This is a genomic window from Microbispora oryzae (assembly GCF_017896165.1).
Taxonomy (GTDB): Bacteria; Actinomycetota; Actinomycetes; order Streptosporangiales; family Streptosporangiaceae; genus Microbispora; species Microbispora oryzae.
The window spans coordinates 1-46,184 of the sequence record NZ_JAFCNB010000033.1 but is presented as its reverse complement, the minus strand read 5'-3'; the positions used below and the strand labels follow the sequence as shown (position 1 = coordinate 46,184).

Here is a 46,184-nt window from a genome sequence, read left to right as displayed (position 1 = left end):
GCCCGCGCGGCGGCGGGGTGCTGAGCTTCGTGCTGCTGATCGCGCAGATGATCCCGGGGATCATCATGGCGATGGGGTTCTACGCCATCTACCTCAGCACGGGCGTGCTGAACACCGTGCCCGGCCTTATCGTGGCCGACTCCACGCTGGCCGTGCCGTTCGCCGTCCTGATCCTCACGACGTTCATGTCCGGGATCCCCGAGGAACTCCTCCAGGCGGCCCGGGTGGACGGCGCGGGACTTGTGCGGGTGTTCTGGTCCGTGGTGCTGCCGATCAGCCGGAACTCGATCATCACGGTGTCGCTGTTCGCGTTCCTGTGGGCGTGGTCGGACTTCATCTTCGCCAGCACGCTCGACCAAGGCGGCGCCGGCCAGCCGATCACCCTCGGCATCTACCACTACATCGGCAACAACAACCAGCAGTGGAACGCCATCATGGCCACGGCCGTCGTGGCGTCCATTCCCGCCGCCGTGCTGCTCGTCATCGCCCAGCGCTACGTGGCCGCCGGTGTCACGGCGGGCGCGGTGAAGCACTGACCGGCGCTCCTCCCGAACGAAGGGAATCTCACTCCATGACCGTCGCCGCAGGCCCGGTGTTCTCCCCGCAGGAAATCCCGTTCAGCTTCCGCGGATCCTGGTTCGACTTCTCCCCGGTGATCGCGGAGAAGACCTATGCCCAGGATATTCATCTGGTGTCGCATCAGACCGGAATGCATCCCATCCTGCGGCTGATCCCCACCGCGGAGGGAGCCCCCGCCGAGACGGCCGTCACCGCGACACCCCACCTGCTCACCTGGACCGCCGAGGCAGGCCGGATCGAGCTCGCCTACGAGACCCCCGACACCGTACGGGTGCGCGGTGAGGGCCTGGGGCTGCGGCTCCTCGCGGCCGATCCGGTCCTGACGCCGTTCAGCGGCCCGTACTTCTACCGGGACCCCGTGGACGGGTCGTGGGTCTTCACCGTGTACCAGACGGGGCGTCGCTATCGCGTCACACTCCTGCACGGCCGGATCAGCGCGAACCCCGGCACGCAGTCGCTCGGCGCGGCGGAACGCGGCGTCGTCCTGCCCGCCGACGGCGAGGCGTGGGAGATCGCGGTGGAGGAGTACGAGACCGCACGCGCCCCCTACCGGAGCGGAAGCGCGTTCGAGGAGGTCGTCGCGGCGGCGCGGGCGGAGTTCGAGACGTTCCGCGACGCGGTGGCGCCCTGGCGCAGTGACCGCACGCCCGCCGCCGAACTGGCCGCCTACGTCCTGTGGTCGGCCACGGTGCGACCCGCCGGATTCATCACCCGCCCCGCCGTGCTGATGTCCAAGCACTGGATGGACAAGGTGTGGAGCTGGGATCACTGCTTCAACGCCATCGCGCTCGGGGGCGGCCTGCCCGATCTGTCCTGGGACCAGTTCCGGCTGGTCTTCGACCACCAGGACGCCGCCGGCGCGCTGCCCGACTCGGTGACGCATTCCGAGATCCTCTACAACTTCGTCAAGCCGCCCATCCACGGCTGGGCGCTGGGCCGGCTGCGTCCGCTGCCCGAGGAGGACGCCTCCGAGGTCTACCGGCTGCTCGAACGGTGGACCTCCTTCTGGCTCACCCATCGGCGGGTCCCCGGCCGTCCGTTCGCGCACTACCAGCACGGCAACGACAGCGGGTGGGACAACGCCACCACCTTCGATCCCGAGCGGGTCGTGGAGACCGCCGATCTCGCCGCGTTCCTCGTCCTCCAGATGCGCGAGCTCGCCCGCCTGGCCGCGGAACTCGCCCTGCCGGAGGAGTCGGCGCGCTGGTCCGAGGAGGCCGACCGCATGCGCGAGGCGCTGCTCGCCGAGCTGTGGACCGGCGACCGGTTCGTCGCCAGGGGGGCGCAGTCGGGGCAGACGTGGTCAAGCGACAGCCTGCTCGACCTGATGCCGATCGTGCTGGGGGAGGAACTGCCCGACGCCGTCCGGGAGGCGCTGGCCGCGCGCATCGAGAAGCATCTGACGGCGTTCGGGCTCGCGACCGAGCTGCCCACGTCCACGCGCTACCTGGACGACGGGTATTGGCGGGGGCCCATCTGGGCGCCCTCGACCATCCTGATCGAGGACGGCCTGCGCCGCGCCGGCTACACGGACCTGGCCGACGAGATCAGCGCCCGCTTCCGGGACCTGTGCGAGAAGTCGGGGTTCGCGGAGAACTTCGACGCCCGCAGCGGCGCCGGGCTCCGCGACCGTGCCTACACCTGGACGGCCAGCGCCTATCTCATGCTCGCCGCCGCCCACGAGCGCCGGGCCGCTGGATGACGACGCGGCCGGCCTGATCCACAAGGCCGGTGGGCGTCGGCCGGCGCGTGATCGTCGAAGCGATTCGACTGGGGGTGTCCCGCCCCGGAGCGTCCGGCGCGGAGAAGCGGTGACACCGGGACATGTGAGGGCCCGGCGGCGAGAGGATCTCGCCGCCGGGCCGTTCCGTTCGGGGCCCTTTCCTTTTCCGCCCAGGCGGTCCGCGCGCCTAGACGGTTCCGGGCCCGTCCCGGCCGGTCACGGGGTCAGCTTCGGTTCCACTTCTGGCTGGTCGTGCCGGTGCAGGACCACAGCTGCACCTTCGTGCCGTTCGCGGTCCCGAAGTTGCTCGCCTCCATGCACTTGCCGGACTGCACACCGGTGATGGTGCCGTCGGCGTTGACGTTCCACTGCTGGTTGGTCTGGCCGTTGCAGTCCCAGATGATCACCTGTGTGCCGTTCGCGGTGCCCTGAGCGTTGGCGTCCAGGCACTTGTTCCCGTAGACCTGCAGCTGCTTGGACGAGGTGTACGTCCACTGCTGGTTGGCCTGGCCGTTGCAGTCCCACAGCTGAAGCTGGAGACCGTTGGTCGTGCTCGCGTTCGGGACGTCCAGGCACCGGTTGGCGTTGACGTTGCGCAGCACCGACGTCGAGCCCGACCCTGACGGAGACACACTCGGGCTCGGGCTGGGCGACGCCGTGCTCCCGTTCGGGGGCAGGAGGGTGATGGTGAAGGTGTCGTCGACGGCGGTGTGGGGGAGGTTGACGGTCGTGCCGTTGTTGGACAGGGTCACGACGGTGTCCTGGACGGTGACGGGTCCGGTGACGGCGCCGCCGCTGTTGTAGGGGATGCGCTGGGTGAGGACGCGGACCTGGTTGTTCTGGACGATGCCGCTGGTGGTGTTCAGGTTCTGGAGGTTGACGGCGACGTTGCCGGTGGTGGTGCCGCCGCCGACGAGGATCTTGGCGTTGCCGCTGTCCTTGGTGGCGAAGGCGTCGTAGTTGGCGCTGGGGGTGACCGCGGCGATCTGGCCGGTCTGGGAGCCGTAGAAGCGGTAGACCCACCATTCGCCCTTGGTGGAGTACTGCCCGGCGGAGTTGTGGGTCAGCAGGTTGGCCAGGTCGTTGTGCAGGTTGCTGCCGCCGGCCCAGTTGGCGCGCAGGCCGTCGGCGCCGGCGCGCTCCAGGCGGGAGATGTACCAGGCGCCGTCGGCGGGGTTCTGCTCGTTGGAGGCGCCGTACTCGTTGATCTGGTACGGGCGGGGGTGGGCGATGCCCCGGGAGTCGAGTGTGGTGTTGGCGGTGGAGACGTTGCTGACCGGGTCGCCGGGCAGGGAGTGCCAGCTGACGATGTCGGGCACGACGTTGTTGGCCTTGACGTAGTCGAGGTACTGGGTCCACCAGCCGCCGGTGGACGGCACTCCCGCGAAGCTGGGGCCGACGATCAGGTGGGAGGGGAAGGCGGCGCGGATGCGCTGGTAGGCGCGTTTCCACATGTCGAAGTACTGCGATTGGGTGCGGTTCCAGAAGATGGTGATGTTGGGTTCGTTCCACAGGTCCCATTCGACGGGGACGCCGGTGGCCTGGACGTCGTTGATGAGGCGGGTGAGGAAGTTGTCGTAGTCGGTCCAGTTGCCGTTGTCGCCGGGGAAGCGGGAGATGGGGTAGCCGTCGGCGCCCCACAGGTCGTGGACGAGCAGGACGAATTTGCCGCCGAGGGCTTGGGTGCGCAGCATCTGGGCGCGGGTGGCGTTCCAGCGGCGGTCGTACTTGCCGGAGACCCAGCCGCCGGGGCTGTCGAGCTGGGCGCCGCCGGCGCGCATGTACTGGAACTTCACGTCGGTGAAGTAGTTGTCGGCGGGGGCTGCGCCGTTCTCGGTCATGCCGTAGATCCAGCCGGAGGCCCGGTAGGTCGGCGAGCCGTTGGTGGTGGCGAAGTTGACCGTGATGGACTGGTCGGCCGCCTGGGCGGGCGCGGCGGACAGCACCGAGGCGGCGACGAGCGCGCCGAGGGACAGCAGCGCGGCGAGACCGCCCCGGCGTCCGCGCCGCCTACGAGATCCGGCGTCCCTACTGGTTGCGGTGTCCCTACTGGTTGTGGCGTCCACTGGTGACTCCTTGGACATCGGGGGGTGTTGGGGATCGCAGGACGGACCACGGGCCTGCCCTGAGCTTGGTGGTGTCGCGGATGCCTAGCGCACGGGTGCGGGACCGGTGGTGGCCCGCAGGGAGATCGGCGGGGTGAACAGCAGGTGCCGGGGCGGCGCATCCGGCGTGGAGATGCGTTCGAGCAGCAGTTCCACGGCCTGCGTGCCCATTTCCATCGGCACGTCGGCCGCGGTCAGCGGGGGCCGGAAGTCCTCCGCCCAGTGGCGGGCCACCACACCGGTGATGGACAGGTCTCGCGGGACGACGACGCGGGCCTGTTCCAGGGCGCGGTGAATACCGGGCAGGGCGGCCTCGTTGATGGTGACGATCCCGGTGACGGCGGGGTGTTCGTCGCGCAGCCGCTCCATGCAGGACTGGCCGGCGCTCGCCTCGTCCGCGCAGCACAGGTGGACACCGGTGATGCCACGCTGGTCGGTGGCCTCGGTGAACCCGGACAGGGCACGCTGCGCCGGCCCGTATCCGGAGGCGACGAGCTCGGCCGACCGGTTGACCAGTGCCACCTGGCGGTGGCCGAGGTCGGCGAGGTGGTGCACGCACCGAGAGATCAGCGTGGCGTAGTCGACGTCGACCCAGCAGGTGCCGTGCGGGTTGGCGGTGTGGCCGATGGTGACGAACGGCAGACCGGTCTGCTGGAGCCGGTCGACCCGCTCGTCCTCCAGGCGGATCTCCATCAGGATGACGCCGTCCACCCGCCGGCCGCTGATCATCCGTTCGAAGGACCGGTCGTGGTCGCCGCCCGAGGGCGAGAGCAGCACGTCGAGGTCGACCCGGGCCGCCGCCTCGACGACGCTGGCGACGAAACCGAGCTGCATGTCGGTCAGCCGCAGGCTGGCCGGAGGTATCACCAGGCCGAGGGTGCGGGTCCGGCCCTCCTTGAGCGCCCGGGCGGCGGCGTTGGGACGGTAGCCCAGCTCGTCGATGACGGCCTGGATGCGTCGCCGGGTCTCTTCGGAGACCGCCCGCTTGCCGCTCAGGGCGTACGAGACGGTGCTGCGTGACACTCCGGCCCGGCGGGCGATTTCGCCGATGTTCATCTCGCACTCCTCGGAATCGTTCTGGCGCGGGCAGCGCGGACGAGCAGGTTAGTGCACATGGCGGGGTGGGCCCGCTCATAACAGAAGAAGGGTGAGCCGCGTCATCGAACCGATTCGCACGCAGCTTAGGATCGGCCGGCGCGGCATGTCAATGGTGCGTGTCCCCGACGTGAACGGGGTGTTTCGTCGGTTCTCCCCAGGCTCTCCCAGCTGCCGTCCCGGCTGCCCACGCGGGCGTTCCACGCCGCTCCGGCATCGCCGCGATCGCTCGGGACGGCCGGCCGCCTGCGGCATCCATGAAAGTTTCATCGGCTCCGTTCTCGCGCGATTTCGGGCCATACCTCGTCGAACGCGAGTGAGAAGGCGCCCACGGGCCGGGCGCTCCGGCCGGGCGCGAGTGATCCTTGACAGGCCCTCGTCACGTCGGGTTAGCTCCGCCGCACCAGCACCTGCCCGCGACGACGCACGGTCCCCTGTCCTCGACTCAGGTATGCCCATTGCGCCGAATCGATTCGCTGCGATTCCCGGCAATGTGACGTTCGTACGACTGGCTTCCGGAACCGGAGCGCGCGAACGCCGGTTCCCTCATCCGCGGAGGTACTCATGCGATTGATCAGTTGGTTTCGGCGGTCGTCTTCGGCTGGTGGTGTGTGGCGGCGGTCGGTTGTGGTGGCGTGGGTGCTGGTCGTGGTGGGGGCGGGGGTGGGGGTGACGGTGGTGGATCAGGTTGCCCGGCCGGTCGCTGCGGCGGCGGTGGCGCAGGTGGCGGTGCCGCCGATGGGGTGGGCGTCGTGGAACACCTTCGCGGCGCAGATCAACTACAACGTGATCAAGGCGCAGGCGGATGCGTTGGTGTCGTCGGGGATGCGGGACGCGGGTTATCAGTACGTCAACATCGATGAGGGCTGGTGGCAGGGGACGCGGGATGCGGCGGGCAACATCACGGTGGATGCCGCCGAGTGGCCGGGTGGGATGAAGGCGATCGCGGATTACATCCACAGTAAGGGGCTGAAGGCGGGGATTTATACCGACGCGGGGCGGAACGGGTGTGGGTATTACTACCCGACGGGGCGTCCGGCGGCGCCGAACAGTGGGAGTGAGGGTCATTACGACCAGGATTTCCTGCAGTTCTCGCAGTGGGGTTTCGATTTCGTGAAGGTCGACTGGTGCGGGGGCAGCGCGGAGGGGTTGAATCCGCGGTCGGCGTATCAGGCGATCAGTGCGGCGGTCGATCGGGCGAGTGCGCAGACGGGGCGGCCGTTGGTGTTGTCAGTGTGTAACTGGGGGGTGCAGTCGCCGTGGGATTGGGCGCCGGCGATTTCGACGATGTGGCGGACCAGTGGCGACATCATCTACTGGGGGGAGAACGCGTCGTTGGATCGGGTGCTGGCGAACTTTGATTCGGCGCAGCATCCGGGGGCGCAGAGTGTGGGGCATTACAACGATCCGGATATGTTGATCGTGGGGATGAACGGGTTTTCGGCGGCGCAGAATCGTACGCATATGGGGTTGTGGGCGATTTCTGGGGCGCCGTTGCTGGCGGGGAACAATCTGGCGTCGATGAGTGCGGAGACGCGGTCGATTCTGACGAATCGTGAGGTGATCGCGGTGGATCAGGATGCGTTGGGGCGTCAGGGTGTGAAGGTGGCTGAGGATCAGTCGGGGCGGCAGGTGTACAGCAAGGTGCTGTCGGGGACGAACCGGCGGGCGGTGGTGTTGCTGAACCGGACGACGTCGGCGGCCTCGATCACCGCCCGCTGGTCGGATCTGGGGTTGAGCGGTCCTGCCGCGGTGCGCAATCTGTGGACCGGGACCGACGCCGGGACCTTCACCGGCGGTTACACCGTGACCGTCCCCGCCCGCGAAGCCGTCCTGATCACCGTCACCTCGACCGGCGCTACACCGTCCGTCACACCCAGCCAGACACCCACCCAGACACCGACCCAGACTCCGACGACACCCGCCACCACCGCGATCCGGGGTGTGGGTTCGAACCGGTGCGTGGACGTGAACGGTGTCTCGCAGTCGAACGGCGCGCAGGTGCAGATCTGGGACTGCAACGGGCAGGCGAACCAGCAGTGGACCTCCACCAGTGCCAGTGAGCTGCGGGTGTATGGCAACAAGTGCCTGGACGTGAACGGCGGCGGCACCGCCGACGGGTCAAGCGTGATCATCTGGGACTGCAACGGGCAGAACAACCAGAAGTGGCGCTTCAACTCCGACGGCTCCCTGACGGCCGTCGGCGCGAACAAGTGCCTGGACGTCCCCAACAGCGGCACCGCCAACGGGACCAAGCTCCAGATCTGGACCTGCAACGGGCAGGCCAACCAGCGCTGGACCCGCGTCTGACCTGACGCGCCTCATCGGGTCGCCCGCCGTACCGGGTGTGAGCCGGTACGGCGGGCGACATCCGCCGCGTCCGTGAAAGTTTCACGACTCGCCACACTAAGCACCACATAACAACACCGTCGTGCGTACTCATGTTGACTTCCGTCGGATCGGCCGACAGTTTTTATGGATCTATGGCGGAAGTCGTTGACTAACCGCTTCGGTTCGGTTCGTGGGTGAGGAGTGAGATGGGTAGGTTCGTTCGGTGGGTGGTGGCGGTTGTGGTGGCCGTCGCGGGGTGTGTGGTGGTGGTCGGGGGGGTTTCTGCGCCGGCGGTGGCGTTGGACAACGGGCTGGCGCGTACGCCTCAGATGGGGTGGAACGACTGGAACAGCTTCTTCTGTAATGTCAACGAGTCGTTGATCCGTCAGACGGCGGATGTGATGGTGTCCAGTGGGATGGCGGCGGCGGGGTATCGGTACGTCAACATCGATGACTGCTGGTCGACCAAGAGCCGGAACGCGGCGGGGGATCTGGTGGCCGATCCGGCGAAGTTCCCGAGCGGGATGAGGGCGCTGGCCGATTACGTGCATGGTAAGGGTCTGAAGCTGGGGATCTATTCGTCGGCGGGGACGACGACGTGTGCGGGGTATCCGGCGAGTTTGGGGTATGAGGCGCGGGACGCGGCGTTGTGGGCGTCGTGGGGGATCGATTATCTGAAGTACGACAACTGCGGGGATCATCAGGGCAAGAGCGGGGTGCAGCGGTATACCGCGATGCGGGACGCGCTGGCGGCGACGGGGCGGCCGATGCTGTTCAGTTTGTGTAACTGGGGGCAGGAGTCGGTGTGGACGTGGGGGATGGGAGTGGGGAACTCCTGGCGGACCACGGGTGATATCGGGGGGAATTTCGGGTCGGTGACGAGCATCATCGATCAGCAGGTGGGGTTGGACGCGTATTCGGGGCCGGGTGGGTGGAACGACCCGGACATGCTGGAGGTCGGTAACGGGTTGACCGGTGCGGAGGGGCGGGCGCATTTCAGTATGTGGGCGTTGCTGAACGCGCCGTTGATCGCGGGTAACGACATCCGGACGATGAGTGCCGAGACGCGGGAGACGCTGACGAACACCGAGGTGATCGCGGTGGATCAGGACTGGGGCGGCCGTCAGGGCACGAAGATCAGTGATAACGGGAATCTGGAGGTGTGGCGGAAGCCGATGTCGGACGGGTCGGTCGCGGTGGTGCTGTTGAACCGGGGGACGAGCACGGCGACGATCTCGACGTCGGCTTCGGCGCTGGGGCTGGGTGCGGCTTCGTCGTATTCGGTGCGGGATCTGTGGGCGCACACCAACGCCACCACGTCGGGGTCGGTGAGTGCGTCGGTGGCCGGTCACGCCGCGGCGATGTTCCTGGTCCGCGGTGGTGGGCTGGTCTCCCCCTCCGCCACACCATCCGCGACACCGTCCGCGTCGCCGACCGGCGGGTCGGGGTCGGGCGCGGTCAAGGCGGTCGCCTCCGGGAGGTGCCTGGACGTGTCCGGTGCTTCGCAGTCCAACGGCGCGCAGGCGCAGATCTGGGACTGCAACGGCCAGTCCAACCAGCAGTGGACCTCCACCAGTGCCAGTGAGCTGCGGGTGTATGGCAACAAGTGCCTGGATGTGAACGGTGGCAGCACGGCCAACGGCGCCACGGTGATCATCTGGGACTGCAACGGGCAGAACAACCAGAAGTGGCGCTTCAACGCCGACGGCACCATCACCGCCGTCGGCGCGAACAAGTGCCTCGACGTGCCCAACAACGCCACCGCCAACGGCACCAAACTCGTCATCTGGGACTGCAACGGCGGCTCCAACCAGCGCTGGACCCGCACCTGACCCAACCGGCCGATGCCGGTCTCACGGGATCCGTGAGACCGGCACCGGCCCTCGTTCTCTCACGGGGCGTTTTCGAGGGAGGGTGGCCCGGCGAGCCGCCGGGACCTCGCGGAGACCCGGATCGAATGGACCGCGGGCAGGGCGAGCGCGAGCCAGATGAGCGCGAACCCCGCCCACCGGGCCGCCGGCATGTGTTCGTGGAAGACCGTGACACCGAGGACGAACTGCAGGACCGGCGCGAGGTAGAGGACGATCCCGAGGGTCGACAGAGGGATCCTGACCGCCGCCGCGCCGAAGCAGAGCAACGGCCCCGCGGTGACGAGTCCTCCGCCGATCAGCAGCAGGGCGTGACCGGTCCCCATCGTGGTGAAGGTCGCCTCGCCGCGGGCACCCAGCACGGCCATTCCGACGAGGGCGGGAACGGCCATCACCGCCGTCTCCGCGGCGAACCCCTCGACGGCGGGCAGATTCAGGCGCTTCTTGAAGGCGCCGTACGCGGTGAACGTGAGCGCCAGGGACAGGGCGAGCCAGGGCGGGCGCCCGTAGTCGGCGGTGATGACGCAGACCGCGGCCGTGCCGAGGGCGACCGCCGCCCACTGGACCACGGACAGCCGTTCCCGCCACAGCAGCATTCCGGCCGCGATGGTCGTCAGCGGTGTGATGAAGTAGCCGAGCGACGTCTCGACGACCTCGCCGGCGTTGACGCCCCAGATGTAGATGCCCCAGTTGAGCGACACGGACAGCGCGGCCAGCACGAGCTGGAGCCGGGTCTCGCGCCGGGAGGCGACCGCACGCAGCATCTGCCGGCGGCGGAGGAGGGTGACGATGAGCAGGGCCACCACGCACGACCAGAAGATCCGGTGCAGCAGGATCTCGACGGCCCCGGCTGGTTTGAGTAGCGGCCAGTAGAGAGGGAACATCCCCCACTGCGCGTAGGCGGCGACCGCCAGGACCAGCCCGGCGCGGTGCCGGTTCATCGCGCGGGACGGCAGATCAGCGTCCGCTCCGTGCCCCGGCGCAGGCGGTAGTCGACGTCGATCAGCCGGGTCTCGATGCCCGCCTCCGCGGCCAGCGACCGCAGCCGGGGGAGTTCCTCGTACGGCCGGCCGCTCGTGTCGGTGAGGGGGTGGATCCTGACCTCGCGCGCCACCCGGACGAGCTCCCGCACCGCCCGGACGTGCCATGACAGGTCGAACAGGTTGGAGTAGGAGAACAGGAGGTTCGGCACCAGGGCGAGGTCGAAACTGCCGTCGGGGAAGGGCAGGTGAGGCAGCGCCGCGGGCAGGTAGCGGCCCCGGTCCAGAGCGTAGTCGGCGAGGAAGCGCTGTGCCGACCGCTCCCGCCGCCGCAGGTAGACGTCCACTCCGCCGGTCCACGAGAAGTCGTAGAGCTCACCGGCCGTGCCGGCCCTGCCGACTCCCCGCCGCAGCTCGTCCCGGAGCAGATCCGCGAGCTCGCGCGGGGTCCGCGTGTAGATCGGATCGACGGCGACGGCCTGGCCGCCGAACTCGCGCACCCGGAAGGTGAAATCGCTCGCGCCCCCGGGACAGTCGAGCACCCGCCCCGAGACGACCCCGTCGGCGTCGAGGCCGAACATCGAGAGGTACTCGTCGAAGTCGCGCGAGGTGACGAGAATCTGGTCGAGCGCGGGTAGGGCCGCGTCGTATTCCACCGATCTCACTTCTCCTCCATTACGGCGTTACGGCGGGGACCAGGCAGCTGACCACCAGACAGGCCTGGGCCATGGTCAATTCACCGAAGCCCGCGGGCTCGGCGAGCCCGCTCTCCGGCAGGGGGTCCGGCGCGACACGGCTCTCCCAGCGGAACCGGGTGCGCAGCCGTCCGGACGGCGGCCAGTCGGTCAGCCACTTCGCGACGAGTTCCCGCACGGCGGGCGCGAGCGCCGCCACGTGAGCCGGTCCGGACGCCGCGGCCGCCCCGACCCGCCGCAGCAGATCCTCGACCGCCACGAGGTCGTCTCCCTCCCGCTCCGGGGTCCACAGGAAGTACGGCGCCACCGGGGCGATGACGAACATGACCGGCGAGACCCAGGGCAGTTCGGCCGCCGCGGCGTCGTACATCCAGCCGACCTTGCCCGCCCGCCTGGCGAAGTAGCCCTTGGAACCCGGCGGGTGGCCCGCCATGGCGAGGGCGCCCCACTGGATGTGCACGTCGGGCCGCCCGTCGCCGGCGGGCCCGCGTCCTGGGCGATGGGCGCCGAGCAGGGCGTAGCTCAGCGCCACCACGTCCACGGAGGCCAGCGGCACGCTGGACGGCATCTCGCGCAGCACCGCGCCGAGCCCGTCGCGCGCGAGGGCCGCCTCCACAGGAGCAAGGGCGGCGGACACCAGCGCCTCGGCCGAGCCGTACCAGAGGTCCCCGGCACGGAACCCGCCGCGTTCGCGGACGACGGGGGTGCGGACCACACCGCCGTCCCGCCGGACCGTACGGCCGAACACCTGGGCCAGGGCCCGGTCGTCGGGCGCCCGGCGGACCAGGGCGACGAGGATTTCCCCGATCCGCCGCCGGTGCCGGGCCCACAGCGCGGAGTGGTGGTCGGCCGGGACCGGCCCGCGGTCGTTCTCCCGGTGCAGCCGGAGGAGCGGCATATCGCCGCCGTCCCGGCGCACCTGGACGTACGGCAGGAAGAGCGGTTCCGCGCGGTCGTGCGGGACGAACCGGTCGCCGTTCCACCGCAGCAGGCGGAGCTCCTCGCGCTGCCCGCCCCGCATCAGCGAGCCGGGCAGGAAGAGGGTGTCGCCGCCGTCGAGCCCCGCCGTCTCCGTCTGGGTGAAGTCGTAGAGCAGCGGGTAGCCGATGCCGAGCTCACGGCAGACGACGGCGTTGTAGTCGAGGATGCCGCTGCGTCCCCGCCAGATGTCGTCCCAGTCGCCCACGTGGCCGGTGCGGGGCGGGCGTCCCGGCGCCGCGCGCAGCGCACGGGCCAGCTCCGCCATGGTGACGTCCGACCGGCCCAGGTGACGCCACCGCATGCCCGACTCGCGGGCGTCGAGACGGGCCCAGTCGCGCTCGGTCTCCGGGCCCGCCAGGCCCAGTGATTCGAGCGTCGCCCATCCGCTCACCGGCGGGCCGCTTCGTGGAGCACCGCTTCGGCGATCAGGCGGGAGACGTCGAAGACCCGGCCGCGGGCGGGGCCCAGGTAGGCGGCGAGAGGGGAGATGTCGGTGCAGCCGACCAGCACCGCGGCGGCGGGCGCGGCCCAGCTCCCGCCCAAGATCTCGGCGAGCCCGTGGCCGAGCTCCGGGGTGGCTCCCGCCGTCTTCACCCGCTCGACCAGCGTCTGGATGTGGTGCTGCACGTCGTCGCCGGGGTAGTGGACCTCGATGCCGGCGTCCGCCAGGGGCTTCTCCAGGAGACCGAGACGGCGGGCCGGGCTGGTGACCGCCAGCGCCACGCTGGTCACGCCGGCCGCCGACAGTCCGGCGGCCACCGCCTCCCGCCCGTCCACGACGGGCGCGTCGACGGCGTCGCACAGTTCCTCGTAGTAGGCGTGGGTAGTGATCGACGTGAGCGCGAGCAGCCCGGAGCCGGCGGCCACGAGCCGCCGGGCCACCGACACGAGCTGGGGGAGGGGTGACGGCCCGGTCCCGGTGAGGTGCTCCAGGCGGCTGGGAATCGCCGGGTCGGAGATGAGCACCACCTCGGGGTGCCCGGCGTCGTCGTCCGCGTCGGTCGCCTCCACGAGGTGGCGATAGAACGTCGCACCCGCCAGCGGCCCGAGCCCCGCTATCACCCCGATCGGTACGCGGTAGGCGCTCATGCGCCCACGAGGACGCGCTTGAGGTGCCGGCCGCGATCCTTGAACGCGTTCCTGGAGTGGATCATCCGCCAGTTGTCCCAGACGAGCAGCGCGTTCCTGGCGATGGAGATCGCCCGATGCTCCCGGGCGAAGAACCGCTCGCCCACGTCGAGAAGGCGGCCGAGCAGCTCGTCGCCGGCGGGGTCGACGTTGTTCTGCGAGTAGCGGAGGATGACCCGCCCCCCGTGCTCGCTGAGGACGGGGTGGCGCGCCTCGATCACCACCCCGCGCCGGGCCAGCCCCTCGCTCGAGCGCCAGGTGTGGAGGGTGTCGCGCATTCTCCGCCTGTCGGCCTCGCCGAACCGCTCGAGCAGGGCGTACCCGTCGGCCAGCGTGGTCTCCCCGCCCGGCCCCTCAGCCGGGCGGACGCACCAGAGAGCGACGTATCGCGGGGGCCGTCCCGCGAGTTCGTAGCCCTCCGTGTGGGGGACCAGCGCCCGGGTGTTCCGCGAGTGATAGACGTCGTCCATTCCGGGTTCGGCGACGAGGTCCCACACCGGCCTGCCGTCGTACTGGGGGATGACGGCGCCGAGCCGGCTGACAAAGGCGAAGTGGTCGAATCCCGTTGGCAACTCGGAAAGATAGGCGTAGCCGTCGGCGTCGAGAAGCCGGCGCACCTCGTCCAGGTCGCTCACAGGCTCACCCATGTGGTTGAGTCGATGACGTTCCTGGCGACCGAAGGTCGGTGTCCATTCTCACCCCTTGACCGGAAAGAAATAATCCTTTGCGCAGGGACCGACATATTCAAGCGAGTCGTGTCATGGAAGTCAAGACGCCCGGAGCTGCGCGGATGCCACTCAGAGTGATAACCGCAGTAAGTGCCGCCGCCAAACGAATCGAGTTTTACCCGGGTGGTGACACTGTTCTTCCCCGGGTTGCGGGACGGCGCAGGCCGGTCGTATGGCGATGATGATTTATCATGGACTTCAAGAAAAGACAGTCATGAATATCGGCTATGGCCGCGTGGGGTCCGTCCGGGCCGGAGGATTATACGGCGCCGGCGGAAAGGCGTGCCCGCCCGATGCCGGCGGGTCACTGCGGTTTCCCGTCATCTCTCGCGGGGACGGTGCAGTCGGCCGACGGAAGACCGGCCCCGCCGCGCCCGTCTAGAGTCCCGGTGACGCCGGGGTACGGCTCTGGAGAGGGAGGTCGGTTGAGATGGAGACTCCGCACGGGGCCACGGGACCGCACAGGGTTGTGGTGATCGGATCGGGTTTCGGTGGGCTGTTCGCGACCAAGGCGCTGCGGCGGGCGCCCGTACAGGTGACGCTGATCGACCGGAACTCCTATCACCTGTTCCAGCCGCTGCTCTACCAGGTGGCGACGGGAATCCTGTCCCAGGGGGAGATAGCCCCGCCCATCCGGGAGATCCTGCGCGCGCAGCGCAACGTCCAGGTGCTGCTCGGGGAGGTGACCTCGATCGACCTCGGCGCGCGCACGGTGACCTCGCAGGTCCTGGGCACCACGACGGTCACGCCGTACGACAGCCTCATCGTCGCGGCGGGCTCGGGCCAGTCCTACTTCGGCAACGACCGGTTCGCGGAGTTCGCTCCCGGGATGAAGTCGGTCGAGGACGCCCTGCGGCTCCGGTCGCTGATATTCGCGGCGTACGAGATGGCCGAGCTTGAGCCCGACGATCGGGCGCGGGCGCCGTGGCTGAGCTTCGTGGTCGTCGGCGGCGGCCCGACCGGGGTGGAGATGGCCGGCCAGCTGGCCGAGCTGTCCCGGCACAGCCTCAAGAACAATTTCCGCAGGTTCGATCCCGCCGACGCGAAGGTCGTGCTGGTGGAGGCGACCGGCGGAGTGCTGACCGGATACGGGCCGCGGCTTTCCGGGCGGGCCCGGCGCGACCTCGAACGACTGGGCGTCGAGGTGCGTGTGGACGCGCCGGTGGTCGGGGTCGACGCGGACGGCGTCGACGTCATGGGGCCCGACGGGGTCCGTGGCCGGATCACGGCGAAGACGAAGATCTGGGCGGCCGGGGTGAGCGTGTCGCCGCTGGGCGATCTGCTCGCCCGGGCCTCCGGCGCCGAGCGGAACCGCGCCGGCCAGCTCGCCGTGCTGCCCGACTGCACGCTGCCCGGCCATCCGGAGGTCTTCGTGGTCGGGGACATGATGCGGCTGGGAGAGGTGTCCGGCCTGGCCCAGGTGGCGATCCAGAGCGGGGAGTTCGCCGCGGCAAAGATCCGGGCGCGGCTGGCCGGGAAGCCCGGCCCGGCGGCCTACCGCTACCGCGACAAGGGAATGCTGGCGACGATCGCGCGCTTCCGGGCGATCGCGGCGATCGGCCCGCTGCGGCTGTCGGGCTTCTCCGCCTGGGTGCTCTGGCTCGCCGTCCACCTGTTCTATCTCGTCGGGTTCAAGAACCGCGTCACCGTCGTCCTCCACTGGGCGGTGACCTTCCTGACCAACGGCCGGTCCGAACGCACCAGCACGGCACCGGGGGCCGCCCGGCCGCCCTCATGGAAGGATCCGGACACGGCCGCCGGGGAGACCCGGTTCCGGGCGTGACCCGCGTCAGGGACGCCGTCCGTCCGGAGCGTGGCCGGTCGCCTCGTACTCGAACCAGTCGAAGGCGGCGCTGCCCTCGGTGACGTACATGCCGACGACCCGGCCGGTGAATCCGGTGGCGACCTCCGTCGACAGGTAGCGCCCGTCGAGCTCGGCCAGCAGGGCCGGAACGCCGTCGACCTCCACGGAGAAGCCGAGCGTGTCCGGACCGCCGACGCCGACGCCGACCGGCTCGCCGTCCGCGTCCACCGGCCCGACGAGGGACGGCGGGAGGAGATCGGTCGTGCGGTCCTCGACGACGAGGGTGACCGGGCCGGGCGGCACGGCGCGCCGGGCGACGGTCTGGCGCAGCGGGCCGATCCTGGCGTTCACCGACGCCACGCCCTCGTGCACCTCGAGGTCGTAATGGTGGGCCTCGTCGAGCCGCACGGACACGCCGGCCCGGCCGGATCCGGGGTCGAGGCGGACGCGGAAACGGCAGTCGTGGTGCTGCTGGCGCCGCCCGACGAAGGTGTGGCCCGGCCGGTCGAGCGTCGGGCCGGTGGCGTGCAGCGTCAGCCAGCCGGGCCGCTCGGTCAGCGACCAGGAACCGTCCGGGCGGGCACGCGGGGAGATCCAGCACGGCGCGAGCCCGGCGGCGTCGAAGTCGTCCCTGGCCGGGGGAGTGGGGAGGGGATGCCAGGAGGCGGGCGCCTCGTGGCGCTCCTCGACCGGCCCGGCCACGGGCCAGCCGTCCGCCCACCGCACCGGGGTGAGGAACGTCTCGCGGCCGAGCACCTGGAACTCCGGGGTGAAGCCGTGGTTGCGGGTGGCCAGCAGGATCATCCACCACGTGCCGTCGGGCGCGCACACCATGTCGGCGTGGCCGGTGCTCTGGATCGGCCGGGCGGTCCCGCGGTGGGTCAGGATCGGGTTGACCGGCCCCGGCTCGAACGGCCCGCGCGGCGACCGGGCACGGGCGATCGAGACGGCGTGCGCCCGCTCGGTGCCGCCCTCCGACATCAGCAGATACCACCACTCGCCGATGTGGAACAGGTGCGGGGCCTCGGGATAGCGGCCGCCGGTGCCCGACCAGATCGGGATCGGCCCCTCCAGCGCCTTGCCGCTCGACGGGTCGATCCGCGTGGTGCGGTTGCCCGAGGTCGTGCACCAGCACTCGCCGTCGTCGTCCCACGCGAGGTCGGGATCGATGCCCGGCAGATCGAGCCAGACCGGATCCGACCACGGGCCCCCCGGCCGTTCGGCGGTCACGAAGAAGTTGCGCTCGCTGTCCATATTGGTGGTGATCATGTAGAACAGGCCGCCATGGTGCCGGATCGTCGGCGCGTAGATCCCCCCGGAGGCGGGAACCCGCGGGGGCAGCGGAAGCTGGGACGGCCGGTCGAGCACGTTGCCGATCTGCCGCCAGTGCACCAGGTCGCGGCTGTGGAAGATCGGCACGCCGGGGAAGTACTCGAAACTCGAGCACACGAGGTAGTAGTCCTCGCCGACCCGGCACACGCTCGGATCCGGGTGGAACCCGGGAACCACGGGATTGTCGAACGACGGCACGTTCAGCGGATCCTTTCGGAGAGTCGGGCGTGGGTCCTTCGCGTATCGGCCGGTCACGGAGCGGACGCTCAGCCCTTGAAGGCCCCGTCCATGATCCCGGCGACCATCCGGCGCCCGACGAAGACGAACAGCACGAGCAGCGGGAGAGTTGCGAGGAAGGACCCCGACATCGCGAGGCCGAGATCGATGTCGAAACTGTTCTGCAGAGCCTTGATCGCGATCTGGGCGGTGTACATCTCCGGCGACTTCAGCACCACGAACGGCCACAGGAAGTCGTTCCAGGCGGTGACGAAGCCCAGCAGTCCCAGCACGAACGCGGCTGGACGCACCAGTGGGAACGCGATGCGCCAGAAGATCTGCCAGGTGGTCGCCCCGTCGATGCGCGCCGCCTGCAGGATCTCGTCGCTGAGCGCGGACGACAGGTGCTGGCGCATCCAGAAGATCCCGAAGGCGTTGGCCAGGCCCGGGATGATCAGCGCCTGCAGCGTGTCGACCCAGTCGAACCAGGAGATGATCATGTACTGGGGGACGATCGCGAGCTGCGTCGGCACGGTCATCGTGAGGACGACGACCAGGAACAGCGCGTCGCGCCCGCGGAACCGCAGCTTGGCGAAGGCGAAGCCGGCCAGCGAGCACAGCACCGCCTGGCCGACGCCGATCGTCCCGGCCACCACGAGGCTGTTGATCACCGACCGGACGAACGGCACGGTCGTGAAGACCAGGGAGGCCAGGTGGAAGAAGTTCCCGCCCGGCACGATCTCCGGCGGGAGCTTGGTCGCCGTCGCCGTGTCCGTCGTGGCGACGACGAACATCCAGTAGAGAGGGAACAGGCAGGCGAAGGCGGCCAGGACCAGCAGCGCGTAGGTCCACCACCGCACGCGCTCGCCGCTTCGGTTCGCTTTCATGACTTCTCCGCGCGGATCCGGGTGGAGAGCAGGTAGTTGAGCCCGGCGAGGGCGATGATCAGCAGGAACAGCGCCACCCCGATGGCCGCGCCGTAGCCGAACTTGAACTGGCCGAAGGCCTGCTCGAACAGGAAGAGGGTGAGGGTCTGACACTGCCGGACCGGCCCGCACGTGAGCGGGGTGGCCCGCCCGACGAGCAGGGGCTCGGTGAAGATCTGCAGCCCGCCGATCGTGGACGTCACGATCGTGAACACGATCACCGGCCGCAGCGCGGGGACGGAGATGTGCAGGAACTGCCGCCAGCCGCCGGCGCCGTCGACCGAGGCCGCCTCGTAGATCGCCCGGGGGATCGCCTGCAGGGAGGCGAGGTAGAGCAGCGTGGTGTAGCCGAACCACCGCCAGATCACCATTACGGCGATCATCGTCTGGCTGCCCCACACCGACTGGGTGAAGTTGATCGGCCCGGCGCCCACCAGGCCGAGCAGCCAGTTGAGCAGCCCGTAGTCGCGGTCGAACATCTGGGAGAAGACGATCGCGGTGGCCGCCACCGAGGTGATGTACGGCACCAGCATCGTCATGCGGAAGAACACCGCGAACCGCAGCCGCACGTGGTTGAGCAGGTGCGCCAGCAGGAGCGCGCCCAGCAGTTGCGGCACGGTCGACAGCACCCAGATGCTGATCGTGTTGCGGACCGCGTTCCAGAACCGCCCGTCGTCGAACAGGTGGGCGAAGTTGCCGAACCCGACGTACACGTGCTCGCCGATCGGGTTCCAGTCGAACAGCGCCACGTAGAACGTGAACAGCAGCGGCAACAGGCCGAAGACCGCGAAGATCGCGAAGAACGGGGTGATGTAGGCGTAGGGGGCCAGGCGGTCCGCGAGGCCGTGCCGGCCGGTCGTGGTGATCGAGGGCGGCGGCAGGGCCGCCCGGAGGGGGCTGGTGCTCGTTGTCACGCTCGTCGCTTCCTCCCACGGGCGCCGGGGCACGGGGACAGCCCGGCGCCCGCGGCGCTCATGGACGATGGGCTGGGTCGGGTCCGGCGGACCTCAGCCGCCGATGGCGGTCTTGATGGCGGCCAGCGCGGCGTTCCACGCCCCGGCCGGGTCGCCCTTGCCCTGCTCGACGTTGGTGATGGCGTTCAGGAACTCCTGGCCGATCGGGGCGCTGTCCGGCCCGATGAGGAAGGGCTTCAGGTGGAGCAGGGAGTCGGTGTAGATCTTGCCGATGGGGGCGTCGGAGAAGAACGGCTCCTTCACCGACGTCAGCTTCGGATCCTGGTAGACCGACGGCGTCGTGGGCAGCGACCCCGAGTCGAGGAAGTGGGCGAGCTGGCCCTGCGGCGACTGCGTGCTGGAGATGTACTCCCACGCGGCCTTGGGGTTCTTGGCGTTCTTCGGAATGGCGAGGTAGCTGCCGCCCCAGTTGCCGGAGCCGCCGGGGATCGTGGCGAGGTCCCACTTGCCCTTGGTGTCGGGAGCGTTGTTGCGGATGGAGGTCAGCATCCAGGACGGCGCCGCCACCACGGCGAAGTCGCCCTTCTTCATGGCGGCGCTCCAGCCGTCGGTGAACGAGCTCTGTTTGGCGGTGATCCCCGCGAGCGCCGCCTTGATGCCGTAGTCGAAAGCGGACTTGACCTCAGGGTTCTTGTCGTACACCGGGTTGCCGGACGGATCGTAGTATTTCTCCGCGCCCTGGTTGACGGCCTGGTAGAAGACGCTCGTCGCCGCGTTGTCGATGAACGCCTTGCCGGTCGCCGCCTTGTACTTCTTGCCGGTGTCGATGAAGGCGTCCCAGGTGGGCCAGAGCTTGCTCACCTCGTCGCGGTCCGTCGGCAGCCCGGCGGCCTTGAACAGGTCGGTCCGGTAGGCGACCGCCATGCCGCCCACGTCCGTCGGGATGCCGATGATCGAGCCGTCCTTCGCCGTCGGCTGGCTGATCACCCAGTCCAGGTAGTCGCCCTTGAGCTTGTCGGCGCCCAGCGTGCGCAGGTCGACGAAGTTCTGCGGCTGCTGGACGAACTTGGGCAGGTCGTCGCCCTGGATCAGGACGAGGTCGGGCACCTTGCCGCCGGCGAGCGCCGTGGTGAGCGCCTGTGCCGTCTCCGTCGAGGTGCCCACCTCGGTCAGCTTCACGTGCGCGCTCGGTTTCGCCTTCTCGTACTGCTCGACGGTCTTCTTCTGATCGATCCCGCTGAACGACCAGAACTCGAAGGTGTTGGCGTCGCCGCCGGACCCCGCCGTCTGCGACGTGCCGGAACAGCCGGACACGGCGAGCGCGACGGCCACGGCCAGCGCGGCCGATGGTGCGATGGTGAATTTCACGACGACCTCTTTCGGGAGCTGAGGTGCGGGGAGGTGGCGGCAGCCGAGCCGCCGGGCGGGGGGCGCCGCCCTGCCGCGGTACGGGGGAGCGGGCTCTCCGGGGACGGGCAGAGGGCGTGGACGCGGCGCCGATCGGCGTGCCCGGGAGCCAGACCTCCTCTCGGCGAGGCTCCTGACACAGAAACTTTCGGACGCCCAAACCGGACGTTAACCGGGGACCTTAGATCGCGTCGGGGACGTCGTCAAGAATCTTTCGGAAACGTCTCCGAAATAATTAAGAGGGTCGGTGGGCTGCGGGTTTAGACTTCGCCCGTGACCGCTACCATCGGCCCCCCGCCGCCCAGCGACGCCCCGCAGGCGCTCACCATCGCGCAGATCGCCGAGCTGGCCGGAGTGTCCACGGCTACCGTCTCGAAGGTCGTCAACGGCAGGGCCGAGGTCGCGGCGGAGACCCGCACGCTGGTGGAGAGCCTGATCCGCACGCACGGCTACCGGCGGCAAAAACGGCGGGCGAGCGCGGCGCCGCTGGTCGAGCTGGTCTTCCACGAGCTCGAGGGCGCGTACGCGATGGAGATCATCAAGGGGGTCGAGCGGGTGGCCCGCCGGCACCAGCTCGCCGTGGTGCTCTCCGAGCTGGAGGGACGGCACACCCCAGGGCTGGGCTGGATCGAGGGGGTGCTGAGCCGCCGCCCGACCGGCGTCATCGCCGTCTTCTCCGGTCTCACCGAGACCCAGCGCGAGCAGCTCCGCACCAGGGACATCCCGCTCGTGCTGGTCGATCCCACCGGCGATCCCGGCCACCGGGTGCCCTCGGTCGGCGCGGCGAACTGGTCGGGCGGTCTGTCGGCCACCCGTCACCTCCTCGGCCTCGGGCATCGGCGCGTCGCCGTCATCACCGGTCCGGCGCACGCCCTGTCCAGCCGGGCCCGGCTCGACGGCTACCGCGCCGCCATGGACACCGCCGGCGTGCCCGTCGACCCCGGCCTGATCTGCGCCGGCGACTTCAACGTGGCGGACGGCCTGGCGCACGCCCGCCGCCTGCTCGCGCTGCCCGAGCCGCCGACGGCGATCTTCGCCTCGAACGACGCGCAGGCCCTGGGCGTCTACCAGGCGGCCGGCGAGGCGGGCGTGCGCATCCCCGAGGACCTGAGCGTGATCGGCTTCGACGACCTGCCCGTGGCGAAGTGGCTCATCCCGCCGCTCACCACCATCCGTCAGCCGCTCACCGAGATGGCCGCCGCCGCCACGGACATGCTCGTCACGCTCGCGCGGGGCGAGGCCCTCGCGCAGAACCGCCTCGAACTGGCCACGGATCTCGTCGTCCGTAGCAGCACGGCGGCCCCGGCCCGCCGATAGTTTCCATTACGGCGCTGAAATTTCAGCCTTCGGTGTCCCGGGCGGAGTCCCGCTCGCGCACGAGGTGGACCAGGGCGCCGGCGTAGTCGCCGGGTGTGAGCTCGGGGAACAGGCCGTGGGTGAGCAGGACGGCGCCGTGGTGGACGCGTCCGGTCGATCGGTCGCGGTAGCGTCCCCCCGGGTCGAGGGCGCGCAGCGGGATGCCCGGATCCTCCTCGCCGAAGCGGCGGGCGCGGCGCCAGACGAGGATCGCGGCCTCGCCGCCGTCGGGGGACAGGTACTGCACGGCCGACAGGTCGCCGTCCGGCGGGAGCAGACGGTACTGCCGGCCGTGTTGCACGAGCGGGCGGATCCGTTTGTACGCGGCGACGAGCTCGGCGGCCCGTCCCAGTTCGGCCTCGCTCCACGCGGCCAGGTCGCCGCCGACACCCAGCACTCCGGCCATCGCGACGAGGAACCGGAAGTCGAGGGGGATCTCGCGGCGGGTGTAGGGGTTGGGGCTGTCGGTGACCCAGGCGCCCATCACCCGGGCCGGATAGAGCTGGGAGAAGCCGTACTGGATGTCCAGCCGGTCGAGGGCGTCGGTGTTGTCGGAGGTCCACACCTGGTCGGTGCGCCGCAGGATGCCGAGGTCCACCCGGCCGCCCCCGCTGCTGCACGACTCGATCCGCACGTGCGGGTGGGCCGCCCTGAGCCGGTCGAGCACGTCGTAGACGTTGCGCACGTGCCCGGCCCAGAGGCGCTCGTCGGGACCGGCCTCCGTGAAGGGGCGGTTCATGTCCCATTTGAGGAAGTCGATGGCGTTCTCGGTGAGCAGCTCGTCGAGGGTGCGGTGCAGCCAGCCGGCGACCTCCGCCCGGCTCACGTCGAGCACGAGCTGGTTGCGGAACTCGGTGCGGGACCGGTGCGGGCGATGGATCACCCAGTCGGGGTGGGCGCGGTAGAGGTCGCTGTCGGGGTTGACCATCTCCGGCTCGACCCACAGCCCGAACCGCATGCCGAGCCCGTGCACCCGGTCGATCAGCGGGCCAAGGCCGTCCGGGAACCGGTCCGGGTTGGGCCGCCAGTCGCCGAGCCCGGCGGCGTCGCCGGTGCGGGCGCCGAACCAGCCGTCGTCCACCACGAACAGCTCGACGCCGATCCGGGCCGCCAGCTCCGCCAGCCGGGTCTGCCCCGCGAGCGTGACGTCGAAGCCGGTGGCCTCCCAGGAGTTGTAGAGCACGGGCCTTTCCTCGCCGGGGTGCGGCAGCACGTGGCGCAGCTGGTAGTCGTGCCAGGCGCGGCTGGCCGCGCCGAAGCCCCCCTCGGTGTACAGGCCCGCGCAGACCGGTGTGACCAGCTCCTCTCCGTCGCCGAGCTCCCACGTCACCGGATCGTGCCCGAACCCGGCCGAGAGCGTCGCCCGCCCCGTCGGGAGCCGTTGCGCGGTCAGCCGCCAGCTTCCGCTCCAGGCCAGCGCGCACGAGTAGACCGCACCGTGCTCCTCGCCCGCCGAGCCGTCGTCGATCATGGCCCAGGGATTGGCCTGATGGCTGGTCACGCCCCGGCGGCTGGTCAGCAGGGTCTCGCCGTACGGCAGCTCGGTCCGGTGCGGGAGGGTCTCGGCTCCCCATCGCCCGTGCACCGAGCTGAGCCGGTAGCCGTTCAGGCGGGGGAGCACCCACGTGGCCGAGTCGGCCCGTACGACGGTGACGGGCTCGCCCCCGTTCCGCAGGACCAGGTGGCGCTCGACGACGTCGCCGCCGCCGGGGAGGCGGTAGTGGCTCTCGACGGTGAACGGGTAGTGGCGGTCGGCGTACGTCAGCACCAGCTCCCGATCGGTACCGCGCCACCCGGTGTGGACGAGTTCGAGGTCGCGGGTGCCGTCCGCGAAGCGCACCTGCAGGCCCGCCTGGCCGAACCGCGAGCCGCCGGCCGCGGTCAGGTCGAGCGTGCCCTCGGTGAAGTCCTCGACGGGCCGGAAGGACGGCTGTGGCAGCCGCGGCAGCGAGGCCGCCTGCTCCAGGGTGAGCCGCGGCCCCCAGTGCAGGACGCGCGGCAGGCCGGTGTCGCCGAGGTGCAGGACGTAGGAGGAGGACGGTCCGGACAGCACCCAGAGGCGTTGTCCGGCGTCGTGTGCGATCATCTCAGCCTTTCCCGGGGGGTGGGGGCCTCCGGGAAGGCCCCCGTCGTGAAAGTTTCATCGCGGAGAGAGCGGCCGGCGCCTCCCCTCCACGGATAAGCGCAGTTGGCGCCTGCCCGGGAGGTCCGGCTGCGGGTAAGGGGATAACCGGGATCGTTGACGGTTCCGGTTGTGTCGTATTTGCTCCCGGCATCACCACCTGTAACAGACCGATGAAGGGGCGACGTGGCGTGCACGCTTATGTTAGCGCTCACAAAAGGCGAGCGTACGTCGGCGGCTCCCCATTCACGGCTGCCGCTCTTTCGGCCAGGCTCCCGGCGGGACGCCGGAATTGCGGCGGGCCGCGGCGAAGTCCGGCGGGCTCGTGTTATCGCTAACACATAAGGTCTGATTCACCGGAGACAATTCACGCGCCGCCCTCTCGGCATGTCAAGAGGTGAACGGCGACGGCCCCCTCGCGGAGGCCCGCCCGCCGGCCGCGTTTCCGGCCGGCGGGGCCGGCTCACCGGCCCGGCTCCACCCGCCGGCCCGCAACCTTCCCCCGCCGCCTTCCCCGGCGAGGGACGCCTCCGGCGCCGGGGGGATCCCAGACTCCTCCCTCCGGCGCCGGAGGCACACATCGGGCTCCCACGCACGATATGCACGATGAAAGGACATCGCGTGAGACGTAGGATCAGAGCGCTGCTGGCGGCCGCCGCGCTTCCCCTGGTCATGGTGGGCATGTTCCTTGCCGCGCGCCCCGCCGCGGCCGCGACCATGACCCGGGTGACCAACTTCGGTAACAACCCGACCAACCTGAACATGTACATCTACGTGCCGAACAACGTGGCACCCCGCCCCGCCCTGCTCGTCCTGGTGCACTACTGCGGCGGCTCGGCCGGCGGCATCTTCAACGGCAACGGCCACGACTTCGTCACCGCCGCCGACCGCTACGGCTACATCATCGTGCTGCCCGAGGCCACCCGAAGCGGCAACTGCTTCGACGTATCCAGCGCTGCCGCCCTCAAGCGCGACGGCGGCAGCGACTCCACCGGCATCATGTCGATGGTCTCCTACGCCCGCCAGCACTACAACATCGACTCCGGCCGCATCGTGGTCAGCGGATTCTCCTCCGGCGCCATGATGACCAACGTCCTGGCCGCCGAATATCCCGACGTGTTCTCCGCCGCCTCCGCCTACTCCGGCGTCCCGGCCGGCTGCTTCGCCACCACCGACGGGTCGCTGTGGAACGGCCAGTGCTCCGGCGGCCAGCTCATCAAGACCGCCCAGCAGTGGGGCGACCAGGCCCGCGCCATGTACCCCGGCTACACCGGCGCCTACCCCCGCATCCAGCTGTGGCACGGCACCACCGACACCACCCTCGCCTACCCCAACTTCGGCGAGGAGATCAAGCAGTGGACCAACCTCCACGGCCTGAGCCAGACCCCCAGCTTCACCGATCACCCGCAGTCCACCTGGACCCGTACCCGCTACGGCGGCACCGGCAACCAGGCCCCCGTCGAGGGCATCAGCATCAGCGGCGTCGGCCACCAGCTCCCCATGACCGGCCAGCTCGCCTACGCCATCACCTTCCTCGGCCTCGACGGCACCACGTCCACCAACCCCTCTCCCTCGGTCACCCCGTCGGCCAGCCCCTCGGCCACCCCGACGTCCCCGTCGGGTACCGGCGCGATCAAGGGTGTGGCCTCTGGCCGGTGCCTGGACGTCACCGGTGTCTCGCAGGCGAACGGCGCGCAGGCGCAGATCTGGGACTGCAACGGTCAGGCGAACCAGCAGTGGACCTCCACCAGTGCCAGTGAGCTGCGGGTCTACGGCAACAAGTGCCTGGACGTGAACGGCGGTGGCACCGCGGACGGCTCCAGCGTGATCATCTGGGACTGCAACGGGCAGAACAACCAGAAGTGGCGCTTCAACTCCGACGGCACCATCACCGCCGTCGGCGCGAACAAGTGCCTGGACGTCTCCGGCGCCGGCACGGCCAACGGCACCAAGGTGCAGATCTGGACCTGCCACGGCGGCACCAACCAGAAGTGGACCAGGGTCTAGTTCATTTTCCGAACCGCCCGGGACGGCCGACCGTCCCGGGCGGTTCGTCACATGCTCGATATGGAGCCGATTTCCGATCACCCCGTACGAACCGGTTGTGGCCGGTACGGTGCGGGATGGGCGGCATCTGATGCCTTTGAGGTGACGCCACCGTACGGTGATCATGAAGAGTAGAGACGATGAGACATGGAGAGGGCGAACACTGATGTCAGACGCCAAGGACCCCCGCGAGATCGCCGCGCGGATCAACACATCGGTGCCACATCCGGCCCGGATCTACGATTACCTCCTGGGCGGCAAGGACAACTTCGGGGCCGACCGTGAGGCGGCCGAGCAACTGGTCAAGCTGTCGCCCGGCACGCGTGAGGGAGTGCGGGCACACCGTGCCTTCCTCCGCAGAGCGGTGCACCACCTCGCGGCGGAGGCCGACGTCACGCAGTTCCTCGACATCGGCACCGGCATCCCCACGCAGGGCAACACGCACGAGGTGGCCCAGCAGGTCAACCCCGAGGCCCGGGTGGCGTACGTGGACAACGACCCCATCGTGCTGGTGCACGGCCGGGCCCTGCTGACCGGCGGCCCCGGGACGACCTCGGTGATCGAGGCCGACCTGCGCAGGCCGGACGACATCCTCTCTCACCCCGAAGTCCTCAATGTGATCGACTTCGACCGCCCGGTGGCGCTCATCCTGGTCGGCGTCATGCACTTCATCACCGAGCAGGAGGACCCGTACGGGCTGGTCGAGCGGTACAAGGCGGCGGTGCCGTCCGGCAGTCACCTGCTGCTGTCGCACATCACCCTCGACTTCGCCCCGCAGGTGAGCAGCGAGGAGTTCACCAAGCCCTACGACAAGAGCACGGCCCCCATGGTCCCCCGTACGCACGCGGAGGTCGAGAAGTTCTTCGAGGGCTGGGACATGGTCGAGCCCGGCGTGGTCGAGGTCGTGCGCTGGCGGCCGGACGAGAGAGGCGCGGAGCATATTCCGGGTGGCGGGCACGCCTGGGCGTACGGCGGCATCGCGGTCAAGCCCTGACCGCGCGTCCCACTCATGTCGTTCGATCCGGAAGCGGCGGAAACGCGGGCCGGGGACGATCCGGCCCGTTGATCGGGCCGGATCGTCCCCGGAGGGGCCGTGGCCGCCAGGAGCCGGCCACGGCGTCTCAGGTGGAACTCGCCGGGCGGGTATGCCCGGACTCTCGGGTCAGAGTCCGATGCTGCGGCTGCCGAGGTGTTTGGCGGTGGCGGCCGGGCTGCCGGTGACCGGCCAGTAGGGCAGGGATGTGGTGGGTGCGGAGGCCCGCTGGATCAGGTAGGACGTGCCGGCCTGGGCGGGGATGGTGATGGTGGCACCGGTCTGGTTGCCGAGCACGGTGCCGCCGCCCCCGTTGACGACCTGGACGTTCTGGCCGGGCCAGGGGTTGCGGACGGTGATGTCGCCGTTCGCTCCGGCCTGAAGTGCGGCGGTGACCAGGGCGCCGTTGCGGATCTGGACGTAGGCCTTGCCCTTGTGCTGGATGTAGACGACGCCGTCGGCGTCCCAGCCGCTGGGCCAGCCGGGGGCCAGCCGCAGCGTGCCGTCGTAGTCCTGCACCAGGCCCTCCGTGACCGCCGCGGCGGTCACGCCCATCTGCTCCAGGTAGGGGTTGGTGGTCTTGGACACGTCCCAGCTGGCGAACCCGTTCTGGAAGACCTGGTACTTGTTGACGTTGGCGGTCAGCGCGGTCTTCATCTCGTTGCCCAGACCGAGCCGGGCGGCCTGCAGCGAGTCATAGCTCCAGTCGGTCTGGGTGATGTAGCTGCGGTGGCTGAAGGTCCGCTTGGCCAGGTCGGACTGGTTGCCGCTGTCGCCGATCAGGTTGTACGGCCAGACCGGCTCCAGGCCGAGGTTCTCCACGTTGTGCTTGGTCGCCGACGGCTGGGCCGACAGGGCCAGCATGTTGTTGCCGGCCGAGTCCGACGACGGCGACAGCACCTGGGTCTGGCCGAAGTCGGTCCGCGGCAGCGGCCGGATCTTCGGGATCGCCGCCTGCAGCTTGGTGACCAGGTCGGCGTCCACGCCGAGGAGCTGGGCGGCCTGCACCGTCACCGGGAACAGCGCCTGCATCGCGGCGACGTCGGTGATCGGGTCGTCGACCGACCACTGGTCCTCGTGGGCGTTGGAGTGGGTGTGCAGCAGGCCGTCGGAGCCGGTCTTGGCGTGCGAGAGCATGAACTTCGCCGAGTCCCGCATGATCGGGTAGTTCGCCGACAGGAACGACCGGTCGTCGGTGGCCAGGTAGGTCTGCCAGACCCACAGGCCGATCTCCGGGCCGGAGGTAACGGTCTGGGAGTTGTAGGAGGGCGCGATGGTCGAGTCGCAGGACTCGTTGCCCGAATACCAGCTGCCGTTGCCGTTGAAGCGCATGGTCTCGGGCACGCAGATGCCGTCGTGCCCCGGGTAGCGCGCCTTCGTCCAGGCCGTGATGTTGCTCAGGTTGTTCCGGTAGAGGTTGAACACCGGCGTGTTCAGCGAGAACGCGCCGGCCGACAGGTTGGCCTGGACCATCATCCGCAGGTTCCAGAACCAGTACCCGGCCGGGTACCAGGGCTGGGTGTCCTGGCCGACGTTGAACAGGTTGGCCTCACCGGCCTGGGTGCCGGGCAGCGTGTCGCGGTTGCTCGCGGCGATCGTGTACAGGTACAGCGTGCGCATGTTCTCGAAGTACTCGCCCGACCCGTCACCGGAGGTGATCTTGATGAGGCCGACGGAGTTCCAGTAGTCGTGCCACCACGACAGGGTGCTCGCGGCCAGGTCCGCCGAGCCCCGGGTGAGATCACCGCCCAGCAGGCTGGTCGCGGTGGTCAGCGCGTTGCCGCCCTTCCAGCCGGGGGAGACCACGATGACGCGGAACGACCCGTCGCTGTTGGGCTGGAAGCTGACCTGCGCGGTCCGCGAGTCGGGGTTGGAGCCCCGCACGTTGCGCCCGCCCGCGCTGACACCGGCCATCGTGCCGAACGTCTGGCCTGAAGCCCAGGTCCCGCCGTCGGTCCAGCTCTCCGACAGCGTCGCCACCGACCCCGACGCCTCGGCCTTGGGGTTGCGCGAGCTCCACAGCTTGACCTGCGCGGTCTGGCTGCTGTTGGGGTCGGCGCCGGTGACGTCCACCACCAGCTGGGAGGTGTCGGCCCGCACATAGGCCTTCAGCGTCATGCCGCCGCCGGACTCGTACAGCGTCCCGTCGTACATGTCGAAGTAGCCCTTGAAGTCCGAGGCGCCGGTCAGGCGGCTCAGCCCGGGGATCGTCACCTGGCCGGGTGACTTGCGGTCGGGGAAGGTGTCGTTGCGGTTCAGCTGCGCGGTGAACCCGTTCCCGCCCCAGGCCGGCGCGCCCAGCGTGCCGTTGCCCAGCGGCGCGAACTGCGTCGCGCTGGTGTTCGCCTTGCTGAACACGATGTTCGACCGCCGCACCACATTCGGCGTGTCGACCACGAAGTTCCCGTTCTGCCACGCCGTGGACGTCCCTGCGGGCGACACCGACGGGCTGGGGTTCGCCGACGGGGACACGGAGGGGGACACGGAGGGGGACGCCGACGGGGAGGCGGACGGAGAGACCGACGGAGAGACCGACGGGGACGCCGACGGGGACGCCGACGGGCTCGCGCTGGGGGAGGCCGAGGGCGACTGGCTTGGGCTCGCCGACGGGCTGGCGACGGTGCCGGTGCAGGTCGTGCCGTTGAGGGTGAAGCTCGACGGATCGGGGTTGGTGCCGTTCCAGGAGCCGTTGAAGCCGAAGGAGGTGGTGCCGCCGGTGGGGATGCCGCCGTTGTATCCGGCGTCGGTGACGGTGACCTGGGAGCCCGACTGGGTGTAGGTGCCGTTCCACAGCTGGGTGATGGTCTGCCCGGCCGTGAACGACCAGGCGAGTTTCCACCCGTTGACGGGATCGCCCAGGTTGTCGATGGTGACGTTGGCGCCGAAGCCGCCGGGCCACGAGTTGTTCACCGTGTAGGTGACCCGGCATCCGGCGGCGGCGTTGGCGGACGGGACGCCGCTCAACGTCGCGGTGACGGTGGCGGCGGCCGTGATGGCCAGCGCCATTCGTAACTTCTTGGGGATTGGTCGCATTTGCGTCCTCGCAGGGGGTGAGTGAAAGCTGCGATCGCGCTGCCGGCGCCGGTCGGGGCCAGGGACCGGAGACGCCGGAAGCGCTGCCACGCCGTTCTGGTATCGGTAACATTCGCCGGCGGGTTCCGGCTGAGCGCCGGAGTCCGAACGGGGTGGGAGGTCCTTCCGGCGGAGCAAACCCGATGAGAAGGGAACGCGTCAACGCGGCGCCCTCGCGTGCCGTCCGCGTCGTGACCCGGTCCATACCTCCGACCTCTGGCTTCGCGCGATCGGGCGACCGATCGATTCGGTCGTGGAGCTGAAATTTTCACCTCTGTCGCGCGGCGCCGTCGCGTGCCCTGAACGACCATCGCGGGGGCCGCATGCGGCCCCCGCGATGGAGCGTCGATATTCGGTTGTCGTCGGCCGGGCCGGTTGGGTCAGGTGCGGGTCCAGCGCTGGTTGGCGCCGCCGTTGCAGTCCCAGATGACGAGTTTGGTGCCGTTGGCGGTGGCGTTGTTGGGCACGTCGAGGCACTTGTTCGCGCCGACCGCGGTGATGGTGCCGTCGGAGTTGAACCGCCACTTCTGGTTGTTCTGCCCGTTGCAGTCCCAGATGATCACGTTCGTGCCGTCCGCGGTGCCCTGGTTGTAGACATCCAAGCACTTGTTGCCATACACCCGCAGCTCACTGGCACTGGTGGAGGTCCACTGCTGGTTGGACTGGCCGTTGCAGTCCCAGATCTGCGCCTGCGCGCCGTTGGACTGCGAAGCGCCGGACACGTCCAGGCACCTCCCGGAGGCGACCGCCTTGACCGCGCCCGACCCCGACCCGCCGGTCGGCGACGCGGACGGTGTCGCGGATGGTGTGGCGGAGGGGGAGACCAGCCCAGCACCGCGGACCAGGAACATCGCCGCGGCGTGACCGGCCACCGACGCACTCACCGACCCCGACGTGGTGGCGTTGGTGTGCGCCCACAGATCCCGCACCGAATACGACGAAGCCGCACCCAGCCCCAGCGCCGAAGCCGACGTCGAGATCGTCGCCGTGCTCGTCCCCCGGTTCAACAGCACCACCGCGACCGACCCGTCCGACATCGGCTTCCGCCACACCTCCAGATTCCCGTTATCACTGATCTTCGTGCCCTGACGGCCGCCCCAGTCCTGATCCACCGCGATCACCTCGGTGTTCGTCAGCGTCTCCCGCGTCTCGGCACTCATCGTCCGGATGTCGTTACCCGCGATCAACGGCGCGTTCAGCAACGCCCACATACTGAAATGCGCCCGCCCCTCCGCACCGGTCAACCCGTTACCGACCTCCAGCATGTCCGGGTCGTTCCACCCACCCGGCCCCGAATACGCGTCCAACCCCACCTGCTGATCGATGATGCTCGTCACCGACCCGAAATTCCCCCCGATATCACCCGTGGTCCGCCAGGAGTTCCCCACTCCCATCCCCCACGTCCACACCGACTCCTGCCCCCAGTTACACAAACTGAACAGCATCGGCCGCCCCGTCGCCGCCAGCGCGTCCCGCATCGCGGTATACCGCTGCACCCCGCTCTTGCCCTGATGATCCCCGCAGTTGTCGTACTTCAGATAATCGATCCCCCACGACGCCCACAACGCCGCGTCCCGCGCCTCATACCCCAAACTCGCCGGATACCCCGCACACGTCGTCGTCCCCGCCGACGAATAGATCCCCAGCTTCAGACCCTTACCATGCACGTAATCGGCCAGCGCCCTCATCCCGCTCGGGAACTTGGCCGGATCGGCCACCAGATCCCCCGCCGCGTTCCGGCTCTTGGTCGACCAGCAGTCATCGATGTTGACGTACCGATACCCCGCCGCCGCCATCCCACTGGACACCATCACATCCGCCGTCTGACGGATCAACGACTCGTTGACATTACAGAAGAAGCTGTTCCAGTCGTTCCACCCCATCTGAGGCGTACGCGCCAGCCCGTTGTCCAACGCCACCGCCGGCGCAGAAACCCCCCCGACCACCACCACACACCCCGCGACGGCCACCACAACCGCCACCACCCACCGAACGAACCTACCCATCTCACTCCTCACCCACGAACCGAACCGAAGCGGAACACCGAGTTCCCGACCACGCCTGACTCGTTCTGATAGCGCTAACATTTACGTCGTCGACGGGGCTCCTCTCCGTTTTGGACGTTGGTGGTGGTACGGCGGAGCAAATGCGACGGAGCGGGTCCCGTCAAGTGCCGGCGCCGACGCGGTCCGCGGTCCCGAGGCCGGTCCATACGTCCCCACCAGGCGCGGGGCCGCGCCTTTCGGGCGTGCGTGCCGATGAAAGTTTCATTCAAGGCCGTTCGTCGCCGGTGAGCGATTCGACGAGTGATTCGGTGAGCGGCCCGGGGATCGCATGAATCGGCAGGCACAAGGGCCGCGGAACACTCTTGACAATGATCGTGGTGTTTCTCAGACTGACTCCCCGAGCGGCCTTCTCCTGCCGGTACTGGTGGTGAGCGGCGGAAGCCGCGATGTCCGGCTCGATCCGGCGAGTGCTTCGCCGTCGATTCCGCGTGTGTTCCGTCGTGTTTTCACGACTGCGATTGTTAGCGCTCACATTGGGTTCCCGGAATTCCCAGGAGGTTTCGTGTCGTCCTCATCTCTCAACCGCCGTCAGCTGTTCCAGGCCGCGGGGGTCGCGGTCGCGGCCTCGGCCGCCGGCCAGGTCGCCGGCGCGCGGGCCGCCGAGGCCGCGGTCGCCCCGGCCCGGGCCGACATCGGCGTGTCCGCCTACGCGTTCGACCTCGGCCAGGTGCGGCTCACCAACGGCCGGTGGATGGACAACCAGAACCGCACCCTGTCGTACCTGAAGTTCGTCGACGTCGACCGGCTGCTGTACAACTTCCGGGCCAACCACAGGCTGTCGACCAACGGGGCCGCCGCGAACGGCGGATGGGACGCTCCCTCGTTCCCGTTCCGCACCCACGTACAGGGGCATTTCCTCACCGCGTGGGCCCAGGCCTATGCCGTGCTCGGCGACACCACGTGCCGGGACAAGGCCAACTACATGGTCGCCGAGCTGGCCAAGTGCCAGGCGAACAACGGCGCCGCCGGGTTCGGCGCGGGCTACCTGTCGGGCTTCCCCGAGTCGGACTTCACGGCACTCGAAGCCCGGACGCTGAGCAACGGCAACGTGCCGTACTACTGCGTCCACAAGACCCTCGCCGGCCTGCTCGACGTGTGGCGCCTCATCGGCAACACCCAGGCCCGCGACGTGCTCCTGGCGTTCGCAGGATGGGTCGACCAGCGGACGGGCCGGCTCAGCTCCAGTCAGATGCAGAACATGCTGGGCACCGAGTTCGGCGGGATGAACGCGGTGCTGACCGACATCTACCAGCAGACCGGCGACGGGCGCTGGCTCACGGTTGCCCAGCGGTTCGACCACGCCGCCGTGTTCAACCCCCTCGCCGCAGGCCAGGACCAGCTCAACGGCCTGCACGCCAACACCCAGGTGCCCAAGTGGATCGGGGCCGCGCGGGAGTACAAGGCCACCGGGACGACCCGCTACCGGGACATCGCCGTCAACGCCTGGAACTTCACCGTCGGCGCGCACACCTACGCGATCGGCGGCAACAGCCAGGCCGAGCACTTCCGGGCCCCCAACGCGATCGCGGGGTATCTCACCAACGACACATGCGAGCACTGCAACACCTACAACATGCTCAAGCTGACCCGGGAGCTGTGGCTGCTCGACCCGAACCGCGCGGAGTACTTCGACTTCTACGAGCGGGCGCTGTTCAACCACGTCATCGGCGCGCAGAACCCCGCCGACAGCCACGGGCACATCACGTACTTCACGCCGCTCAAGCCGGGCGGCAGGCGCGGGGTGGGGCCGGCGTGGGGCGGCGGCACGTGGAGCACCGACTACAACTCGTTCTGGTGCTGCCAGGGCACGGGGGTCGAGGTCAACACGGGCCTGATGGACTCCATCTACTTCTACAACGGCACGACGCTGACGGTGAACCTGTTCGCCCCCTCGGTCCTGAACTGGACGCAGCGCGGCATCACGGTCAGCCAGACGACGTCCTATCCCGTGAGCGACACCACCACCCTCCAGGTCACCGGCGACGCCGGCGGCTCGTGGTCGATGCGGATCCGCATTCCCGCCTGGAGCTCCGGCGCCACCATCAGCGTCAACGGCACCCAGCAGAACCTGACCACGACGCCCGGCACGTACGCCACCCTCACCCGGACCTGGACCTCCGGTGACACCGTCACGGTCCGCCTGCCCATGAGCGTGGTCATGAAGGCCGCCAACGACAACGCCGGCGTTCAGGCCGTCACCTACGGGCCGGTCGTCCTGTCCGGCAACTACGGCACCACCACCCTGTCGGCGCTGCCCACCCTGAACACCGCGTCCATCACCAGGACCAGCACCACGGCGCTCGCCTTCACCGCCACCGCCGGCGGATCCACCGTCACCCTCGGCCCCTTCCACGACGCGCAGGGATTCAACTACACCGTCTACTGGAACGCCACCAACCAGGGTGGTGGCGGTATCCCGACCGGCTGGGCGCGGATCTCCAATGTCGCCACCGGGCTGGTCCTGGACAGCGGCGGCAACGTCGCCTCCGGGTCGAACCTCAAGCAGTGGAACTGGGACGGCAGCAACAACCTGCAGTGGCAGCTCGTCGACCTGGGCGGCGGCTGGTACCGCATCGTCAACCGGACCAACGGCATGGTCGCCGACAGCTGGGGCAACACCGCCAACGGCGCCGTCTGCCGCCAGTCGGCCTGGAACGGCGGCAACAACCAGCAGTGGCGCCTCAACGACACCGGCAACGGCCGCTACCAGATCATCAACCGCGGCACCGGCACCGCCCTCGACGGCATGGGCACCACCACCGCCGGCTCCACCATGGGCATGTGGACGCCCAACACCAACGCGAACAACCTGTTCACGATCACCGCTGTGTGACCCGGACAGGGCCGGCCATCCGTCGCGGCGTACCCGCGGCCCCGGCGCATCAGCGCCGGGGCCGCCCGGCCCGCGCGAGCGCGTCCTCGGCGGTCCGCGCGCATATGCGGTAGCCGCTCTCCGCGGCGATCCGGCGAGCCCGGGTGAGGGGCGGCAGCGCCATGGCGGAGCGGCCCGCTGCCAGGTGGGTGAACCCGAGGCCGAGCAGGGCGTGGACGCGGCCCCGCTGGTAACCCACCTGCTCCGCGGCCACCAGGGCGGCTTCGTAATGGAGGAGCGCCGGCTCGTGGTCGTCGCAGTGGTGGGCGGCCAGCCCGATCGCGTTGCGGCACTCCGACTCGATGCGCCGATCGGCGACCTCGCGGAGTCCCGCGGACGCGCGGTCCAGCCAGATCATCGCGGTGGACGGCCGGCCCAGCCGCGCGTGGACGGCCGCGAGATAGGCCGAGGCCAGCATGGTCACATGGTCGAGCCGGTTGGCCCGCGCGACCGTGAGCGAGTGGACGAACTCCCGCTCCGCCTCCGGCAGTTCGGCGAGATCGAGGTGGGCGACGCCCAGATAGAAGGAGACCAGCGCCTCGCCGATGGGGGACCCGTGCCGTGTGCTGAGGTCGAGCGCGCGCCGGTACCGCTCGATCGCCTGGCCCAGGTCGCCGCGGTCGTGGTGGGTTCGGCCGAGACTGCCGAGGGTCACCGCCTCGCCGACCGGGTCGGCCAGGTCGTGGTAGATGGTGAGTGCGTCGCCGAGGTGGGTGAGAGCCTCGTCGAGACGGCCGAGCACCCAGCATGTCCGGCCGAGACCGCCCAGCGCCGCCGCCTGTCCCTCCCGCCAGCCGATCAGCTTGCCCAGCCGGAGGGCCTGCGCGTCGTGGTGCAGCGCCGCGTCGTCGTGGCCGGCGTGCTGCCGCGCGTCCGCCATGCTGAGGTGCATGGACGCCAGCGCCATGTGATCGCCGTCCCGCTCGGCCGCGGTCAGGCCGGCCTCCGCCGCGGCGAGCCAGTCGCGGCCGTACGGCCGGACGCGGAAATAGCCGCGCATGGCGCTCGTGATGCGCCAGGCGGTCTCGTAGGGCCCGTGCGTCGCGCAGTCGTGGACCGTCGAGAGCAGGTTGGCGCGTTCGAGCTCGAACCACAGGAGCGCGTCGGACGCGGCCGATCGCGCTTCCTCCCGCGCCGCGGCCGCATTCGCGGCGTTCCCCGCATCCCTGGAATTCCCGGCAGTCACGGCAGGCGCGGCATCCTCCGCCTCGCGGGGAGCCGCGTCTCTGCGGCGCAGCGCCGACGCCGCGGCGCGGCTGGTGTCGAGATACCAGTTCAGCAAGCGGTCACGGGCCGCGGCGGCGCGTGCCGGCGGCTCCTCGGCGCGCAGCCGCTGGAGCGCGAAGAGCCGCAGCAGGTCGTGGAGCCGGTAGCGGCCCTCCGTGTGCTGCTCGACCATGCTCGCGGCCTGCAGCCGGCACAGCGACTCCCGCGTCCGGTCCTCGGGCAGGTCCATCAGCACGGCGGCGTGCCGCGCGGTGAAGTCCCGGCCGACCAGCAGGCCCAGCGCCCGGAAGAGCCCGCGGGCGGCGTCGTCGAGGACCCGGTACGACATGTCGAACGCGCGCTGGATGGCGGGCGACTCGTCGTCGGTGGCGAACGCGGTGATCCGGTCGGCCGTGCCGAGTTCCGCGACGGCGCCCGCCAGGTCGCGCCCGGCGGTGACCGAGATGTTGGCGGCCACGATCCGTAGCGCGAGCGGAAGGCCGGCGCACAGCTCGACCAGAGACCGGGCCGCCTGAGGCTCTCGCTCCAGTCGTTCGCCGCCGAGTACGGCCCGCAACAGGGCGGTGCTCCCGGCCGAGGTGAGGGGCCGCGCCGAGAGCACGGCGGCGGCGTCCTGGGCGGCCAGGCCGATGAGCCGCGTCCGGCTGGTCACCACGACCAGGCAGGTGTCGCTGCCGGGTAGCAGCGGGCGCACCTGTCCCGCGCCGGCCGCGTTGTCCAGCACCAGCAGCACGCGCCGTCCGCTGGTCAGGGATCGGAAGAGCGCGGCCAGCTCGCCCGGCTCGGTGGGCAGCTGCTGAGGGGGGACGTGGAGTGACCGCAGCAGGGTGGCCAGGGCGTCGGCCGGGCGCAGTGGCGGCTGTTCCTCGTCGTAGCCGCGCAGATCGAGGTAGAGCTGCCCGTCGGGGTAGTCGCCGGCGATGCGGTGCGCCCAGTGCAGGGCCAGCGCGGTCTTCCCGACCCCCGGCAGCCCGTCGATGACCACGATGCGCGCCGCCGTCTCACCGCCCGTGGTGAATCCGGCGAGCGCCCGTAGCTCGTCCTCGCGGCCGACGAAGTAGCGGGGGTTCGCCGGCAGTTGCGCGGGTGGCGGTGGAGGGGCCGAGCCGGTGGCGGTCGTGGCGGACGGCCGCCCGGCCGAGGGCTCGTCCCGCAGAATCGCCAGGTAGGTCTCCTCCAGCTCGCCGCCGGGACCGATGCCGAGCTGCTCGGCCAGGGCCTCGCGGGTGCGGGTGTAGCGGTCGAGGGCGTCCGCGCGTCGTCCCGAGCGGGCCAGCGCGATCAACAGGTGCCGCGCGGTGATCTCATCCGTCCGATGTTCGTCCGCCAGCAGCTCCAGCTCGGGGACCAGGTCGAGATGCCGGCCGAGCCGCAGCTCGAGGTCGTGGTAGCGGCGCAGGGCCGCGAGGCGGTCGCGTTCCACGGCGGCCGCCAGCGCCGTCAGCCGCACGCAGTCGAGCCCGGCGAACGGCGTGCCGCGCCAGAGCCGCAGCGCGTCGCGGAGTATTGCCGCGGCGTCGCCGTCATCGGCGGTCCGCCGGCTGTCGGAGACCATGCGCCTGAACCGGTGCAGATCGACGAGGTCGCGTGGGACGTGCAGAACGTAGCCGCCCCGCCCTCGCGTGAGGGCCGTGCCGGGGAGGTCCGCGAGACGGCGTCGCAGGCGGCCGACGTATCCGTACAGCACGTTGTGGGCCGTCGGCGGTGGTGAGCCGTTCCACACGAGGTCGACGAGCTGATCGGTCGGGTGGACGACGCCCGGCTCCGAGAGGAGGAGCGCCAGAACGATCCGCTGCCGGGCGTGGCCGATGTCGACGGGGCGGCCGTCATGCCAGACCTCTACGGGCCCCAGGACGTCGAACCGAGCCGACGTGCGTGATGGACCGGCGTCATCATACGAGTCTTCCACCGCGGCTTCCTGAGCGCGATCAACGGACATGGTGTGACATTCCATGTTTACTCCATGTCGGCTCCACGTGCCCCGCTGACAATCAAGAGACGTACGGGGAGGTGCCCGCGAACGGGACGGCGGGCGTGTCCGCCGCCGGCGGCCCCGCGCGGCTGACGCGCGCCGGAAACCGGCCTCGCCAATGGAGGACGAACCGTGGAGGAGACGTGGGACGTCCGGAACGGACCTTGGACGACGAGTCGGGGCCGGTCGCCGAGTTCGCCCTGCGACTGCGCGCGCTGCGCAGGGACGCCGGCAGCCCCGTTTACCGGGAACTGGCCCGCCGCGCGAACTATTCGGTCTCGGCCCTGTCGAACGCGGCGCGCGGCCATGAACTGCCGTCCCTGGAGGTGACCCTGGCCTTCGTGACCGCGTGTGGCGGTGATCGGCGTGAGTGGGAACGGCAGTGGCAGGCGGCAAAGGGCCGGATCTGTCCCGCGGGAAACGGATCAGGCGGGAGCGGGGCGCGGGACGGCGCGTGGGTGGTGGGCGCCGAGCTGGTCCTCGGGATCGTGATGGGCGCGGCGGGCACGGCGGGCGTGCTGCACCCCCCGGGGCGAGGCGCCGCGTGAGCGGCGGCGCGTCACCGGCCGGGCGCCACGCGGAGGCGGCGCCCGGCCGGAGGCGTCACGGCGTACGGCCCAGCAGATGATCCTTGACCTCGGTCGCCGCGATCCGGTCGCGGGCTGCGGACCGGTCGGAGCACAGCAGCACCGGCGCGTCCTCGGGGTCGCGGGGGAGCAGGCCGTGAGAGCCGCGCACCGCCCGGGCGCCCGCGTCGAGCCCGACGACGTCCATGAGGTAGCGCATGCCGGCCTTCTTCCGCACCAGGGCGAGGGCCGCCCGCCGCTTGGCCCGCCCGGGATCGGCCGGGTCGAAGAAGAGCTCGGCCGGGTCGTAGCCGGGCTTGCGGTGGATCTCCACCAGGCGCGCGAAGTCGGGCGCCCTGGCGTCGTCGAGCCAGTAGTAATAGGTGAACCACGAGTCGGGCTCGGCCAGCAGCACCAGCTCCCCGGCCCGGGAGTGGTCCAGGCCGTGGGCGGCCTTGCCCTCCTCGCCGAGGACCTCGGCCACGCCGGGCAGCGCGGCGCAGAGCTTCGCCACGGCCGGCACGTCGGCCGGGTCGCGCACGTAGACGTGGGCCACCTGGTGGTCGGCCACCGCGAACGCGCGGGACGTCCACGGGTCGAGATACTCCATGCCGGCCTGGGTGTAGACCTCCAGCAGGCCCTCGGCGCGCAGCAGCCGGTTCACGTCGACCGGGCGGGACACGTCGGTGATGCCGTACTCCGACAGGACGGTGACCTTCGCCCCCCGGTCGAGGGCGCTGTCGAGCAGCGGGGTCAGCACCCGGTCGAGCTTGGCCGCGGCGGCGGCGGAACGCGGGTCCGAGGCGCCGTACCGCTGGAGGTCGTAGTCGAGGTGCGGCACATAGGCCAGGGTCAGATCCGGGTCGCGGGTCTCCATGATGCGCCGGGTGGCGGCGGCGATCCACGCGGAGGAGGCGATGCCCGCGCCCGGCCCCCAGTACGTGAACAGCGGGAACGTGGGGAACTCGTCGTGCAGTTCCGGCGGGTAGGTGTAGCAGTCCGGGTCCTTGCGGCCGTCGGCGTGGTAGATGGGCCGCGGGGTGATGGTCCAGTCGACGTCGGCGCCCATGGCGTACCACCAGCAGACGTTGGCCACCGTGAAGCCCGGCTTCTCCCTGCGGGCGGTCTGCCACACCTTCTCCCCGCCGACCAGGGCGTTGTGCTGCCGCCACAGGAAGATCTCGCCGAGGTCGCGGAAGTACCAGCCGTTGCCCACGATGCCGTGGCCGGAGGGGGGCAGCCCGGTCAGGAACGTCGACTGGACCGAGCAGGTCACGGCGGGCAGCACGGTGCCGAGCTCGGCCTGGAAACCGAGGTCGGCGAGGGCCCGGAGGCGGGGCATGTGCCGCAGCAGCCGGGGGGTCAGCCCGACCACGTCGAGGACGAGATGCGAGGTCACGGCGTCACTCCCAGGTGGTGTAGTTCGTCGCGGGCGAAGGCCAGCTCCGCCGCTATGCCCGCCGCCAGGTCGGCGGAGGTGCGCGGCCGGTGCTCGGGGGGCAGCACCCCCCACGTGTAGGTCTCCACGTCGTAGTGGTCGCAGGTGCCGTCCCCGACGAGGAGGGCGAGCGTCTCGCGCAGCACCGGGGTCGTCGGGACGAGCGGCGGCTCGGGCCGCATGTGCAGGGGGACGTGGTAGTGCACCCGCCACGGCCCGGTCAGGCCGGTGGCGAACGCCTCGTCCAGGTCGTCGGCGCTCCCGCCGTCCGGGTTGCGGGTCTGGTGCAGGAAACGGGGCTCGGCGTACCCGCGCAGCGCCCCGGGTTCGGCGGTCTCCAGGGCGGCGGACAGCTGCACCTTCACGATCGGCAGGCCCGAGTCGCCCAGCGTGCGCAGCGCGTCGGCCGGGCTCTCCCACGAGCAGGCCAGATGGGCCAGGTCGAGGCAGACGCCGAGCCGGTCGGTATCGACGCCGGACAGCAGGGCGGCGGCCTGCGCGGCCGTCTCCACGACGCAGCCGGGCTCGGGTTCGAGTGCGACCCTGATGACGCGCCCGGTGGCCGCCTCGACGTCGGCCAGTCCCTTGGCGAGCTCGTCGAGCCGTCGGGCGGCCCGATCCGCCGTCGCCGCGTCCCACGGCTCGCGCCAGGCGAGCGGCAGGGTGGAGATCGAGCCGCGCGCCGCGTCGGCGGGGAGCAGGTCCGCGAGGACGCGGGCCAGGTCGAGCGTGTACGTCAGCCGCTCCCGCGTCGTCCAGTCGGGGTGATAGACGGCGTGCTTGACCACCGGCCGCTGGAAGGACCGGTAGGGGAAGCCGTTGAGCGTCACGACCTCCAGGCCCCGCGCGTCGAGCTCGCGGCGGAGCCGCAGGCGGCCGGCGGGGTCGGCGGCCAGGCCGGCCGCCACGGGCGCGGCCAGCCAGAGACCGAGGCCGAGCACGGGCGCGTCCAGGCGCTCCCGGATCGGCACGGCGAACTCGTCGAGCTGGCCGATGATCCCGCCGAGGTCCTCGGCGGGATGGACGTTGGTGCAGTAGCTCAGGTGCAGGACGCGGCCGGTGGTGTCGCGCAGCCGCATCAGGCGCCTCCGCGCTTGATCGAGCTGCCCTCGAACGCCGGCTCGACGGCGCCGATGTCGGACAGGTCGAGCCGGCCCGACTGGCTGTAGAACTCGACGGGGTTGCGCCACATCACCCGGTCGACGTCGTCCTCGGTGAACCCGGCGTCGAGCATGGCCCGGGCCGTCTCGACGGTGAGCAGGGGATCGGAGTGCCCCCAGTCGGCGGCGGAGTTGACGAGCATGCGCTCCACCCCGTGCTTGCGCAGGATCTCGACCATCCGCGGCGGCGACATCTTCGTCTCGGGATAGATCGAGAAGCCCATCCAGCACCCGGCCTCTCGTACGGGCTCCACGGTCAGCTCGTTGAGGTGGTCGACGAGGACCCGCTCGGGGGCGATGCCCGACTCGGCCACGACGTCGAGCGTCCGCCGGGTGCCCCTGGCCTTGTCCCGGTGCGGAGTGTGCACCAGGGCCGGCAGGTCGTGCTCGATGGCGAGGGCGAGCTGCCGGGCGAAGGCGTCGTCCTCCTCCGGCGTCATCGAGTCGTATCCGATCTCCCCGACCGCGACGACCCCGTCCTTCTCCAGGTAGCGGGGGAGCAGGTCGAGCACCGGGAGGCAGCGCGGGTCGCCCGCCTCCTTCGGGTTCAGCGCGATCGTGGCGTGGTGGCGGATGCCGAACAGACTGGCCCGGTACGGCTCCCACCCGAGCAGCGAGTCGAAGTAGTCGGCGAATGAGCCGGGGTTGGTGCGCGGCTGGCCGAGCCAGAAAGCCGGTTCCACGACGGCGACGACACCTTCGGCGGCCATCCGCCGGTAGTCGTCCGTGGTTCGCGACGTCATGTGGATGTGGGGGTCGAAGACGCGCATCAGGCCTCCTTGCGCTGGGTGAGGCTGCCGAGCAGGGCGAGGGCGTCGGCGGGCATGGTCCGTCCCGCGGCCGTCCGCTCCTCGGCCAGCCCGGCGAGCATGGTGGTGAGCTCCGCGTCGGCCCGCTCATGGAGGCCGTGGACGCCGTCGAGCGGAGCCCCGATGAACACGCACTTGAGCACGGCGTGCCGCCACGCGGCCTGGTCGAGGTGCCGGGCACAGGGCCCGAGCGCCGCGAGCACCAGCCGTGGATCGTTGGTGCGGATCGCGTCCCGCAGGAGCGGGACGCTCTCGGGGCCGGCCTGGAGCAGCGGCAGCGCCTTGAGCACGGCCAGCTTCTCGTCCGCGGTGCCCTCGGCGTACAGGGTGGCGAGCCGCTCGGCCCGCCCCTCGGGCGGCAGCGCCGCGAGCAGCAGCGCCCGGGCGGCCTCGTCGGTCCGCCAGCCGGGGACCTCGGCGAGCGGCGTCCGGCCGGCCCGCCGCCCGGCCGAGGCGAAGTGCCGGCCGATCGTCTCGGGCCGCCGCGCGACGTCGGCCGACGCGGTCGCGATCCATTCCTGTGCGAGTGCGGTGTGCAGAGTATCGGCGTCCATCACCTTTTCCTCTCCGGCTCGGCCCGTTCCGTCCAGTGCACGGCGGGCGTCGCGCGTGTCGAGGCGGCCTCCCGCCAGGCGGCGCGGAGGAATTCGATCGAGCGGGCGGCGACGTCCGGCGCGGCGTGGGAGTGCCGGGGGAGTTCGACCGCCACCAGCCCCCGGTAACCGGACGCGGCGAGCGCGGCCAGGACCGGCGGGAAGTCGATCTCACCCGTGCCGAACTCGAGGTGTTCGTGCACGCCCCTGCGCATGTCGTCGATCTGCACGTTGACCAGGTGCTCGCCCGCGGACGCGACGCAGTCGGGCACGGGGTCGGGCTCCAGGCAGCGGCAGTGCCCGATGTCGAGGGTGAGCCCGAAGCCCGGCGGGCGGCCGAGCGCGTCGCGCAGCCGCCGCCAGTCGGCGATCGTCTCGACCAGCATCCCCGGCTCGGGCTCGAAGCCGAGCGGCACCGTGGCGTCGTCCAGCACCAGCGCGCACCCGTCGGCGAGCCGCTCCCAGGCGGTGTCCTCGGGCACCCCTTCCGGGCGCACCCCGGCCCAGAACGACACCGCTTCCGCGCCGAGGTCGGCGCCGATGGCCACGGCCCGCCGCAGGAAGTCGATCCGCACCTTCCGCTCGTCGTGCTGCAGTGTCGGCGCGTGCTTGTGCCGGGGGTCGAGCAGGTATCGGGCCCCCGTCTCGATGACCACCCCCAGCCCGAGGTCGCGCAGCAGGTCCGCCGCCGCCGCGACCTCCCCGGCCACCCCCGGCGCGTACGGATCCAGGTGGCCCTGGTCGAGGGTCAGGGCCACCCCTTCGTACCCGAGGCCGGCGATGACCTCGAGCGCGTCCTTGAGGCGGTGGTTGGCGAACCCGTTGGTCCCGTAGCCGAAGCGGAGACCGGTCACCTCGGTCATGTGGGTGAGACCTTCTTGGCCAGGATCCGGCCGACCGGCGCGGCCGCCGCCACGGCGAGACCGGCGGCCGGCGCGCCGGCCGCCGCGGTCAGCGCCCCCTGCAGCGCGGGAAGGGTGACGATGCCGGTGCCGACGGCGGTCCGGATGTTCTCGGCGGAGGGGTCGGCGGCGGCGCGGGCCTGCGCGAGGGCGAAGCGCGCGGCGTACCACCCGGCGAGCGTGTTGCGGATCCGGCCCTCCCGGCGGCAGACGCTCGCGGCGAGCGCGAGCGTCGCCGTCAGCGTCCCCGCGGGCAGCGCGGGACCGGTGCCGGAGACCTCGTGCCGGGACAGCACCGTGACGAGGTACGTGTGGGCGCCCACCACGAGGGCCGCGGGGAGCGCCCCGGCCGCGCGGCGGCTCGGGGCGGCGCCCAGCAGCACGTCGAGCACCCGGCACAGGGCCATCGCCGCGGGGCCGGCGACGGTGTCCTTGGCGGTGGTGTCGTAGGCCCAGACGGTCGCCGCGAGCGCTCCCGCGACCACCCCCGCCCGCGGCCCGCCGGCCAGCGCGGCCGCGGCGACGCCCGCGACCGTGAGCCCGGCGGCGACGGCCAGCGCCCCTCCGGGCGAGATCCGCCCGGAGGGGATGGGCCGCTCGGGCCGTTCGACCATGTCCATATGGCGGTCGGCCCAGTCGTTGGCGGCCATGCCGCCCCAGTAGAGGCAGACGGAGGCGCTGGCGAGACCGGCCGTGCGGCGGTCGAGCGCGCCGGCGGCGGCCGCGCCGGCCACGACGTCCCCGGGAACGGACAGCGCCGCCGGCGCCCGCACCAGGTCGACGAGGTCCCGCAGGGAGAACCTCCTCGACCGGCGGGCGGAGCCGGCGGCTCCGGTGCTCACTTCGGCTCCCCGGCGTTCCCGGGGGCGTCCCGCAGGCCGTCGGCGAAGTCGCACAGCATCCGCCACTGGTCGGCCAGGCCGTGCGGCACCGCGCCGAGCGGGTCCTTGAAGAAGAAGGCCAGCTCGGTCAGCGCACCGGAGTAGCCGGCCTCGTGCGCCGCCGAGGTCAGCCGCGCCAGGTCCAGCACCAGCGGCGCGGCCAGCGCGGAGTCGCAGCCGTGCCAGGTGAACTCCATCCGCATGCTCCGTCCGAGGAAGCCCTCGAACATCACGAGGTCCCAGGCCGTCTTGAAGTCGCCCAGGTCCTCCAGGTAGTCGATGCGGGTGGTGCCCTGAGGCAGATAACCCAGGGTCTCCTGGAGCACCTTCTGCTTGCTGGCCGTCTTCGCCGCGTTCGGGCCCGGCTCCGCGAGGTTGGCGCCGTCGCCGCCGCCCAGCAGGTTCGTCCCCGACCAGGTCCGCACCCGCAGGTTGCGCATGGCGAACATGGGCGCGAGCACCGACTTCACCAGCGTCTCGCCCGTCTTCCCGTCATGCCCCGCGTACGGCACGGCCCGCTGGAGGGCGAGCTGGTCGAGCGCGGGCAGCCGGGCGCCCGTCGAGGGGGTGAAGTCGACGAACGAACACCCCGCCTGGAACGCGGCGTAGGCGGCGAGCGAGCTCGGCGGCAGCACGGCGCCGCCGCCGGACAGCTCGGCCTCCAGCGCGTCCAGGTCGGCGTGGGCCGGGTTCGGCGTGACCACCGGCTCGGTGGTCGCCACGTTGACGACCACCACCCGCCGCAGTCCGTGCCGCTCCCTGAACGCGGTGAGGTCGGCCGCCATCTGGGCGGCCGCCTCCGCCTGGCCGCCCTCCGACGGCACGGGCCGCAGCTCGTGCTCGGCGAGGGCCAGTTCCTCGTCCAGGGCCCTGACCAGTGACGCCGGCACGATGCCGGCGTCGGCCAGAGACTCGGCCTTCTTCACCAGTGGCACCGAGGCGACGTCGTGCCCGCCGAACACCAGGTCGGTGAGGGCGGGCAGCGCGGCCCCGGCGAATTCCGGCAGCTCGGTGACGCAGCCGGTCGGGCCGGCGAGCCCGGCTCTCATCGCCAGGGCGCCGATGAGGCTGGTGACCGCGACCGAACCGCGGCCGCCGACCAGCCATACACCCGTGGTCATGTGTACTCCAGTGATCAGTCGGAGGAGAAGGCGGCGTCGAACGACGCGGCGGGCGGGGTGATGGCGTTGAGTGAGCGGATGTAGGCGAGGGACTCGGGGGCTCCGTGGAGGCGGTCCATGCCGGCGTCCTCCCACT

32 protein-coding genes and 1 pseudogene are annotated in these 46,184 nt (G+C 70.6%); 10 read left to right on the top strand and 23 right to left on the bottom strand.

The annotated features are described in order from the left end of the window. Together JOL79_RS32240 and JOL79_RS32235 are read left to right on the top strand one after the other, a co-directional pair. Positions 1–536, top strand: a 536-nt coding sequence (locus tag JOL79_RS32240) for a carbohydrate ABC transporter permease (RefSeq protein WP_210159721.1), incomplete at its 5' end; no start/stop codon positions are given. Between the two features lie 35 nt (positions 537–571). Continuing rightward, positions 572–2,281 carry an amylo-alpha-1,6-glucosidase gene (locus tag JOL79_RS32235; protein WP_210159720.1) on the top strand — a complete coding sequence of 570 codons (1,710 nt, stop codon included), beginning with the start codon at positions 572–574 and terminating at the stop codon, positions 2,279–2,281. A gap of 245 nt (positions 2,282–2,526) precedes the next feature. Here the strand turns inward: JOL79_RS32235 and JOL79_RS32230 are convergent, their stop codons facing one another. Together JOL79_RS32230 and JOL79_RS32225 are read right to left on the bottom strand one after the other, a co-directional pair. After that, complete coding sequence (locus tag JOL79_RS32230; RefSeq protein WP_210159719.1) at positions 2,527–4,368, bottom strand: RICIN domain-containing protein; 1,842 nt, start codon at positions 4,366–4,368, stop codon at positions 2,527–2,529. 84 nt (positions 4,369–4,452) lie between these two features. Beyond that, on the bottom strand, positions 4,453–5,463 hold the full coding sequence (locus JOL79_RS32225; protein ID WP_210159718.1) for a LacI family DNA-binding transcriptional regulator: 1,011 nt from the start codon (positions 5,461–5,463) through the stop codon (positions 4,453–4,455). Positions 5,464–6,141: 678 nt separating this feature from the next. Here JOL79_RS32225 and JOL79_RS32220 point away from each other — a divergent pair. Further along, a complete protein-coding gene (locus tag JOL79_RS32220) occupies positions 6,142–7,812 on the top strand; it encodes a glycoside hydrolase family 27 protein (RefSeq protein ID WP_210159717.1) in 1,671 nt (556 codons plus the stop codon). Positions 7,813–8,039: 227 nt separating this feature from the next. Next, positions 8,040–9,665 carry a lectin gene (locus JOL79_RS32215; RefSeq protein ID WP_210159716.1) on the top strand — a complete coding sequence of 542 codons (1,626 nt, stop codon included), beginning with the start codon at positions 8,040–8,042 and terminating at the stop codon, positions 9,663–9,665. Positions 9,666–9,724: 59 nt separating this feature from the next. Here the strand turns inward: JOL79_RS32215 and rarD are convergent, their stop codons facing one another. From rarD to JOL79_RS32190, 5 genes are read right to left on the bottom strand one after another with little or no spacing between them, the layout of a single operon-like run. Beyond that, positions 9,725–10,642, bottom strand: coding sequence for an EamA family transporter RarD (gene rarD / locus JOL79_RS32210; protein WP_210159715.1), 918 nt, complete (start codon positions 10,640–10,642; stop codon positions 9,725–9,727). Next, positions 10,639–11,346: a class I SAM-dependent methyltransferase gene (locus tag JOL79_RS32205; protein ID WP_210159714.1), complete on the bottom strand. Its 708-nt coding sequence runs from the start codon at positions 11,344–11,346 to the stop codon at positions 10,639–10,641. The genes rarD and JOL79_RS32205 overlap by 4 nt, the downstream gene beginning before the upstream one ends. Positions 11,347–11,356: 10 nt before the next feature. After that, complete coding sequence (locus tag JOL79_RS32200) at positions 11,357–12,748, bottom strand: DUF6025 family protein (RefSeq protein WP_210159713.1); 1,392 nt, start codon at positions 12,746–12,748, stop codon at positions 11,357–11,359. Next, positions 12,745–13,446 carry an aspartate/glutamate racemase family protein gene (locus JOL79_RS32195; protein ID WP_210159712.1) on the bottom strand — a complete coding sequence of 234 codons (702 nt, stop codon included), beginning with the start codon at positions 13,444–13,446 and terminating at the stop codon, positions 12,745–12,747. The genes JOL79_RS32200 and JOL79_RS32195 overlap by 4 nt, the downstream gene beginning before the upstream one ends. Continuing rightward, positions 13,443–14,132 carry a TauD/TfdA family dioxygenase gene (locus tag JOL79_RS32190; protein WP_210159711.1) on the bottom strand — a complete coding sequence of 230 codons (690 nt, stop codon included), beginning with the start codon at positions 14,130–14,132 and terminating at the stop codon, positions 13,443–13,445. Before JOL79_RS32190 ends, JOL79_RS32195 begins: the two co-directional genes overlap by 4 nt. 511 nt (positions 14,133–14,643) lie before the next feature. On the opposite strand from JOL79_RS32190, the gene JOL79_RS32185 reads away from it, so the two are divergent. After that, positions 14,644–15,996 (top strand): NAD(P)/FAD-dependent oxidoreductase, encoded by a 1,353-nt coding sequence (locus JOL79_RS32185; RefSeq protein WP_210159710.1) that lies wholly within the window; start codon positions 14,644–14,646, stop codon positions 15,994–15,996. Positions 15,997–16,002: 6 nt separating this feature from the next. Here the strand turns inward: JOL79_RS32185 and JOL79_RS32180 are convergent, their stop codons facing one another. From JOL79_RS32180 to JOL79_RS32165, 4 genes are all read right to left on the bottom strand, one after another. After that, positions 16,003–17,547, bottom strand: coding sequence for a glycoside hydrolase family 43 protein (locus JOL79_RS32180; protein WP_307848848.1), 1,545 nt, complete (start codon positions 17,545–17,547; stop codon positions 16,003–16,005). A gap of 68 nt (positions 17,548–17,615) precedes the next feature. Beyond that, a complete protein-coding gene (locus JOL79_RS32175; RefSeq protein WP_210159709.1) occupies positions 17,616–18,452 on the bottom strand; it encodes a carbohydrate ABC transporter permease in 837 nt (278 codons plus the stop codon). Continuing rightward, positions 18,449–19,405 carry a carbohydrate ABC transporter permease gene (locus tag JOL79_RS32170; RefSeq protein WP_307848847.1) on the bottom strand — a complete coding sequence of 319 codons (957 nt, stop codon included), beginning with the start codon at positions 19,403–19,405 and terminating at the stop codon, positions 18,449–18,451. Before JOL79_RS32170 ends, JOL79_RS32175 begins: the two co-directional genes overlap by 4 nt. A 93-nt stretch (positions 19,406–19,498) precedes the next feature. Beyond that, complete coding sequence (locus JOL79_RS32165) at positions 19,499–20,773, bottom strand: ABC transporter substrate-binding protein (protein ID WP_210159708.1); 1,275 nt, start codon at positions 20,771–20,773, stop codon at positions 19,499–19,501. Between the two features lie 312 nt (positions 20,774–21,085). On the opposite strand from JOL79_RS32165, the gene JOL79_RS32160 reads away from it, so the two are divergent. Then, positions 21,086–22,129, top strand: coding sequence for a LacI family DNA-binding transcriptional regulator (locus JOL79_RS32160; RefSeq protein ID WP_307848846.1), 1,044 nt, complete (start codon positions 21,086–21,088; stop codon positions 22,127–22,129). 22 nt (positions 22,130–22,151) lie between these two features. Here JOL79_RS32160 and JOL79_RS32155 read toward each other — a convergent pair whose 3' ends face one another. Continuing rightward, positions 22,152–24,254 (bottom strand): alpha-galactosidase, encoded by a 2,103-nt coding sequence (locus JOL79_RS32155; RefSeq protein ID WP_210159707.1) that lies wholly within the window; start codon positions 24,252–24,254, stop codon positions 22,152–22,154. A 657-nt stretch (positions 24,255–24,911) separates the two neighbouring features. On the opposite strand from JOL79_RS32155, the gene JOL79_RS32150 reads away from it, so the two are divergent. Next, the gene (locus JOL79_RS32150) at positions 24,912–26,297 is read left to right on the top strand and encodes an extracellular catalytic domain type 1 short-chain-length polyhydroxyalkanoate depolymerase (protein ID WP_307848845.1); all 1,386 of its coding nucleotides are present in this window, start codon (positions 24,912–24,914) and stop codon (positions 26,295–26,297) included. A 205-nt stretch (positions 26,298–26,502) separates the two neighbouring features. After that, positions 26,503–27,330: an SAM-dependent methyltransferase gene (locus JOL79_RS32145; protein ID WP_210159705.1), complete on the top strand. Its 828-nt coding sequence runs from the start codon at positions 26,503–26,505 to the stop codon at positions 27,328–27,330. 168 nt (positions 27,331–27,498) lie between these two features. Here the strand turns inward: JOL79_RS32145 and JOL79_RS32140 are convergent, their stop codons facing one another. Continuing rightward, the gene (locus JOL79_RS32140; protein ID WP_210159704.1) at positions 27,499–30,375 is read right to left on the bottom strand and encodes a cellulose-binding domain-containing protein; all 2,877 of its coding nucleotides are present in this window, start codon (positions 30,373–30,375) and stop codon (positions 27,499–27,501) included. Between the two features lie 446 nt (positions 30,376–30,821). Next, complete coding sequence (locus JOL79_RS32135) at positions 30,822–32,447, bottom strand: lectin (protein WP_210159703.1); 1,626 nt, start codon at positions 32,445–32,447, stop codon at positions 30,822–30,824. A 562-nt stretch (positions 32,448–33,009) separates the two neighbouring features. Between JOL79_RS32135 and JOL79_RS34715 the strand changes: the two genes are divergently transcribed. Then, a complete protein-coding gene (locus JOL79_RS34715; protein WP_307848844.1) occupies positions 33,010–35,340 on the top strand; it encodes a beta-L-arabinofuranosidase domain-containing protein in 2,331 nt (776 codons plus the stop codon). Positions 35,341–35,389: 49 nt separating this feature from the next. Here the strand turns inward: JOL79_RS34715 and JOL79_RS32125 are convergent, their stop codons facing one another. Then, a complete protein-coding gene (locus JOL79_RS32125; RefSeq protein ID WP_210159702.1) occupies positions 35,390–38,515 on the bottom strand; it encodes an AfsR/SARP family transcriptional regulator in 3,126 nt (1,041 codons plus the stop codon). Positions 38,516–38,721: 206 nt separating this feature from the next. Between JOL79_RS32125 and JOL79_RS32120 the strand changes: the two genes are divergently transcribed. Further along, positions 38,722–39,126 carry a helix-turn-helix domain-containing protein gene (locus tag JOL79_RS32120; protein ID WP_210159701.1) on the top strand — a complete coding sequence of 135 codons (405 nt, stop codon included), beginning with the start codon at positions 38,722–38,724 and terminating at the stop codon, positions 39,124–39,126. 55 nt (positions 39,127–39,181) lie between these two features. On the opposite strand, the gene JOL79_RS32115 is transcribed toward JOL79_RS32120, so the two are convergent. The 8 genes and pseudogenes from JOL79_RS32115 to JOL79_RS32080 form a co-directional block, all read right to left on the bottom strand. Next, complete coding sequence (locus JOL79_RS32115; RefSeq protein ID WP_210159700.1) at positions 39,182–40,543, bottom strand: alkaline phosphatase family protein; 1,362 nt, start codon at positions 40,541–40,543, stop codon at positions 39,182–39,184. Continuing rightward, positions 40,540–41,661, bottom strand: a complete 1,122-nt coding sequence (gene eboE / locus JOL79_RS32110) for a metabolite traffic protein EboE (protein WP_210159699.1) — start codon at positions 41,659–41,661, stop codon at positions 40,540–40,542. The genes JOL79_RS32115 and eboE overlap by 4 nt, the downstream gene beginning before the upstream one ends. Then, a complete protein-coding gene (locus JOL79_RS32105; RefSeq protein WP_210159698.1) occupies positions 41,661–42,512 on the bottom strand; it encodes a TatD family hydrolase in 852 nt (283 codons plus the stop codon). The genes eboE and JOL79_RS32105 overlap by 1 nt, the downstream gene beginning before the upstream one ends. Further along, entirely contained in the window at positions 42,512–43,105 is a 594-nt protein-coding gene (locus JOL79_RS32100; RefSeq protein ID WP_210159697.1) for an EboA domain-containing protein, read from the bottom strand. Before JOL79_RS32100 ends, JOL79_RS32105 begins: the two co-directional genes overlap by 1 nt. Continuing rightward, positions 43,105–44,007: a sugar phosphate isomerase/epimerase family protein gene (locus JOL79_RS32095; RefSeq protein WP_210159696.1), complete on the bottom strand. Its 903-nt coding sequence runs from the start codon at positions 44,005–44,007 to the stop codon at positions 43,105–43,107. The genes JOL79_RS32100 and JOL79_RS32095 overlap by 1 nt, the downstream gene beginning before the upstream one ends. Next, entirely contained in the window at positions 44,004–44,888 is an 885-nt protein-coding gene (locus JOL79_RS32090; RefSeq protein WP_307848843.1) for an SCO3242 family prenyltransferase, read from the bottom strand. The genes JOL79_RS32095 and JOL79_RS32090 overlap by 4 nt, the downstream gene beginning before the upstream one ends. Next, the gene (locus JOL79_RS32085) at positions 44,885–46,048 is read right to left on the bottom strand and encodes an inositol-3-phosphate synthase (protein WP_210159695.1); all 1,164 of its coding nucleotides are present in this window, start codon (positions 46,046–46,048) and stop codon (positions 44,885–44,887) included. The genes JOL79_RS32090 and JOL79_RS32085 overlap by 4 nt, the downstream gene beginning before the upstream one ends. Before the next feature lie 14 nt (positions 46,049–46,062). Further along, positions 46,063–46,184, bottom strand: a pseudogene (locus JOL79_RS32080) (sugar phosphate isomerase/epimerase); the annotation flags it as partial.

Bases quoted from the DNA above. Each gene is read 5' to 3' on its own strand.
- JOL79_RS32235 (WP_210159720.1), top strand. From the start codon at position 572: ATGACCGTCGCCGCAGGCCCGGTGTTCTCCCCGCAGGAAATCCCGTTC.
- JOL79_RS32225 (WP_210159718.1), bottom strand. From the start codon at position 5,463: ATGAACATCGGCGAAATCGCCCGCCGGGCCGGAGTGTCACGCAGCACC.
- JOL79_RS32215 (WP_210159716.1), top strand. From the start codon at position 8,040: ATGGGTAGGTTCGTTCGGTGGGTGGTGGCGGTTGTGGTGGCCGTCGCG.
- rarD (WP_210159715.1), bottom strand. From the start codon at position 10,642: ATGAACCGGCACCGCGCCGGGCTGGTCCTGGCGGTCGCCGCCTACGCG.
- JOL79_RS32195 (WP_210159712.1), bottom strand. From the start codon at position 13,446: ATGAGCGCCTACCGCGTACCGATCGGGGTGATAGCGGGGCTCGGGCCG.
- JOL79_RS32190 (WP_210159711.1), bottom strand. From the start codon at position 14,132: ATGGGTGAGCCTGTGAGCGACCTGGACGAGGTGCGCCGGCTTCTCGAC.
- JOL79_RS32185 (WP_210159710.1), top strand. From the start codon at position 14,644: ATGGAGACTCCGCACGGGGCCACGGGACCGCACAGGGTTGTGGTGATC.
- JOL79_RS32175 (WP_210159709.1), bottom strand. From the start codon at position 18,452: ATGAAAGCGAACCGAAGCGGCGAGCGCGTGCGGTGGTGGACCTACGCG.
- JOL79_RS32155 (WP_210159707.1), bottom strand. From the start codon at position 24,254: ATGATCGCACACGACGCCGGACAACGCCTCTGGGTGCTGTCCGGACCG.
- JOL79_RS32145 (WP_210159705.1), top strand. From the start codon at position 26,503: ATGTCAGACGCCAAGGACCCCCGCGAGATCGCCGCGCGGATCAACACA.
- JOL79_RS32140 (WP_210159704.1), bottom strand. From the start codon at position 30,375: ATGGCGCTGGCCATCACGGCCGCCGCCACCGTCACCGCGACGTTGAGC.
- JOL79_RS32135 (WP_210159703.1), bottom strand. From the start codon at position 32,447: ATGGGTAGGTTCGTTCGGTGGGTGGTGGCGGTTGTGGTGGCCGTCGCG.
- eboE (WP_210159699.1), bottom strand. From the start codon at position 41,661: ATGCGGCTGCGCGACACCACCGGCCGCGTCCTGCACCTGAGCTACTGC.
- JOL79_RS32105 (WP_210159698.1), bottom strand. From the start codon at position 42,512: ATGCGCGTCTTCGACCCCCACATCCACATGACGTCGCGAACCACGGAC.
- JOL79_RS32100 (WP_210159697.1), bottom strand. From the start codon at position 43,105: ATGGACGCCGATACTCTGCACACCGCACTCGCACAGGAATGGATCGCG.
- JOL79_RS32095 (WP_210159696.1), bottom strand. From the start codon at position 44,007: ATGACCGAGGTGACCGGTCTCCGCTTCGGCTACGGGACCAACGGGTTC.
- JOL79_RS32085 (WP_210159695.1), bottom strand. From the start codon at position 46,048: ATGACCACGGGTGTATGGCTGGTCGGCGGCCGCGGTTCGGTCGCGGTC.